Below are 53208 nucleotides of genomic sequence, written 5' to 3' on the forward strand. Positions count from 1 at the left end.
CTCGATCTCGCGCTCGGTCGGGGCGCCGAAAGAGAAGCCTTCGGTCACCGCGCGCTGCACCGCTTCCACCACCGCGGGGTGGCCGTGGCCCAGGATCATCGGCCCCCAGGAACCGATGTAATCGATGTAGCGCTGGTCGGCGGCGTCCCAGAAGTAGGCGCCCTGCGCGCGCTTCACGAAGCGCGGCGTGCCGCCGACGGCCCGGAAGGCACGCACGGGCGAGTTCACGCCGCCGGGAATCACGGCGCGGGCGCGCTCGAAGAGGATGTCGTTGGGATCGGTGTTCGGCATAGGGCGGGAGCCTGGAGGACGGCTCGTCTAGTGGCGGGTGTCGTGCGGGGGCAGGGCGAAGTCGGCGGGGGAGGCGGACGCCTCGTTTTCGGCATCCTCCTCGGGCTGGGCCCAGAAGAGGCGGTCCGGCAGCACATGGCCCATGCCGGGGCGGAAGCCCGCGTCGAGGCAGCGGTCCATGTAGCTCAGCGCCTCGGTGGCGGCCGCGGCGAGGTCGGTGCCGCTGGCCAGGAGCGCAGCCAGCGCGCCCGAGAGCGTATCGCCGGCGCCTGCGAAAACGGCATCGAGCCGCTCGTATTTTTCGCTGGCGAGCACCGACTGCGGCGAGGCCAGGACGTTGTCGAAGTACTGGTCGGGCAGCACCATGCCGGTCACCAGCGTGTAGGGCACGCCCACTTCGCCGGCGGCACGCGCGATATCGCGTGCGCTCGGCGGGCGTTCGCCGGCCCAGTCGGGCAGCAGCCAGCGCCACAACGTGCTGTGATTGCCGACCAGCACGGTGGTCTGCGGCAGCACGAGCTCGCGGAAGGCGTCGAGATAGGCTTCGATCTGTGCGTCCTCCCACCAGGAGAGATTGGGCATGTAGGCGACAACGGGAATCTCGGGGTAGTCGGTCGCGGTCTCGGCCACGGTGCTCAGGTTCTCGGGAGATCCCACGAAGCCCACCTTGATCAGCTGCACCTCCACGTCCTCCAGGATGGTGCGCGCCTGCTCTGCGACAGCCTCCTCGTCGAAGGGAAAGTGGTCGAAGATCTCGGCGGTATCGCGCACGTAGGCGCCGGTCACGACCGGCAGCATGTGGGCGCCGACCGAGGCGATGGCGACGGCATCGCAGGCGAGGCCGCCAGCACCGCTGGGGTCGCTCGCATTGAAGACCAGGACGCAGGGCGGGTTCGCCTCGTTCTCGCTGCTGACTTCGTCGCTGGCGGGGTCGGTAAGATCGCTCACTTTGTCGCCTTGCTCCGGTGGTAATAAGGAAGTTGTCATGCGCAGCGGGGCTCGGCAGATGGTGGCGTATCTGAGACGCTTGTCACGTGATTTTGAGATACGTTTGGATACGATCGTTGCATTCTATGAACAGGGACTTTAAGCTGCGATGAATACGAAAACCTGGATGTGCCTGATTTGCGGGTGGATCTATGACGAAGCGGTTGGGGTGCCAGAAGATGGTATTGCGGCTGGCACGCCATGGGCAGATGTTCCGATGAATTGGACCTGTCCCGAATGCGGCGCCCGCAAGGAAGACTTCGAGATGGTTGAAATCTGAAGCATGGCATAGGGCCGTGCTTCTTGCGCCCCGCGAGGGGCGTTTCGGTCTTAGAGTGTCATAAAGGAGCGGCGAGAATGAACTCGAACGGATCCGGTTACAAGGTTCTCGTCATCGACGACAGCAACACCATTCGGCGCAGCGCCGAAATCTTCCTCAAGCAGGGCGGCCACGAGGTGCTGCTGGCGGAGGACGGATTCGACGCGCTGTCGAAGGTCAACGACCACAAGCCGCACCTGATCTTCTGCGACATTCTCATGCCGCGTCTCGATGGATACCAGACCTGCGCGATCATCAAGCGCAATGCCACCTTCTCCAATGTCCCCGTCGTGATGCTCTCGTCCAAGGACGGCGTGTTCGACAAGGCGCGCGGCCGCATGGTCGGCTCGCAGGACTACCTCACCAAACCATTCACCAAGGACCAGCTGCTGCAGGCAGTGCAGCAGTTCGGCGTCGTTTCGCAGGAAGTGCAGTAATGGCTATTCGCAAAGTGCTCGTGGTCGACGACTCCAAGACGGAGTTGATCTTCCTGACCGACCTTCTTCAGAAGAACGGCTTCTCGGTAAAGACCGCCGAGAACGCCGAGGACGCCATGCGCCGCCTCGAGGAAGAGCAGCCCGACCTGATCCTCATGGATGTCGTGATGCCGGGCCAGAACGGCTTCCAGCTCACCCGCGCGATCGCGCGCAACCCGCAGTACGCGTCGGTGCCCATCATCATGTGCACCAGCAAGAACCAGGAAACCGATCGGCTCTGGGGTATGCGCCAGGGCGCTCGCGACTACATCGTCAAGCCGGTCAATGCGGCCGAGCTGATTGCCAAGATCAGCGCGCTGGCCTGAGCGCACGGCTCTTTTTCTTCTCGTTCATGGCCAACCGCGACGCTCTACGCGCTTTCCAGTCCCGGCTCGCCAGTCGCCTGCAGGCGGCGCGCACCTCGGGTGTATCCGCCTCCTGGCTCGCGGTGGAGGCGGGCGAGGCAAAGTACCTGTTCCCCCTCGGGCATGCCGGCGAGATCTTCCCCTGGACTCCGCCCCAGTCAGTGCCCTACGCACAGCCCTGGTTTCTCGGGGTCGCCAACCTGCGCGGCGGCCTTTACGGCATCGTTCAGCTGTCCACCTTTGCTTCCGGCGAGCCCCCATCCGCGGGCAGCGAGGCGGCGCGGGCCCAATCGCGCCTCGTGGCGCTCAACGAAATGCTGGAAGTCAACTGCGCCTTGTTGATCGACCGGCTGGTGGGGCTGCGCGGCGTGGAAGCCTTCACCGCATCGCAGGCGCCGGACGGCGACGCTCCTGCCTGGCTGGGGCATGCGTACACCGATGCGGCTGGTGAGCGCTGGCAGGAAATCAACCTGCAGGCGCTGTCGCAGCAACCGCAGTTTTTGAGTATCGGCGCCTGAGTGCTGCGCCTTGCACCGACCACTACCTAAGGACCGACCGTGAGCTCGATCGCCGACAAGTTCAAGAAATTCCTGCCCGCGGGTGGCGACACCATGCGTGTCGATAGCGGTTCGACGTTGTCCCTGGATGGCGGCGAAACCTTGCAACCACCCGAGGAGAAGACGGTGCGCATCCGACGTGATTCGCCGTCCGAAGCGACACCCGAGTCGGTGGTCCTCGCCATGGACGCCGCCAACGACCACTCCCCGGCCATGACGATCGACAACGACCCCGTGCTGGCCGAAACCCCGGGCGCCGCGCCCGCCCAGCCGGCGGCCGGCGGCGGCTCGCTGCGCTCCAACCCTGCGCGCCAGCAGCGCGTGCTGGCCATCGTGCTCGCCGCCGTGGTGCTCTTGCTGTTGCTGGTGGCCGGCTCCGCCATCCTGCGCGCCGAACGGCTGGCGCAGCAGGTGGCTGCCACCGGCCAGTCGCTGATGCAGTCGCAGCGCCTGGCCAAGTCGGTGTCGCAGGCGCTCGTGGGCAACGTCCCGGCTTTCACCGAGGTCAAGGAAAGCTCGGACGACCTCACGCGCCGCGTGCAGGGTCTGGCCAATGGCGATGACGCCCTCAAACTGGATCGGGTGGGCAATCAGTACGAGTCCGAACTCGCCAAGATCACGCCGCTGGTGGAGCGCGCCGACAAGAGCGCCAAGGCTGTGCTGGCGCAGCAGAAGATCCTGACGCAGGTCGGCACCGCGTTGCGCGACATCAACCGCCAGTCCTCGGACCTGCTCGAGATGACCGAGACCGTGGCCTCGCTGAAGATGCAGCAGAACGCGACGCTGCCCGAGATCTCGGCCGCCGGCCAACTGGTGATGCTGACGCAGCGCATCGGCAAGTCGGCCAACGAATTCCTGACGGTCGAGGGCGTGAGCCCCGACGCCGTGTTCCTGCTCGGCAAGGACCTGAACACCTTCCAGGAAGTCACACGCGGGCTGCTCGAGGGCAATGCCCAGCAGCGCCTGCCCGGCACGCGCGACGCGCAGACGCGCCAGCAGCTCGAGGCGATCCTCAAGACCTACGAACAGACCCGCACCCAGGCCGGCGCCATCCTGGGCAACCTCCAGGGCCTGGTGGCCGCCCGCGAAGCACAGGCCGCCATCCTCGCCGACAGCGAACCGCTGCGCACCTCGCTCAGCGACCTGCAGGAAAAGCTCTCGGCCCGCACCGGCCTCGGCGCCGGCACCGTGGTGATGCTCTTCGTGCTGTCGCTGGCCGCCTTGGCGCTGGCCGGGGCGATCGGCTTCGTGCAGGTGCGCGAGGGCCGCGAGCGTGCACTGGCCGCCGAACGCGAACGGATCGCTGCCGAGCGTGCCAGCGAAGACGCGGGCCGCGTCAACGCCGCCAACCAGGCGGCCATTCTGCGGCTCATGAACGAGTTGCAGACGGTGGCTGAAGGCGACCTGACACAGGAAGCCACCGTGACCGAGGACATCACCGGCGCCATCGCCGACTCGGTGAACTACACGGTGGAAGAGCTGCGCTTGCTGGTGGGCAACGTGCAGAACACGGCCACCCGCGTGGCGCAGACGACCTCGCAGGTGGAAAGCACCTCGACCGAGCTGCTGGCCGCCTCGACCGAACAGCTGCGGGAGATTCGCGAGACCGGCCAGTCGGTGCTGACCATGGCGGAACGCATCAACGGGGTGTCCTCGCAAGCGCAAGAATCGGCCACTGTGGCACGGCAATCGCTGCAGGCCGCGTCGTCGGGCCTGCAGGCCGTGCAGAACGCGATCGGCGGCATGAACTCGATCCGCGACCAGATCCAGGAAACCTCCAAGCGGATCAAGCGACTCGGCGAATCCTCCCAGGAGATCGGCGAAATCACCGAGCTGATCTCGGACATTACCGAGCAGACCAACGTACTGGCCCTGAACGCCGCCATCCAGGCCGCATCTGCCGGTGAAGCCGGCCGCGGCTTCTCGGTGGTGGCGGAGGAAGTGCAGCGCCTGGCCGAACGCTCCGCCGACGCCACGCGCCAGATCTCGGCGCTGGTGAAAGCCATTCAGACCGATACGCAGGATGCAGTGGGCGCCATGGAGCGCTCCACGCAGGGCGTGGTCGAGGGGGCCAAGCTCTCCGACAATGCCGGTACCGCGCTGTCCGAGATCGACCGCGTGTCGCGCCGGCTCGCCGAGCTGATCGAGCAGATCTCGCAGTCTGCGTCTCGCGAAGCCGATTCGGCCAACGTGGTGGCTGCCAACATCCAGCACATCTTCGCCGTCACCGAACAAACCGGCGAAGGCACGCGCACCACCGCCCAGCAGGTGCGCGAGCTCTCGCACATGGCCGAGGAACTGCGCCAGTCTGTGGCCCGCTTCAAGATCAGCTGAACCCCGAGCACCCAACGTGTCGACCCAAAGCCCCGCCACCGCCCCGAAAGCCGGTCACGCGCCGGCCCATGAAGATCTCGGGCCGTTGGCCTGGGTGCTCGGAGAAATCCAGAAGTCGCTCGACAACGCCAGCAAGACGCTGAAGCGCTTCGCGCGCGAGGGCAGCGGCAGCGTCGAAGCCGACACCGCGCCCTTGCGCCTGGCGCGGCAGCAGCTGCACCAGGCCGTCGGCGCACTGCAGATGGTGGGGCACTCGGCGCCCGCGCTGGTACTGGGGGCGATGGAGTTCGCCGTCCAGAGCTTCGTCACCGAGCCGGCGCGCTGCACCGACGCCGCGGCCCAGAAGATCGACCGCGCGGGCTTCGCCGTCGCCGATTTCCTCAATGCGCTGCTGGCCGGCAAGACCGTGTCGTCGGTCGCGCTGTTCCCGCAGTACCGCGACGTGCTCGAGCTCGTGGGCAACGAGCGGGTGCATCCGGCCGATCTCTGGGACATGAACTGGCGCTGGGCCGAGATCAAGCCCTCGCCGACCCAGACCGCGATGGTGTACGACCCCGCGGTGCGCTCCAAGCTCGACCGCGAGGTGCTCAAGATCGTCAAGAACGGCGACGATCAGGCCGCCCGCCGGCTGCAGGCGCTGTGCCTGAGCCTGGGCCGGGGCGCCTCGGTGCCGCGCGTGGCCAGCTTCTGGACGCTGGCGGCCGGCTTCTTCGAGGCTCTGGCGCTGGCACTGATTCCCGCCGACGCCCACGTCAAGCGCGCAGCCTCGCGCGTGCTGCTGCAGTACGCCACCCTGGCGCGCGGCGACAACACCGTCTCCGACCGGCTCGGCCAGGACCTGCTGTTCTTCTGTGCGCAGGCCGTGCCCGGTCCGCGCGACGAGGCTGCCACGCTGCGCGCCGTGCGCGTGGCGTGGGGTGTGGCCAACGAGCAGAAGGTCGACTACACGATCGAGCAGTTCGGCCGCTTCGACCCCCAGGTGTTGATGCAGGCGCGCAAGCGGATCGAGACCGCCAAGGAGATGTGGTCGGCCCTCGCGGGGGGCGACGTCTCGCGCACGCGCCAGGTGGCCGACACCTTCGTGCAACTCGGCGAGTCGCTGCAGAAGCTGCATCCGCCCAGCCAGCCGATGGTGCAGGCCCTGAACAACGCGGTCGATGCCTCCATGCGCTCCGGCCGTCCGCCGGCGACCGAGCTGGCAATGGAGGTCGCGACCTCCGTGCTCTATCTCGAGGCGGCCTTCGAGGATCTCGATCCGCACGACCGCCAGCTGACGGCGCGGACCGTCCAGCTGGCCGGCCGTATCGAGCGCGCACGCGAAGGCGGTCGCTCGGAGCCGCTCGAGCCCTGGATGGAGGAGCTCTACCGCCGCGTGAGCGATCGCCAGACCATGGGCACCGTGGTCGGCGAGCTGCGCAGCCACCTCAGCGAGCTCGAGAAATCACTCGACCAGTTCTTCCGCCGCCCGACCGAGAAGGGCCTGCTGCGCACCGTGCCGACGCAGCTGCTGCAGATGAAGGGCGTGTTCTCGGTGCTCGGCCTCGACCAGGCCGCCCAGACCGTGCAGCGCATGCGCGAGAACGTCGACCGCCTGCTGGCGGAGGCCCCGTCCGCCGCCGATGCCGTGGACTTCGACGCACTGGGCAACAACCTGGGCGCGCTCGGCTTCCTGATCGACATGCTGAGCTACCAGCCGGCGCTGGCCAAGCGTCTGTTCATGTTCGACGCCGCAGCCGGCGAGCTCAAGCCGCTGATGGGTCGCCAGGCCGCCGAGGCGGCCGCAGCCGAGGTGGCCGCGCCCGTCTCCTTCGCCTCCGCTTCCGGACCGGTCTCCGTCACCGAGTCCGTGCTCAGCGTGGAGGAGGTCGATGCTCAGATTGCGGCCAAGCTCGCCGCGCTGGCGACGCCGTCGCGCAAGGTGCCGCCGCCCCCCATCGAGGAAGTCCGCCGCCCGTCCGCGAGCTGGACCGCCAAGATCACCGGCCCTGCGCCGCTGGAGGCGCTCCCCGACACGGAAGTGCGGGAGCTGGAGGAGGACGATCTCCAGAACATCTTCCTCGACGAGGCCCGCGAGGTGCTGCACAACGGCCTGGCCGCCGTCTCGGCGCTGGGCTCGCGACCGGACGACAACGGCGAGCTCACCGTGCTGCGCCGCGCTTTCCATACGCTCAAGGGCAGCTCACGCATGGTCGGGCTGATGGATTTCGGCGAAGCCGCCTGGTCCTTCGAGCAGGTGCTCAACACCTGGCTGGCCGACCAGCGTCCCGCGACGCCCGAGCTGCTCGCCGGCACGCGCCGCGCCCTGACCGACTTCGCGAAATGGGTCGAGGCCATCGCGGCCAACGAGCCCCATGGCTGGCAGTCCGCCCCCTTCTGCAGCGTGGCGGAGTCCCTGCGCACCGGCGAGCCGCTGGCGCCGCCCGCACCCGTGGCTGACGCCGATACCCTGTTCGCGGCAGCGCGCCACATCGCCGCCGAGGAGATCCAGGTCGAAGCCAAGGCGTCCCCGGGCGCGATGCCCGAGCCGCTGCCCCTGCCGGAGCTGCCCGATCTGGACCTGGGGCCCCTGACTTTCGATGCGCCCGAGGTGGTCACGCCACCGGCGGCCGAGCCCGAGTTCGCGAGCGCCGGGGCGCCGGAACAGCCTGCGGCCTCGGACGACGATTTCGCCGCGACCGATTTCCTGGACTTCGACAGCAGGCCCACGCCGCCGTCCGAAGAGCCGCAACTGCCGCCCGAGCTGGAAGAAATCGACTTCCTCGAAACCGCGCATGTCAGCATCGAGCCCGCATTGGCGATGCCGGCCGCCGAGGCGCCCGTCGCGCTGGAGCCTGATTCGCTTCCGGTGCCTCTGCTGAAAGAGGCGTCGGTCGAAGAGACCCCGTCCGAAGCCTTGCCGGAGCTCTCGCCGGAGCTGCGCCTCGACCCGGCGACCGAATCGCTGGCCGAGCCGCACGTCGAAGCGCCGGTCGAGCCGGAGTCGCAGGCGCTGGCCGCCGCGCCAGCGGCTGCGCCGGAGCCCGCGGCCGAGCCGCAGCCCGAAGCCGAAGCGGAAGCCAAGTTCGAAGCCGAAGCGCTCGCCGAGGCCCCCGGCGTTGCGGCGGCCGCCCCCTTCGACATGCTGCCCGCGCCGGGCGCCGACGACCAGGTCAAGGTCATCGGCCCGCTGCGCATCGGCATCGCGCTCTACAACGTCTATCTCGTCGAAGCCGACGAGTGGTCGCGGCAGCTCGCTCATGAAGTGGGCGAGTGGGCGCTCGAATCGAATCACCGCGTGCCCGAATCGACGATCAACCTGGCCCATTCGCTGGCAGGCAGTTCTTCCACCGTCGGCTTCCAGGGCCTGTCGGACATGGCGCGTTCCTTCGAGGCCGCGTTGACGCACCTGCACATGCAGGGCCGCGGCACGCCGGCGCAGGGCGCAGTACTGGTGGCGGCGGCTGACGAGCTGCGGCGCCTGCTGCATCAATTCGCGGCCGGCTTCCTCAAGGAACCCGCCGCCGCGACCCTGCAGGCGCTGCGCGAGGTGGCGGCGTCGCCCATGCCGCTCGAGATCGCCGAGACCGCCGCAGGCACCACCGTGGCCGCGCCGCGCACCGGTGCCGGCGACGTGGCGCTCGACGAGGGCGAGGACGCGATCGACGTGGCCGATGCCGTCGACGTCGACCTGTTCCCGATCTTCGAGGAGGAGGCGGCCGAGTTGCTGCCGCAGCTGGGCACCGCGCTGCGCGAATGGTCGCAGCATCTGGACGACCCGGCTCCGCGCGCCTCCACGCTGCGCACGCTGCACACGCTCAAGGGAAGCGCCCGGCTGGCCGGTGCCATGCGCCTGGGCGAGCGCGCCCACCGGATGGAGTCCGAGATCGAGTCCATCGGTGCCTCGGGGGCGGACCGTGCCGCCCTCGAACAGCTGCTGACGCGCTTCGATGCGCTGCAGGCGACCTTCGATGCGCTGCGCGAGGCCGACCATGCCATGCAGAGCGAGCTGGCACAGCGGGCGGTTGCCGCGCCGGCCCCGGCGCCTGTCGTCGAGGCGCGCGAAGCGCCGGAGGCGGACGCTTCCGTCGAGCAAGTCTCGCCCGCCGCCGGTGATGCGGCCGAAGAAGCGTCGCGCCTTGCGCTGCCGATGCCCTCGCCGTCGGCGCTCACGCCGCTGCGGCCGCTGTCCAGCCAGGCCGTGCGCATCCGCACCCACCTGCTCGACCGCCTGGTGGCGCAGGCCGGCGAGGTCATCATCACCCGCTCGCGCCTGGAGGCTGAACTCGGCCAGCTGCGCAGCTCGCTCGGCGACCTGACCGGCAACCTCGATCGCCTGCGCCAGCAGCTGCGCGACATCGAGGTGCAGGCCGAGAGCCAGATGCAGTCGCGTCTGGCCCAGGCCAAGGATTCGCAGCAAGGCTTCGATCCGCTCGAGTTCGACCGCTTCACGCGCGTGCAGGAACTCACGCGCATGATGGCCGAATCGGTCAACGACGTGGCGACGGTGCAGCGCACGCTGCAGAAGACCGTGCAGTCGACGGAAGACGACCTCAGCGCCCAGGCGCGCCAGACGCGGGAGCTGCAGCGCGGGCTGCTGCGCACGCGCATGGTGGAGTTCGAAGGCATTTCCGAGCGCCTCTACCGCGTCGTGCGGCAGGCCTCCAAGGACACTGGCAAGCAGGTGCGCCTGGACATCGTCGGCGGCACCATCGAGATGGACCGTGGCGTGCTGGACCGCATGACGCCCGCCTTCGAGCACCTGCTGCGCAATTGCGTCGCGCATGGCATCGAGGACGCGGCGACGCGCGAGCAGGCCGGCAAGGAGCCGAGCGGCCTGATCGCCATCGAGCTGCATCACGAGGGCAACGACGTCTCGGTCAGTTTCCGTGACGACGGCGCCGGGCTCAACCACGGGCGCATCCTGGAGCGCGCGCGTGCGCTCGGCCTGATCGCCGCGGACCACCATCCCACCGAAGACGAAACGGCGGAGCTGATCTTCACTCCCGGCTTCTCGACCGCCGAACAGGTTTCCGAATTGGCTGGCCGCGGGATCGGCATGGACGTGGTGCGCGCGCAGGTCGCGGCGCTCGGCGGTCGCATCGAGATCCAGAGCAAGCCGGGCGAGGGAACGCAGTTCAAGCTGGTGCTGCCGCTGACCACGGCCGTGACGCACGTGGTCATGCTGCGTGCCGGCGCCACGTCGATCGGCGTGCCATCGAACCTGGTGGAACTGGTGCAGCGCGCCGGTGCCTCCGACCTCGAGACCGCCTACCTGAACCAGCGCTATCCCTTCGGCGGCGAGCAGGTGCCCTTCTTCTGGGCCGGCGCACTGCTGCAGTCCTCCGCCCGCAGCGAGCGCGGGATCGCCAAGACCAACACCGTCGTCATCGTGCGAAGCGCGGCCCAGCGGGTGGCCCTGCATGTGGACGAAGTCCTGGGCAACCAGGAAGTGGTGGTCAAGAACCTCGGTCCGCAGCTCTCGCGCTTGCCGGGCATGGCCGGCATCTCGGTGCTGGCTTCCGGTGCGGTCGCGCTGATCTACAACCCCGTGGCCCTGGCCGCGGTGCATGGCGAGCAGGCGCGGCAGTTCCAGACCAGCGGCGCATCGGCCGCCGCCTCGGCGCGCGGTGCGGATGTCGTGGCAACCCCCGCGGCGCCACCGCAGATCCCGCTGGTGCTGGTGGTCGACGACTCGATCACCGTGCGCCGGGTCACGCAGCGCCTGCTGCAGCGCGAAGGCTACCGCGTGTCGTTGGCGGCCGATGGCCTGCAGGCGCTGGAGCGGCTGCAGCAGGAGCGGCCGGCGGTGGTGCTGTCGGACATCGAGATGCCGCGCATGGATGGCTTCGACCTCGCGCGCAACATCCGCGCCGACGCTTCGCTGGCCGGTCTGCCGATCATCATGATCACCTCGCGCATCGCGGAAAAGCACCACGACCATGCGCGCGCGCTGGGCGTCAACCACTACCTCGGCAAGCCCTACGCCGAAGACGAGCTGCTGCGTCTGGTACGCCACTACACCAGTGTCGAGACGCCGCAGGCCATGGCGGCCTGAGCGGTCCGGCGCGGGCGGCGCTTCAGGCGCCGCACTTCCTTCCACGCTTCGCCTCGCGCACCACGGCATAGCGCTGCAGCGTGCGCTCGCGCGCCTCGGCGTGGTCGACGATCGGCAACGGATAGTTGTCGCCTAGCCGCACCCCGGCCGCTTCCAGTTCCAACGGCGCCGCTGTCCACGGCGCGTGGATGCTCGCGCCGGGCAGCTTCGCGAGTTGAGGCAGGTAGCGGCGGATGAACTTCCCGTCCGGATCGAAGCGCTCGCTCTGGGTGACGGGGTTGAAGATCCGGAAATAGGGCTGTGCATCGCAGCCGCTGGAACTGGCCCATTGCCAGTTGCCATTGTTGGAAGCCAGCTCGAAGTCGTTGAGCTGCAGCGCGAAGTAGCGCTCGCCGCGCCGCCAGTCCAGGCCCAGGTCCTTGCACAGGAAGCTGGCCGCCACCATGCGCAGGCGGTTGTGCATGTAGCCGCTCTGGTCGATCTGCGCCATCGCGGCATCGACCAGCGGGTAGCCGGTGCGGCCGCGGCACCAGGCGTCGAAGAGCGTGTCCGCGTGCTTGCCGTGGTGCCACTGGATCCGGTCGTACTCCGGCCGGAAGCTCTTGCCTTCGCAGACCTGGGGGTGGTGCGCGAGGACCTGGAAGAAGAAGTCGCGCCAGATCAGTTCCCCCAGCCAGGTCGAGGCGCCGGCGTCGCCCTGCAGCGAAAGCTGGTGTGCCACGCCCGCCAGCTGCCGGACCGACACGGTGCCGAAACGCAAATGCACGCCGAGATAGCTGGGGCCGCGCACGGCCGGGTAGTCGCGGGTCTGGTGATAGCGGTCGACGCGCTGGAAGAAATCCTCGAAAAGCGCCGCGCCGCCCCGACTGCCAGTCGGGATCTCCAGCTCGGAGAGGTTGCTCTTTTCGAAGCCGATCTCCCCCAGCGCAGGCACCCGCGGACAGTCGTGGCGCGGGGCGGGCGCCAGCGCCTCGGCGTGGCTGCGCACGGGGTAGGGCTTCAGGTAGAAGCCATCCACTTTGCCGAGCCAGGCGCGCTTGTAGGCGCTGAAGACGGTGTAGGGCTGGCCGGTCTTCGTCAGCAACTCATCGCGCTCGAAGACCGCGTGGTCCTTGTAGGTGTGGAAGCTGATGCCGCCGTTGGCCAGCGCACCCAGGACCTTGGCGTCGCGCGCCAGCGCCTGGGGCTCGTCGTCGCGGTTTGCGAAGACCGCCTGCACCTCCAGGGCGCGCGCGAGCGGCGCGATCTCGTCCTCGGCCACCGCGTGGCGCACGATCAGCCCGCCGCCCAGGGCGCGCAGCTCGGCCGCCAGCTCGACCAGCGATTCGCGAATGAATTCCACGCGGCGGTCCGCCCGCGGCAACGCATCGAGGATCGCCCGGTCGAAGACGAAAACGCACAGCAGTTGCCGGCAGGCGCGCAGCGCGTGGTAGAGCGCCGCGTTGTCGTCCACCCGCAGGTCGCGGCGGAACCACATGAGACCCTTGGCGTAGGTCTTGTCGGCGGCCAGTAAAATCGGCGGCATGGCCTCCGATTCTGCCCCGATGAACCTCACGCATCACTTCCTGATCGCGATGCCGGGTCTGACGGACAAGGCCTTCAGCCGCAGCGTCGTCTACCTCTGCGAGCACAGCGAGCGCGGCGCGCTCGGCCTGGTGATCAACAAGCCCAGCGACATCAACCTCGGCGTGCTGTTCGAAAAGATCGAATTGCGCCTGGCGCGCCCCGAACTCGGCAGCGCGCCGGTGTTCCAAGGCGGCCCGGTGCAGACCGAGCGCGGTTTCGTGCTCCACGAGCCGGTGTTCGGGGAAGGCGAGAAGCCCAACGAGTCGGTCTACGCCTCGACCATGACGATTCCCGGCGGGCTGGAGATGACCACCTCCAAGGATGTGCTGGAGGCCCTGGCCACTGGCGCCGGGCCGCGCAAGGTGCTGGTCTCGCTGGGCTATGCCGCCTGGGGCGAGGGGCAGCTGGAGTCCGAACTGGCCGAGAACAGCTGGCTCACCGTGGGCGCCGACCCGGCGGTCATCTTCGACACGCCCATCGAGCAGCGCTACGACAAGGCCCTGTCGCTGCTCGGCCTGCAGGCCTGGACCCTGTCGCCGGACGCGGGGCACGCGTGAGGGGCGAGCCGATGCCCGACACCCCCGCCCCTCCTGCTTCCGTTCCTTCCCATTTCCAAAGCTTCCTGGCCTTCGACTTCGGGCAGAAGCGCACCGGCGTCGCGAGCGGCAACCGCTTGCTGCGAAGCGCGACGCCGCAAGCCACCATCCGGGCCGAGGGCGATGCCCGCTTCGCCCAGGTCGGTGCCCGCATCCGCGAGTGGCAGCCCGATGCGCTGGTGGTGGGCGTGCCCTACCACCCCGACGGCGCCCCGCACGACAACACCCGTGCCGCCCAGCGCTTCGCGCGCCAGCTGAAGGGACGCTTCGGGCTGCCGGTCTACGAGGTCGACGAGCGCTACAGCACGACCGAGGCCCTGGCCCAAGGCGCGCGCGATGCCGATGCGGCCTCGGCCTGCATCATCCTTGAACAGTTTCTGAGGAACCTCCCGTGAATGTCATTCCGAGCAACGAAGGGCCGCCCCGGGGGGCAAGCGCCCCCCCGACGGACCGCGAGCCCGCGCCGAGCGCCGAGGCCCTCGATGCCGAGGCGCTCTACCTCGAGCTGCTGCGCGGCGTCAAATCGCTGATGCGACCGGACACGCGCCTGGTCGGCGTCACCTCGGGCGGCGCCTGGCTGGTCGAGCGGCTGCAGAAGGACCTGGGGCTGTCCGGCTCACCCGGCATCATCTCGTCGGCCATGCACCGTGACGACTTCGCGCGCCGGGGCCTGGCCGCGACGGCACAGACCTCGCTGCCTTTCGATGTGAACGGCGCCGACGTGCTGCTGCTCGACGACGTGCTCTACACCGGCCGCACCATCCGCGCGGTGCTCAACGAGCTGTTCGACTTCGGCCGGCCGGGCTGCGTGCGGCTCGCGGTGCTGGTCGACCGCGGCGGGCGCGAGCTGCCGGTGGCAGCGGACTTCGCCGCGGCCAGGCTGGCGCTGCCGGCATCGCAATCGCTCGCTCTTGCACGTGACGAGCAGGGCGCCTTCAGCTTCCAGGTGGAGCAAGCCTGATGCTCTACAAGCGCAACCCACAACTCAACAAGAACGGCGAGCTGATCCACCTGCTCTCGATCGAGGGCCTGCCCAAGGCCATCGTCACCCAGATTCTCGACACCGCCGCCAACTTCACCAGCGTGAGCGACCGCGAGGTCAAGAAGGTGCCGCTGCTGCGCGGCAAGAGCGTCTTCAACCTCTTCTTCGAGAACTCGACGCGCACGCGCACCACTTTCGAGATCGCGGCCAAGCGGCTGTCGGCCGACGTGATCAACCTCGACATCGCGCGCTCCTCCGCGAGCAAGGGCGAGTCGCTGCTGGACACCATCGCCAACCTGAGCGCGATGGCGGCCGATCTGTTCGTGGTGCGGCACAGCGAGTCGGGCGCGCCCTACCTGATCGCGCAGCACGTGGCGCCGCACGTGCACGTGGTGAACGCCGGCGACGGCCGCCATGCGCACCCGACGCAGGGGCTGCTCGACATGTACACCATCCGCCACTTCAAGAAGGACTTCGCCAACCTCACGGTGGCGATCGTGGGCGACGTGCTGCACTCGCGCGTGGCCCGCTCCGACATCCATGCGCTCACCACCCTGGGCTGCGCGGAGGTGCGCGTGGTCGGCCCCAAGACGCTGGTGCCGGGCGACATGGCGCAGATGGGCGTGCGCGTGTGCCACACGCTCGAGGAAGGCATCAAGGACTGCGACGTGATCATCATGCTGCGGCTGCAGAACGAGCGCATGAGCGGGGCGCTGCTGCCTTCGTCGCAGGAATTCTTCAAGACCTACGGCCTGACGCCCGAGAAGCTGCAGCTCGCCAAGCCCGATGCGATCGTGATGCATCCGGGCCCGATCAATCGCGGGGTCGAGATCGATTCCGCGGTGGTCGACGGGCAGCAGAGCGTCATCCTGCCGCAGGTCACTTTCGGCATTGCAGTGCGAATGGCCGTCATGAGCATCGTGGCGGGTAACGAAGCATGAGAACCCTGATCATCAACGGTCGCGTGGTCGATCCGGCCACAGGCCTGGACAAGCAGGCCGATGTGGCCATTGCCGACGGCAAGGTGCTGGCCATCGGCAGCACGCCGGGCGATTTCGGCGCGGAGCGCACGCTCGATGCGCAAGGCTGCCTGGTCGTGCCCGGCCTGGTCGACCTGGCGGCGCGCCTGCGCGAGCCGGGCTACGAACACGAGCGCATGCTGCAGAGCGAAATGGCCGCGGCTGCCGCCGGCGGCGTGACCAGCCTGGTTTGCCCGCCTGATACCGACCCGGTGCTCGACGAGCCCGGCCTGGTCGAGATGCTCAAGTTCCGCGCCGAGAAGATGCGCAGTGCGCGCCTGTTCCCGCTGGGTGCGCTGACGCGCGGGCTGAAGGGCGAGGTGCTGACCGAAATGGCCGAGCTGACGGAGGCCGGCTGCATCGGCTTCAGCCAGGCCGATGTCCCGCTCCACAACACGCAGGTGCTGCAGCGCGCGTTGCTGTATGCCAGCACTTTCGGCTACACGGTCTGGCTGCGGCCGCAGGATCGCGATCTGGGCCAGGGCGTGGCCGCGAGCGGGCCGCTCGCCACGCGCCTCGGCCTGTCCGGCATCCCGGTGGCGGCCGAGACGATCGCGCTCTTCACCATCATCGAGCTGATGCGCGCCACCGGCGCACGCGTGCACCTGTGCCGCCTGTCGAGCGCCGCCGGCGTCGCACTGGTCCGCACGGCCAAGGCGGAGGGGCTGCCGCTCAGTTGCGATGTCAGCATCAACTCGCTGCACCTGGCCGATACCGACATCGGTTATTTCGACAGCCGTGCGCGGCTCAATCCGCCGCTGCGCCAGCAGCGCGACCGCGAGGCCCTTTCGGCGGCGCTGGCCGACGGCACCATCGACGCGCTGGTGTCCGACCACACGCCGGTGGAGGCCGATGCCAAGACCCTGCCCTTCGCCGAGAGCGAGCCGGGCGCCACCGGGCTCGAACTGCTGCTGCCGCTGGCCCTGCAGTGGGGCGAGCAAAGCGGCGCCGGGCTGGCGCGCGCGATCGAGGTCGTGAGCGCCGCGCCGGCGCGGCTGATCGGCGCCGCCGAAGCAGGGCGCCTTGCGCCGGGCGCGGCGGCCGATCTCTGCGTCGTCGATCCCACGCTCGAATGGCAGGTGTTGCCCGAGGCGCTGCGCAGCCAGGGCAAGCACACGCCCTTCGGCGGCTATGCGTTGCTCGGAAAGGCGCGGCATACGATGGTCGGCGGCCGGCTGGTCCACGGCTGAGGCCGCACGCCGCGCGATGCAGTCCTTGTCTGCGGTGCTGAAGCTGGTACGCGCGCTGGCCCATGCGCATCGCGGCTGGTGGACCATCCGCAGCAGGTTCCCCAAGCTTTCCCAGGCCGAGCGCGAGCAGGAGGTGCAGGCATGGGCGAAGCGGATGCTCGCGATCATGGGCATCCGCCTGGTGGTGCAGGGCACGCCGCCCGATGGAGGGCCGGTTCTGGTGGTGAGCAATCACGTGTCCTGGCTGGACATCCTCACGGTCCACGCAGCGCGGCACGTGCGCTTCGTCTCCAAGTCGAACGTGCAGCACTGGCCACTGATCGGCACCCTCGCCAACGGCGCCGGCACCCTCTACATCGAGCGCGAGCGCCGGCGCGATGCGCTGCGCGTCGTTCACAGCATGACCGAGGCGCTCAGCCGAGGCGATGTGATCGCGGTCTTTCCCGAGGGCACCACGGGCGACGGCAGCACCTTGCTGCCCTTCCATGCGAATCTGCTTCAGGCCGCGATTTCCTCCGGTGCCCCGGTGCAGCCCATGGCCCTGCGCTTCGCCGATGCAGCCAGCGGCACGACCAGCCTGGCGCCGCGCTACATCGACGACGACAACCTCGCCACCTCGCTCTGGCGGGTGCTGAAGGCGCCGCCGCTGGTCGCGATCGTTCGCTTCGGTGAACTCCAGCCCTCCTGGGGCCGCGACCGGCGCGCCTGGGCGCTGTCGCTGCATGCAGACGTGCAGGCCTTGTGGCGGAAGACGCACTGAATTCGAAACGCCCAAAAAAACAGCGCCCCGCAGGGCGCTGTGCAACGGCGCCAGGGGCGCCGGGGAGGAGGAAACTGTTGCGCAGGAAGGCCCCAGACACCTTGGGAGCCTTTTGGTTGGCAGTTGATACAGCTTAGACGTCAGCCCCGTGTTTCCTGCCGGAGAAGGCAATGCGCTCGCGTGGGTCCTGACCTACAACGTCATCAACGTGCCCGCGCTGCTTCGGTGCCGTGCAGCGCGTGGACGATTGCGCGTTCACGCGGGCCAGGGGCTGGGTAAATCTCACGAATTGTTGCGTCGAACTTTTCGAACGGTCTGAGGCCGGCACCATTCGCGCCTGTTCAGCGATTGGGCGACTCATGGACACCATTCTTCTGTTGATTGCCGTCAATTTTCTCGTCGTGCCTTTTCTGCAGGAGGCGGAGGCCCAAGGCCGCGAGCTCCGGCGCTTCCCCGGCCTCCTCCGAATCCTGCGCCTCTCGCATGTGCGCAGATCGAAATGGCTCCGTTCCTTCTGCGTCTTCGCGCTGTTCCTTCTGGCCATTGCTCTCTTCCGCGCACAAGGCGGACACGTGGACAGCCTGATCCTGGCGATCTACTTCGCCCTCATGCAGATCGTGCTGTGGTCGGTGGTCTTCCTGAGCGTGCGCAAGCAGGCCCGCACACCCTTCCATGCCGGAACGCCGGCCGACGAAGCGCTCGGCCGTCCCGTCGCCGCACTGCTGCCGCGCCGGACATGAAACCTCCCCGCGGATCGCGCGTGCCGGCATGCCGGGCGGTGCTTCTGCTGACGTTCGTCATGCTGGCCGGATGCCAGATCCACAGGGAGCCACGACCGCTCTCGTCCGAAGCGCCGCCACCGCCCACCTTCGTCGATGCGCCGTCGCGCTGCACCGCGGCGCGCGCCCGCTTCGGTCTGGGCCGGCGCATCACCGCCCCCCTGCTGGAAGAGATGCGCATGCGAAGCGGTGCACGCCGCGCGCATGCGGTGCTGGTGACGGAGCCGGAGACGCCCTTCGATGTCAACCGGCTGATCGTCGACATCGAGTCGAACGGCCGCATCGTCGGCGTGCGCTGCGCCTAGTCGGCGCCCGCCGAGCCGGATCGGCAGCAGGGCGCGTCAGGTGCCGATAAGGGGGCGCGGCAGCAGGCCCAGGAAATGGTCGAGCATCTGGAAGTGATCGTCCAGGAGCTGGTCCTCCAGCCCGGGCAGTGCCGCGATCGGCACCCACGCCACGGCGGCCGCGTCGTCGTCCGCGCGTATGCCAGGCAGCGCCTGCAGGTCGCCCAGGTCGAAGAAGTGGCCGTGGGTGATGGTGCGGCCGCGTTGGCTGCGATCAGGTCGATCGAACACCTCCGTGCTGGCGAGGCACGCGAGCAATTGGGCAGGGGGCAAATCCAGGTGCGTCTCTTCCTCGAGCTCGCGCAGCGCGGATTGCAAGGTTGTTTCGCGCGACTCCAGGAACCCGCCCGGCACCGCGTGCAGCCCCTTGCCGGGCGCATGGCCGCGGCGGATCAGCAACACGTGCCCGCTGCATTTGACGACGCAATCCACCGTCACCAGCACCACCGGATAGGGCGCCACCGACCAGGCAGCGTCGTGTTGGCGCAGGAGCTCCCATTCCTGGGCCAGTGACGCATGCAGGGGCGTCGCCATCCAGGAACGCACGAAGGCGAGCGTACCGGGCGGCAGTGCGCGTGCCAGCACCTCGGGCATCGCTTTCGCGCCGCCGAAGATTGCATCGCGAACCGTGGCCGCGCTCGCGCTGTGCACGCGCGGCTCGGTCTGCAGCGTCCACCCGTCGAAGCCGTGAAGGTAGTCGCGCGTGGCGTCCTTCACATGACCGATCAGCACCGTTCCGTCGGCCGATGCGGGCGCCGCGCCCTGTTCAGCGAGTGCCGCATCGATGGCCAGCCGCACTTCGGCGATCCAGCGTTCCTCGTCGAAGTGGTCGCGCATCGGCACGAAGTGCACGCGCGGCCGGTCGGCCTCGGCGAGCGTCAGGCGGATCATCTCTGCCCGCTCCTGCCAGGTGAACGGATTCCTCGGCGAGCGCGCCTGGAAGGCCGAGCCGATCACCACCACCACGCGCGCTGCCGACTCCAGCGCCTTGCGCAGCAGTGCGTGATGAGCGTTGTGGAAGGGCTGGAAGCGGCCGATGAAAACGGCGAGCTCGTGTTCTGAATGAGGTCGTGCAGTCATGAGAAAGGCGTGCGGGGTCCGTCATTCTGGCCGCGATGCAGCGAGGCGGGAAGCACCAGACGGCCGAAGCCGGCGCCCCATCACGTCGAGCTTGGAGAAGGTGCGACCTGCCGCAGGACATTGGTCCCCAGCGCGGTGCCATGCACGGCCAGATGGGCGCCCAGCTGAATGGCTTGAAGCAGCTCGGCCGGTGTCAGCTGTTGGGCCAATGCCGTGGCCACGATCTGCCGGATCGCGCCCGGGTTGAAGGCCGTGAAGCAGGCATGCAATGCCAGTTGCACCAGGCTGCGCTCCGCCGGCGTCAGGCCTGCACCCGGGCAACCGTGCTCGACGAAGTCGAGAAGCACATGGGCATAGCCGGGATCCATCCGTGCGACGGAGGTCAGCGCGAGTGCATGCGCGGGACCGAGCGAATCGATTCGCGCTTGGAGATGCTCGTCAATGGCCGTCGCTTCGCTCGAGCCGGTGAACTCGGCCAGGATGTCGGTGGCCTGGCACACGCTGGCAATCCCTTGCACGGCAACGAGGTGCAGCACATCGAAGATGTCGGCCTGCGTGGCACCGACTTCGAGTGCCCGTTTCACGTGGGTGTGCAAGCCCGGTTCGAAAAGATGGGAGGAAGAGGTGTCGAGCGCCACGTAGATGAGCTCGACCATCCGCTGCGTCAGCGGCCCCGTGTGCGCCGGATAGCCGGCGTAGCGTGCGTAGTGCTGCACGAAGCCGGGACACGCCGCCAGCATGGTCTCGCACCACGGGCGCCAGTAGCCGCGCTCGGCAATAAAGAACGCCTTGGTCTGCGCCCGCTCGGCATCGCTCACCGTCTCTGCTTGCATGTTCATCGCGTGTCCTTTCGCGCGGCGCCGCGGCCAATGAGGGTTTGCCCCGTCAGGTATTGGGCGGCCGGGCCGCAGACGAAACGCAGCAGCGGGTGCAGCGACCGGGGTTCGAGATCCCTCGGTACTTCGAGTGCATTGATGCGCAGCGCACGATGGCCCCATTCGCAGGCCAGGGTGGAGACCAGCATGCGTGCCGCGGCGCCATCGCCCGCGTCTCGCCAATGGCCGACTTCCGGCGTGGGGAGCAGCAGCGTCAGGCTGGCCTGCTGCGGGTGGCAGGCCGCAAAGCGCGCGGCCGCGGCATGCACTGCCTGCAGAACGCCAGTGGGTCCGCAGGACAGCGGCGAAAGATCGAGGCGGGCCGCATAGTGCGTCTGTGCCGTGGGTGCCTGGGCCGCGGCTTGCCACGGTGCACCACCCTCGCCGCAAACTTCCAATTGCAGGGGCATGTCCAAGGACAGCGGCGCCAGCGTCGCAGGTGCGAAGCGCTGGCTGCCGCCATAGATGGAAGAGCCGCCATTCACTGCCAGCATCTGCCCGCTCAACGGCGCTGCTCCGGGACTGGCCAGGAAATACAACGCCCGCGCCATTTCTTCGGGCGCCGCCATGCGGCCGAGCGGAATCTTTCCGACCGCGCCTTCGGGGTTGAGTCGACCCGCCTGAATCAATCCGTCGACGAGTTCTGTTCGCACGAACCCTGGGGCGAGCACCGTCACGCACCACTCGGGATGTGCCTTGGCCAAGGCCAGCGTCTGGGCGATGAGCCCGGCCTTGCTCGCGCTGTAGGCGCCACGCCATGGAATGGCAAGCAGGCCCGCGCCCGACGCCACATTCACCACGCGCGCGCCGGGCTTGAGCAGGTGGGCACAGGCCTCGATCACCGCCGCGGGCGCTGCCAGATTGAGTGCGAGCAACCGGCCCATCTGTGCCGGCCCTTGTTCAGCCAGTGGTGTGTTGGAGGCATCGGACATGCCGGCGTTGTTGAGGATGGCGTCCAAGGCGGGGGTGCCGTCGCCCAGGCCTGCGATCTGCTGCGCGTCGGTCAGGTCGATGGTCCGCAACACATGCGCGGCGGAAGCCGGGGCCGGCAGGTCTTCTCCCAGCTGTTGCAAGGCCCGCTCGTTGTGGTCGACCAGCACGCATTGCCAGCCCGCGGCGGCAAACAGGCGTGCGGTGTCTCGCCCGATGCCGGAAGCGGCGCCGGTGATCAGGACCGTCTGCATCCGCGCGTCCTGCATGCCTCAGATGTTGGTCACCGTGATGCCGCCATCCACCGTCAGTGCCTGCGCCGTGATGAAGGCTGCGTCGTCGCTGGCGAGGAAGCAGATGCTGCGGGCGATGTCTTCGACCGTGCCCAGGCGGCCCAGCGGCGTGCGGGCAATGCGGTTGGCATCGCGCTCGACATTGCGGTTGCGCTGCGTGCCCTCGGTGGGAACGGCCGATGGGCACACGGCATTGACACGGATGTTGCGCGCGCCTAGTTCTGCGGCCGCAGCGCGGGTGATGCCCAGAATGCCCGACTTGATGCCGGAATAGACCACCGAGTTGGCGGCCGAGCGCAGGGCCGCCACCGATGCCACGTTGACGATCGAGCCGCCGCGCTGCGGGTCCATGAGGGTGACGGCCTCCTGCAGGCTCCAGATGACGGACTTGAAGCCCACATCCAGCATGCGATCCACGGTCTCCGGCATGATTTCGGGGATCGCCTGGTAGCGCACCCAGGCCGCGTTGTTGACCAGGATGTCGAAGCGCTTTGCGTGCTCGAACGAGCGCTGGATCGCCTCGCGAATGCCTTCGCGGCTGGCGATGTTCAGCGCGATGGGAAGGGCCTGTCCTCCCCGCACCTTGATCTCCTCCACCACGGGGGCGACCAGTTCTTCCTTTAGATCGTTCACGCAGACGATGGCGCCACGCGCGGCCATCTGAAAGGCGGTTTCTCGACCGATGCCGGCGCCCGCGCCGGTAATGAGGGCCACGCGGCCCAGCAGATCCTGATTCATTCGTCGTCCTCGATTCATATGGAATGGATGAAGTCCTGTCCGACCTGGCGGGCGAGCGATCCCGAGCCGAATGCCGCGTCGAACTTGCGTACCTCGCGCAGGGCGTAATGCAAGGGCAGCTCCCACGTGAAGCCCATGCCGCCGTGCAGGTGGATGGACTTCTCGAGCACGAACGCCGCACTCGCCAAGGCATTGACCAGGATGGGCCGGGTGCTGCGCACGTGGTCGTACTCATCGGTGCGGAGCACGCGCTGGATGCCCGCGTTGGAGGCTTCCTGCAACATCCGCATCCTCGCCAGCAGGTGGCGCACGGCCTGCTTCGCCGACAGGGGCCGTCCGAACTGCACGCGGGTCGACATGTACGCGGCGGTGGTGGCCAGGGCCCCTTCAGCGGCGCCGTTGACGAAGCCGGCGATCAGGATGTGGCTGTCGCGCTGCAGGGCTGCAAAGGTGGCGGCATCGAGTTCGGCCAGCACCTTGGCGCTGTCGAGCACCAGCCATGACTGGGGGTGCTCCGGGTCGAGCGCGCCGTCCTCCTGGATCTCGACCGAGCCCAGATCCAGCAGGGCGCCACCGCCCTGGCCATCGGCCACCAGCACCCAGTCGCTGTCCCTGGCGTGGCGGGCCTGCCCCGCCAACCGCTCCTGGAGACTGCCTTGCAGCGCCCAGGTGGCGACGCGCGCGCCGCTGGCAAGCTCTGCCGCCAGCGCGGACCCGCCGAGCGCCTTGGCGATCAGGATGGTTTCGAGCAGCGGCCATTGCAGGCGCAGCTTGCCGGCTTCGGCCACGATGGGCAGCGCGAACTCGATGCCGAGCGCAAGGCCGCCCGCCTCCTCGGGCGCGCACACACCGCACAGCCCTGCGTTGGCAAGGACCTGGGCGGCCTCGCGGAAGTCGCGCGTCTGCGCATCGGTGATCGCCTCGGCCGCAGCCTGGGCGAACTCCTCGGGCTTGAGATCGTTGTCTGACATTCAGAGGTCCTTCGGCAAATCCATGATGCGTTGCGCAATGATGTCCAGCTGCACTTCGGTCGTGCCGGCGTAGATGGTCTCGGCACGGGCGTACAGGTAGCTGGTGGTGAAGGCCTTGCGGGCCCGCTGCGCCAGCGCACTCGAGCGCGGGTTCACATGGGAGACGATCGACAGCGCCAGTCCTGCGAAGGCCTGGTGGCACTCGGACCAGAAGAGCTTGGTCAGCGAGCCCCGGGCACCGATCTTGTTGCCCGCCATCATGTGGTCGACCGTGCGCTCGACCAGGCCCTTGAGCGCGTCGATCTCGCCCACCACCTCGCCAATGCGGCGTTGGTAGTAGCCGTCGTCGAGCAGCGTCGCCAGTCGCGGATCGGACTTGCACGCGGCGATGAGCTGGCGCAGTTCGCATTCGAAGCGCCACGCACGGTACATGCGGTTGGTTGCGCGCTCGATGGACAGCACGCGGATGGCCGCATTCCAGCCTTCGTCCGGCGCGCCCAGTCGCGCGCTGTCGGGCACCTCCACGTTGTCGAAGAAGACTTCGGCAAAGGACTCCTTGCCGTCGATCGACTTGATGGGCACGACCCGGATGCCGGGCGTGTCCATGGGCACGGCGAACATCAACAGGCCGCGGTGCTTGTCGGCCACCGTGCCGGTGCGGGTGAGCAGCAGGCAGTAGTGCGCCTTGGCCGCACCGCTGGTCCAGATCTTCTGGCCGTTGATGCGCCACGTGTCGCCCTCCGGCACGGCCTTGGTACGCAGGCGCGCCAGGTCGGAGCCTGCGTCCGGCTCGGAGAAGCCCTGGCACCAGTAGTCGCGCATCGAGAGGATGCGCGGCAGGAACAGCTGCTTCTGTTCTTCCGTGCCGACGGTCTGGATGATGGGCCCCGCGAGCTCCTTGCCGATCGAGCTCACGCTCTCGGGCATGGCCAGCGCGCCCACCTCCTTGTTGACGACCAGATGCTCGCGCAGCGTGAGGCCCAGCCCGCCATAGGACTTGGGCCACGTCATGCCTGCCAGGCCGGCCGCGTACATGGACGCCTCCCAGTCGCGGCATTCGTCCAGCGTCGGCGTGCGGTAGCCGACGCTGTCCGCACGCATGTGCTCCGGCAGGTTGGCACGCAGCCACTGGCGGGCGTACTGGCGATAAACGGCCGGACCTGCTGCAGCGTCCGGAATGGCCGGGTTCTTTTCCATGTGCATGAGCGCCTTCAATGTGCAGAGCCGTTGCCGGCGGTCGGGACCATCAGTGCGTCCAGAACGAGAACGCCCTGGCCCTCGGGCTTGACCAGGATGGGGTTCACGTCGATTTCGGCCACGTCCTCGGCATGGCGGCAGGCAAACTCCGAAAGCCTGGCCACCGTGCGGGCGGCAGCGGCCACGTCCGCCTTCGCCTGGCCACGAGCGCCATCCAGCAGCGGAAACATCTTGAGGCTGCGGATCATGCGGAGGGCTTCGTCTTCGGAGACGGGCGCCACCTGGACAGCGACATCCTTGAGAATTTCTGCATAGATGCCGCCGAGCCCCACCATGACCACCGGGCCGAACACGGGATCGCGCGAGACACCGGCGATCAGCTCCACGCCGCCGCGGACCATCGGCGCCACCAGCACGCCGTCCACGCGCGCCTTGGGCGCATGCGCCTCGGCATTGGCGAGGAGGCGGGCATAGGCCTGCCGCACGGCCGCGTCGTCCTGCAGGTCCAGCGCAACGCCGCCGATTTCCGTCTTGTGGGCGATGTCTTCCGACGCGATCTTGAGGACGACGGGGTAGCCCGTGGCCCGCGCGCTGCGCACGGCCGCGTCGGCCGAAGTCACGACCTCCTCGCGCGGCACGCTGATGCCTGCAGCCGCCAACGCCTTCTTGGCATGGAACTCGTTGCGAAATACGGCCGCGTCCACCTTGTCGACCGGGCCGGCATAGGTGGCGGCGGCAGGCAAGGTGCCGAGCTGCCCGAGCTTCACCAGGCCCGCGAGGCCCTTGGCGGCCGCCGGAATGCCGGGAAACACCGGGATGCCCAGCGCGTTGATCTCGGCCACCGCATCCGCCGGGCCTTGGCTGATGATGATCAGCAGGCGATCGGGATGGCTGGCGCGGATCTTGGACAGGGCCTCCAGGAACACACCGCGCAGCCTGGGGTTGTACAGCGACAGGGCCAGCAGCAGCACCAGCGTGCTGCCGTTCGCATCGTTCTGCAGCGCGGTCAGCATCTTCAGCAGGATGTCGGGCCGTGCCGACATCTGGGCCGATGCATCCACCGGATTGTTGGTGCCGGCGGTCGGCACGGCCTCGCGGATCAGGGCCTTGGTCGAATCGGCGAGCTGTGGCAGCGTCATGCCGGCTTCCACCATGGCATCCGCCATCATGATGCCGAAGCCGCCGGACGCGGCGACCAGGGTCACGGCGTCGGTGGTGGGCAGGCGATCCGTGCGCAGCAGTGCGGCGGCGTGGCCCACATCGAGCAGCTCTTCGAACGAGCGCACACGCAGCACGCCATGGCGGCGGAAGACGGCATCGAACACCGCGTCCGAACCGGTCAACGCGCCGGTGTGCGAGGCAGCGGCTGCCTGGCCTTGCTCGGTGGCTCCGATCTTGAGAACGATCACCGGCTTCTTCTGCAGGCGTGCCATCTCCAGCGCCTCGATCAGACGGCCGGCATGGCGGCAGGTTTCCATGCAGCACAGCACGATGTGCGTGGCCGGATCTTGCGCCAGCGCGGCAATGCCGTCGGCCACGTCCACGTCGGCTTCGTTGCCGGTGGCGATGAAGCGGCTCACACCGAGACCACGGTCGGCCATGTTCCGCATCGTGAAGCTGCCGATGTTGCCCGATTGCGAGACGATGCCCACGTGCCCGGCGGGCGGCATGCTTTGCTCCAGGGCGATCGAGAACGAGCCCACCAGCTTGTCCACCACATTGACGGTGCCCAGGCAGTTCGGTCCGAGCAGCCGCATGCCATGGTTGCGGACCACGCGAACCAGCTCGGCCTGCAGGGCGGCACCCTCGGGGCCGGCCTCGGCAAAGCCCGTGGACAGCACGATCACGCCGCGCACGCCGCGGCTGGCGCAGTCGCGAACGGCCTGCAGCGTGGCGTCGGCGGGCACCGCCACGATCGCCAGTTCCGGCGCCGTCGGCGTCTCGAGGATGGACGCGTAGGCTGGCAGGCCCTGAATGGTTCCGCCCTTGGGATTGATGGGAAAGATGGCGCCGGCATAGCCGTACTTGCGCAGCAGCTGCACGGGGCGGCCGCCGATCTTGGTGACGTCGTCGGAGGCGCCGATCACGGCCACGCCCTGGGCCTTGAAGAATGCGTCCAGCCCGGCACCCGGGGCTGCTTGAACCTGCGTCAACATGCTCAGCGCCCCTTGAAGACCGGGTCGCGCTTTTCGAGGAAGGCCGCGCGTGCTTCGCGGGCGTCTTCGGTCTTCGACAGCGCGACGGTGAACTCCTGCTCGAAGCGATAGGCATCGCGCTGGGGCATCACGTCCACCATGTTGGCTGCGCGCTTGGCGTAGGCGATGGCCAGGGGTGCCTTGGAGGCAATCTCGCGGGCCAGTGCCATCGTCACGGGCAGCAGGTCCTTTTCAGACAGCACCTCCTCGATCACATTGCGCTTGAGCAGATCGTGCGCGCTCAGGCGCTGGCCCGTGAAGAACATGCGCCGCAAGGTGGAGCGGCCGAACACGGTCTTGAGCATGGAGGCGCCGCCTGCCAGTCCCACATTGATCTCGGGCATGCCCACGGTGGCGTTCTCCGAGGCATACAGGATGTCGCAGGCCGCAGCCAGGCCAAAGCCGGCGCCCAATGCCGCGCCGTTGATGGCCGCAATCACGGGCTTGGCGCACTCGCGGATGGCGTTGCCGGTTTCGCGGGTGATGCGGTTGTGCTCGAGGAAGTCGCCGGCGATTTCCGAACTGGGGCGATCCTTCAGGTCAGCGCCCGCGCAGAACACGCTGCCGGCGCCGGTCAGTACCGCGCAGCGGACGTCCTCCCGCTCGGAGATGGCATCGAAGGTGGCCACCAGCCGGCGGCGCATGTCCCGGTTCAGTGCATTGACCGGCCTGCGGTCCAAGGTGACCAGGGCGACGCCCTCGGAGACTTCCAAACGAACCCATTCTTCACTCATGAACCACCTCTGTATGGAGCTAACTTGCCGCCGGTAAGAATCAGAAAAAAATGCACTGGGGCTGCCGGGCGGACCGTTGTTCGGACACCTGGGGGTGGGGCGGAGCTGCCGGTTTGTCTCAGTGGCGATTTGTCCGATTGATTATAGAAATCGCGACGGAATTGACTTCCACTCAATCTGAGAGAGTGTTCTGCGAAAAATGCAGCATTCGCGCGTTGGTGGGTTGGCTCGACGGCGCTACCATGCGCCAGCCCTCAATTCGAGATGACAAGATGGATTTGATTATTTGAGTGTTATTTGAGTGCTCTTTGAGATTCGATCGAAAAATCTCGAATGCCGTTTTGAAATTGCCATAATTCGAAACAAGGTCAATTCTCGAAATGCAAATACAGCGTCTGGGTGATTTGACGATGGCATTGGGCGAATGCCCGGTGTGGCATGGGCAACAGCTGTGGGTGATGGACTGCCGCGCGGGCCTGATCCATGCGCTGAACCCGCAGACCGGCGAGGCCACAGCGCGCCACGAAGCGCCGGCACCCCTCGGCTCGTTCGCCTTCAATGGTGACGAGGGAGACTGCATCGTGCTCGCGCTGAAGGAGGAGATCGCGGCGCTGAACCTGCGCAGCGGCCAGCGCCGCACGCTGGCGCGGATCGAGGTCAGCCACCCCCACGTGCGGCTGAACGACGGCATCTCGCTGGCCGACGGCAGCTTCGTGGTCGGCACCATGCACGTGGAGCGCGCGCCCGGCGAAGCTCCCCTGGGCGGGCTGTACCGGCTGGACACCCGCCTCAGCCTGCGCAAGCTCGACGATGGCCTCGGCGTCACCAACGGACCTTGCGTGAATCCGCTCGACGGGCGCTTGCACGTGGCCGACAGCACCGCGAGGGTCATTTATTCGTATGCGATCTCGGCCGATGGCGCGCTGGCCGACAAGCAGGTATTCGTCCGCACCGATGCCCTCGGCTCGGGGCCCGACGGCTGCGCCTTCGATCGCCTGGGCGGACTCTGGACCGCACTGGTGCGCACCGGGGCGCTGGCCCGCTTCGACCGGCAGGGCCGGCTCACCCACAAGATCGACCTGCCGGTGGCCCACCCGAGCGCGCTGTGCTTCGGCGGCGCCGGCATGGCCGATCTGTTCGTCACCAGCATCCGTGACAGTGGGCGCCTGAGCGCGTCCGGCCCGCTCGATGGCGGTGTGCTCAAGCTGACGGGCCTCGGGTTTCAGGGCAGTGCGCGGCCCGCCTGCCGCATGCCGCTGTAGGGGATAAGGCCGAGCCGCTACGGCGTGGACTGCGAATCCAGCCCTGCGGCCTTGCCGTGCGCCGCAAAGCGCAACTCGGGGCCCGCCACGTGCTCGGCCACGAAATCCAGGAACAGGCGGATCTTGGCGGGGATGATGGCGGTATCCAGGATGGTGGCGTACATGCCCTCGTCGAAGCCCTTGTTGCTGATGCGATAGGTGTCGAGCACCCGGACCAGACGGCCCAGGCGGATGTCGTTGTGCACCGTGTAGTCGTCCAGCAGCACCAGGCCCTCTCCCAGCCGGGCGAGTTCCAGCAGGGCGATGCCGTTGTTGCTGACATGCCGCGGCTTGAAGGCGATCTCGCTCAGCTGCTCCTGCTGCTTGAACAGCCAGGTGTATTCGTCGCCGGGCAACTGGTAGGCCAGGCACTCATGCTCCAGGATGCTTTCGGGCACCTGCAAGGCGGGTTTGCCGGCCAGGTAGGCAGGGGCGGCCACGAGATGGCGCTCGCTCTGGAACAGCATGCGCCGCTTCACCCCGGCTTCCACAGGGGGCGAGATGCGAAAGTCGATGTCGAACTGGTTGCGACGCAGGTCCACCGGGGCCTCGGTCAGCGTCAGTTCGATGTGGATCTCGGGATAGCGCTTGCGGAAGGCCGCGATCAGGGGCGGCAGCACGCCCTGGCCGAACATCACCCGCGAGTGAACGCGCAACAACCCTTGGGGCGCGCTGCTGATGGCGGTGATGTTGGCCTGGAGCTCGTTGATGCGCCACAGGATGCCTTCCAGCTGGCGCGCATATTCCTGCCCCGATTCGGTTAGCGCGACCTGCCGCGTGGAGCGCAGCAGCAGCTTGACCTTCAGCTCGTCCTCGATCTCGGTGATCATGCGCGACACCCCGGTGGCCGAGATGCCGAAGCGGCGTGCCGTCTCGGAGAAATTCCGGGTCTGGGAGATCGATAGAAAGAGCTCCATGGCGCGCAATCTATCCATGAATCCTCCAGTTTTCGCAGTTCAGATCTGCAGTTTCTGCCATGGCCGAATCGGTTTGTCTATCTAGAATTTAGTGGTCCCTCGCGGGCGCTTTTTTTTGGGAGACGGCACCTATGGAATTCGGCGTATTTATTCTGGCCCAGCAACGGGGCTATCACCAGACTTCGCAGCAGGTCATCAATAACTCGATCGAGCAAACCGTCGCGGCGGAGCAGGCCGGATTTCACAATGCGTGGTATGCGGAGCACCACTTCAACAATTATTCGCTTTCTCCGTCTCCGCTGATGATGGTGGCCCACATGGCCGGCAAGACGCAGCGCATCCGCCTGGGGACGGCGGTGTGCATCCTGCCACTCTACCAACCCGCGCGTTTCCTGGCCGAGGTCGGCTTCGTCGATACGGTCTCCAACGGCCGGCTGGACCTGGGTGTCGGCTCGGGCTATCAGGAATTCGAATTCGCGCGCTTCGGCGTGAAGATTGCCGAATCGGGCGCCATCTACAACGAGTTCCTGGACATCCTGGACAAGGGTCTGACCCAGAAGATCTTCGAGTACGACGGCCGCTTCCTCAAGATGCCTCCCAGCTCCATCGCGGTGCGCTGCGTGCAGGACCCGATGCCCCCGCTGTGGATCACCTCGGGCAACCCGGTCACGCTGGGACGGGGCGTACGCGAAAGCCGCAACCTGTTCGTCACGGCGCTGCTGAACGGCAACGAGGGCGTTCAGGCGCTGCGCGAACGCCTGGTGAAAGTGGCCGCCGACAACGGCAAGGACCTGGACCGCGACGTGAAGTTCGGCTTCCTGCGCTGCGCCTACGCTTCCGACGACAAGGCCGAGATCGACGCCTACCTGGATTGCGCGCGTTTCCAGCGCCGCATTTCAGAGAGCCTGAAGTTCCGGCGCTCGCAATCCGACGATGGCTACATGATCAAGGAAGTGCCCTCCGAGACGGACCCGACGGTCGAGCAGCTGCGCAAGAACCTGCCCGTGGGCTCGGTCAACCAGGTGATCGACAAGATGCTGGAAGAGATCAGCATCCTGCGCCCGAAGCACATCGCGCTACAGACCCAATTGGGCGACTTCGATCAGAAGGCCATGCTCAGGCAGATCGAGCTCTGGGGAGAAAAGATCATTCCCGCCATCCGCAAGGAACTGGCACGCAACAAGCCGGCTGCCCAAGCGCAGGCCGCATAAACAGGAGACCCACATGACGAACACACGTATCAACCGCCGCACCCTCCTGCTCGGCAGCATGCTGCTGGGCACCGGCGTCAGCGCCCTTGCCAACACCGGCAATTGGCCCGCGCGCCCCATTCGCCTGGTGGTCGCCGGGTCGGCCGGCGCAGGGGGCGACACCTTCGCCCGCCTGATCGCCGACCCCCTGTCGAGGGTCCTGAAGCAGCCGGTGGTGGTGGACCCCAAGGCCGGCGCCAACGGCCTGATCGCGTGCGACGCGGTGGCCAAGGCCGCAGGCGACGGCTACACGCTGCTGTTCGCCCCGTCGTCGGCCATTCTCATCAATCCGGTGATTCATCCCAAGCTGCCTTACGACGCCGAAAAGGACCTGGTCCCCATCACGCAGGTGGGTGCGGCCGGCATCCTGCTGGTGGCAAATCCGAGCACGGGGTTCAAGAACCTCGCGGACATGGTGGCGTACGCCAAGGCCCATCCCGGCAAGCTCGCCTATGGCTCGTGGGGCACGGGCTCTTCCGGCCATCTGGCCATGGAAGGCATCAAGGCGCACTACGGCCTCGAGATGCCGCATGCGCCCTACAAGACGCTCGTCAACGAAGTGACGGACCTGATCGCCAACAACATCAGCGTGGGCTTCACCGACATCCAGTCGCCCATTCAGCACATGCGCGCCGGCCGGCTGGTGGGCCTGGGCCAGACGGGTTCGCAGCGCTGGCCCGCCACGCGGGACCTGCCCACGCTGTCGGAACAGGGCTACAAGTTCGAGGCCGATGGCTGGTACGGCGTGTTCGCCCCGGCAGGGACGCCGACGGAAATCATCGACCGGCTCAACGAGGAGATCAATCGCTTGCAGAAGAGCGATGCAGTGCGGCAGAAGATCGAAGGCCAGAACATGATCGTGCCACCGGGCCGCTCCGCCAAGGAGTTCGCCGCATCGATCCAGCGGGATGCCGCCATCTGGCAAGGGCTGGCGAAAACGACCGACCTCAAGGACAAGTGAGGGCCTGGGCGATTGCGCCGTCTCTTGCGGGCCGAAGACACCGGGGCGACATGCCCCGGTTTTTCTTTTGGTGGAGGCCCAGGGCGTGCATCCCGCACTTTTCTGCAGGACTGAATCACGCTCCTTCCATATTCCCCTCGGCCGGCTCCGACCGGAGAATTCCCTTCATCGCACATCACTCTTGAACGCGGAGAAAACATGGAATTCGGCGTATTCATCCTCGCGCAGCAGCGGGGCTATCACCAGACTTCGCAGCAGGTCATCCAGAACTCGATCGAGCAGACCGTGGTGGCCGAGCAGGCCGGCTTCAACACCGCCTGGTATGCGGAGCATCATTTCAACAACTACTCGCTCTCGCCCTCGCCGCTGATGATGATCGCGCACATGGCGGCCAAGACCCGGCGCATCCGGCTGGGCTCTGCGGTGTGCATCCTCCCGCTGTACCACCCGGCGCGGTTCCTGGCCGAGGTGGGTTTCGTGGACACGGTGTCCAACGGGCGCCTGGATCTCGGCATCGGCTCGGGCTACCAGCAGTTCGAGTTCGAGCGCTTCGGCGTGAAGATCGAGGAGTCGGGGGCGATCTACAACGAATTCCTGGACATCATCCCGAAGGGCCTGACCCAGAAGATCGTCGAGTACGAGGGCAAGTACCTCAAACTGCCGCCCAGCTCGATCGCCGTGCGGCCGGTGCAAGACCCGATGCCTCCGCTGTGGATCACCTCGGGCAATCCCGCCACCCTCGGCCGTGGCGTACGCGAAGGCCACAACCTGTTCGTGACGGCATTGCTCAATGGCACGGACGCCGTTGCCGCACTGCGCGAGCGCCTGCAGAAGGTCGCCCAGGACAACGGCGCGGATCTCGATGACGACGTGAAGTTCGGATTCCTGCGCTGCGCATTCGCCTCCGACAACGCATCCGAGATCGACGCCTACCTGGACAACGCGCGCTTCCAGCGCCGCATCTCGGAAAGCCTCAAATTCCGCCGCGCGCAGTCCGATGACGGCTACATGGTCAAGGAAGTGCCTTCGCCCACCGACCCGAGCTTCGAGCAGCTGCGCAACAACCTGCCGGTGGGCTCGGTCAATGAAGTGATCGACAAGATGCTGGAGGAAATCAGCATCCTGCGCCCCAAGCACATCGCGCTGCAGACGCAGCTGGGCGACTTCGACCAGAAGACCATGCTGCGCCAGATCGAGCTGTGGGGTGAAAAGATCATCCCGGCGATTCGCAAGGAAGTCGAATCGATGAACGCGGTGTCCGCCTGAAGTGCAGCGCCTCTTTTTCATGAATCCGCCCAAGGCCGCTGACCGATGACCGCTCCGACCCCCTTCGACAACAAGGCCCTGCAGGGCAAGGTGGCCGTCGTCACCGGTGCCGCCGGAGGCATCGGCCTCGCCATCTGTGCGCATCTTCGGTCCGTCGGTGCGCAGGTGGTGCAGGTCGATATCGGCTATCCCGCCATTCCGGCCGAGGCCGACCGATCGCTGAGCGTCCGCTGCGACGTCGCGGACCCTGCGTCCGTCGCCGCGATGGCAGGGCTGGTGCGTTCGCGCTTCGGCCGCTGCGATGTGCTGGTGAACAACGCGGCCATCACGTCGTCGCCCGTCGGCCTCGAGAACTTCCCCATCGCGCTCTGGGACCGCATCTTCCAGGTGAACCTGCGCGGCGCCCTGCTGTGCGCGCAGGCCCTGGTGCCCATGATGTTCGACCAGCAGGCGGGCAGCATCGTCAACGTGGCCTCGATTGCCGCCCAAGTGTCCACGCGCGTCGGCGCCTATGGCCCGACCAAGGGCGCCATGCGGTCGCTGACCCACCAGATGGCCGTGGAATGGGGGCCGCGCGGACTTCGCGCGAACTCGGTCAGCCCCGGCATGATCCGAACGCCCTTGTCGGAAGTGCATTACCGCGATGACTTCGTGTTGACAAGCCGGACCTCCAGGATTCCGGCGCGGCGCATCGGCCGTCCCGAAGACATCGCGGGCGCCGTGTGTTTCCTCGCGAGCGACGCGTCGACGTACATCAATGGACAAGACATCGTGATCGATGGCGGATTCCTGAAGGCTTCCCTCGTCAATCTCTACAACGACGCCGACCGGGGCCGCATCGACGCCGGCGCCTCGCACACCCCGCAGTGAGCCACACCATGGAATCGCCAAAGCGCCTGCAGAACGTGTTCGTCGTGGCCGAGCGGCCCGCCGAACTTCATGACTTTTACCAATCCGCGCTTGGCCTGCAGCTCAAGTTCCGCGACGGAGACCGCTGGATTCAGTACGGCATGGGCAATGCCGGCGTCGCATTGGCTTGCCCAGAAGAAGCCATGCCCGCGACCTCCGGCGTCGTCATGGTGTTCGAAGTGGACGACTTCGCGGCCACGGCGGAACGTGTCGCTGCCGCGGGCGGCGAGGTACTCGGCACGCGTGACATGGGCTCGCACGGCGCGGTGCTGTCGCTGCGCGACCCCGAAGGCAACGTCGTTCAACTCTTCAAACGCCAGGGGACGCCGACACCATGAACCAAGCGACACACATCGACGCCATCGAGCCCAAGCTGTTTCGCCAGTTGCTGGGCTGCTTCCCGACGGGGGTCGCCATCATCACCACCCACACGGCCGACGGGCGGCCCGTGGGGCTGACTTGCAACTCCTTCAGTTCGGTCTCCCTGGAGCCGCCGTTGGTACTGTTCAGCCTGCGCAAGGCGAGCAGTCTGCTGGGCACCTTCGTCGAGGCCGGTACCTTCGCCATCAACATTCTTTCGCAGAGCCAGGATGCGCTGTCCGGACGCTTTGCGTCGAGCAAGATCGCTGACAAGTTCGAGGGCGTGGCCTGGCGTCCGGGCGCGCTCGGCACACCGCTCATCGACGATTGCCTGGCCAGCTTCGAGTGCAGCGTCCATGCCCGCCACGAGGCCGGCGACCATGAAGTCTTCATCGGCGAGGTGAAGCACATGACCACGGGCTCGGCCGACCATGCGCTGGTGTTCTACAAGGGTGCCTACATGATGTTGGCCGAGTCGCTGCGCAAGCTGGTGCTCGAAGGCCAACTCGGCACGGCCGACATCGACGAAGCCTACCGTTCGCTCTATGGCACGCTGCTTCGGCTGGCCTGCGACCGCGCTTCCGAAGCCGAGGTCGATGCGATCGAGGCGGCCGCCGACGAGATCGAGCAGCACCAGGGGGCGGACGCGCTCCCTCAACGCATCGAGGCCATGGCGCGCTTCTTCTCGTCCATCGCATTGGCGGGCCACAACGAGGCGCTGCGGCTCATGGCGCAGACGATGACCGCGGTCTTGCGCGAGCGCATGACGCACGTGATCCCCGCGCATCCGAGGCCGGACGTGTTCCCCCTTCGGCGCAAGGTCGTGCGCTGCCTGCGGGTTCGGGATGCGGAAGGCGCCGTCGGCGCGCTGGACGAATTGATCAAGACCTTGCGCAGCAACGGGGTGCAGCAGGCAAGCCGATGAGTGCTGGTGCCCTCGACAGGAATCGAACCTATTTCAGCATCAAATCGCCCGAAATCGGCTGATTCCCTCGGTGGGGCTTCCCTCTGAAGGCTCCGCCGAACTAGGTTGAATTCGGCTTCTCTGTCCCGGTTTTTGTCCCGGTCTGAGGGCTGATGAAGGCGTCCAGTGCGTTGCGCTCGGCTCCGTGGTCGGCGCCCTTGATCCACCGGCTGTAGACCCGGAAGAACATCTCCGGCGAGTGTCCAAGCTGCCCTGCGGCCCAGGCCGGCCGGTTGCCGGCCATGAGGCACATCGTGGCGAACGTGTGGCGGGTCTGCCTGGCGTCGCGATAGCGCAGCTTCGAGACCTTCATTGCGGGCTTCCACCAGTCGTTCAGCGGGCCGTCGGTGCCGGCGAAGGGCTCGCCAGTCCGGTCCAGGAAGATGTGCCCGCCGGCCAATTGGGTGCGGGCGCGCTGGCGCTCAAGCACGCCCAGAGCGCGACCGCTGAGCTCGACGATACGCATGCTGCTGGTCTTCGTCCCTTTTTCCTTCCCGCGGGTCAGAGCAATGTCCACCTTTACCGTGCCGGAACGGAGGTCGGCGCGTGTCCAGCGCAGCGCGATCTGCTCGGATGGCCGGAGCCCGGAGAAGAAGGCGAACTCGTAATAGTCGCGTGCCTCCTCCTCGGTGAACTTACTCAGCAGTACGTCCACCTCGGCCAGGTCGAAGGGGTCGGGCTCCGGCTCCTGGCGCCGTCGCATGGCAATGTGCTCGTGCAGGGGCTCCCTGATCGTCTTCGCCAGGTATGCGTAGTGCAGCACCTGCTTGATGACGGTCGCAATGTTGTTGAAGGTCTTCGGGTTCTCTGGCAGCTTGGCCAAGAGGCCCATCAGCATGCGGTAGTCGAAGTCCGCCATGTGCTTGCCGCGCACCTCGTCGAAATGCAGGCTGCCCAGCGTCTGCTGGTAGTGGTGCATCGTGCTGTGCTGGACGGCGGGCTTCTTGATCTTCAGCCACTCGGTGGCCAGTTGGCCCCAGGTCGTACTCGGCGCGTCGGTCTTGCACCGAGGGCTGTCCGGAAAGTAGTCGGCCAGGGCGAATGTGCCGCGCTCAATCTTGCCCAGGATCTCGTTTCGCAGCTTCTCGGCGTACTTGATGTTCGAAGGGGTAGGCGGCATGTCTAGCCGCTCTTTGCCGAAGCCGTGACGCCGCAGGTCAATTTGCAGATGGGCGTCGCGGACGATTACGCCGGTTGAGGACTGAGCTGCTCGGGGCATTGGGGCTGACGTCTCCGACCGCGGTTGCTTTGGATGCTGGGGCGCTTGTCAATCAGATCGTACAGCGCCTCCAGGTCGATCAACTTGCGGCCCTCGAACCACTTCCAGACCTTGCCCTCGGGCCAGACTCCTGACAGGCCCGTGCGCTCGTGGAAAAACGAGCTCGGTAGACCGGTGGCTTCCTCAGCCTTCTCGATGGTGATCCAGCGGGTCACGCCGCGATCCCCCTGCTGGCCGCGTCGGCGAGCTGGTCGGCCCGTTCGTTGCCCCTAATGCCGGCATGCCCCTTCACCCAGACGATGGAGTGCTGGGGCTGACGCGCAATCATCATCACCTGCCACAAGTCCGCGTTGAGGACAGGCATCAGCGTCTTGGTCTTCCTGTCCTTGCGCTGCCAGCCCCGCCGCTGCCAGGCCCTGCACCATGAGTTCAGGCCGTAGACGACCAGTTGGCTGTCGGTATGGATTCGCGCCGGCCGGTCGCCAAGCCACATCAGCGCGCGCAGCATGGCGGTCATCTCCATCCGGTTGTTCGTGGTGTGACCCGCGGCGCGGCCGTTGAGGCTCTTGATCTCAATACCGTTTTCGTAAGCGACGAAGCCCCATCCGCCGTTGGCGCTGGGGTTGGGCCAGCAGGCCCCGTCCGTGTAGATCTCGATCATGCGTGGCTCCTGAGAGCCAGGACGAGCCTTGGCGCCGACTTGGCACCTGCTACCAACCGCAAATGGCTCGGGCGGCCAGCGTCGTCGGGTGCGGTGACCTGGTAGGCCGCGAAGAAGAACTCTTCGCCGCTGCGGTATCGGCAGGTGTAGCCCAAACGGTGTTCGATGCGAACGCCATCACTGCCGATGTACTCGCCATCCTCCGCCCTGACCGTGTGCATCTTGTAGCCTTCGCAGATCATGGCTTGATGACCGTTGACGATCACCGAATCGCCGACCTGGAAGATCGCGCTGGCGTTGCGCAGTTGCTTGGCCGCTTCGTCGCGGCCGATGTCCTTTTTCGGCGTGGTGCGAGGCAGGTCTTCCAGTTCCTGGGCGCGTTTCTGCTCTCGGCGCCTTCGCTCCTCGCGGTCGATCCCCTTCGTCACGCGAAGCTGGCGACCAATAATCGTCGCCTGCATCCAGCGCTCGTCGTGGACAGGCTTGATGCCGCGGAGCTGCGGCACGCCGTCCACGAACGTGATGGATGACTTCGGCATGCCAGGTGCGCCCGGCACCTTGGCCGCGTCGATCAGCCCAGCCGCGATCAGGGCCTCTGGGCGGCCCAAGTAGATGTCGCCGCCGGTGCCGGCGTCGTACTCCACGCCCGGAGCGAAGGTCGCGGCGCGGCTCACGACTTGTCTCCGATCACTTCACTGACAACCGCCTGAAGACGCTCTCGTGCTTCGGCAACCTCGTTCTGGATCGCGTTGAGCATGACGACTATGCGCTCTTGCGCGCGCTCGGATCCTTGGGCATCTGAGTACTGCCACTGGCACTCCATGTGCGTCATCTCCATCAGAATCTCTGCCGCACGGAGGGCGCCGTCCGCAAGGTCGACCTCCATCCAGTCCACGCGCTTAGGGCTGGCTTGCTCGTCCGTAGTTCTCGGTCCTTTGGGCAGCAGTTTCGTCAGGGCAGCGGAGCCGTCGAGTTCGTTCTGCGCCCAGTCGAGCAGCTCGAACGCTTCCTTCAGATTTCCTTCGACGCCGGAGCCTTGCGCGAGTGCGATGGCGCCTTGCAGTACCGCCAGGGGTTTGAAAAGCGCCTCGTAGTTGGCCGTTGCATCCGATTGCGTCGGCGAGTCGCCCAAGATCGCCAGCGCGTCGCCGGTCAGCAGATCGTGTGCGACGTGGTCCAGCAGCACTTCGTAGGCCTCGCCCCGCTCCGCGAGATCGTAGGCAGCTTCGAGCTTTTCGTCTGCCTCGCGAATCGCGGCCCGCAGGGTTGCCAGTCGCGCCGCAACATTGCTGCGGTCAGTTGACGGCACGTAAACAGCATTCTTCCGAATGGCCTTGGCCGAGCCCCTGGCAGGCTTGGTGAGGGTTGCGGCGGTCATTGCAGCCCCCCTTGCGGCAGTTCCTTCATCGCCTTCGAGGCTGCAAGAATGCCGCCGTCGAGTGCGGTCGCAGCAGCAGCATCGAGCAACTGGCGTGCTTGATCTAGCAAGATGCGGCGGGCCTTGCCGATCTGGTCCCCCGGCGACCAGGCCGCGGCATTGATAAGCGCGATGCTGTCGAAGAGTGTTCCGGCCATCTCAATGTCGGTCCACCTGTCGTCGTAGCTGAACATCTCCAATTGACCCAAGGCCATGCGCGTAAAGCGGATGGTGTCGCCGCTTCTCAGGTCATCGTCAGATTCGTCGAGTTCGGAGGCCAGTTGGAGGAACTCCGAAGCCCTCGCAGCACACGCGCGGCATACCCCGAGGGTGGTGCCGATCGCTCTGGCGATCGTCGTCGGGTTGCTGGCGGGGGCCTCGTTTTCGATCAGCTCGGCGGCCGGGACGGTTTTAGAGGTTGGAGCGACAGCAGTCGCGGGTGCGGTTACTGCTGTTGCGGCGCTACTTGAGTGCGTGCTACTCTCTGGCATGTGAAATCTCCTTGCCTTTAGACGGGATGGGCGTTTCATCGAGGGGCTGAGTCGTTGGCGCGACTCGGCCCTTCACCTTTTTGGCTGCTTTAGAACTGGCCTCCTCCAGCAGCGACACCATTTCCATGTTCAGCGATCGACGGGTCAGAGCGGCCTGTTGGCGCAGGCGATCTGCAAGTAAACCCGGCAGACGGATCTGCATGCGAACAATGGAGTGTCGAGTTTGGTCTGACATAGAAATGGTGTCGGTTGATTGTCGTTATGACACTGATACAGTGTCAAGCGATTTCCGCCAGAAGTGACACTGTTTTGGTGTAAATTTCCGGCATGGAAGACGAAGACAGGTACACGCGGATCACTCTTCGGATTCCGAAGCTGCTCCACTCCCAATTGCAGGGGGAAGCCGACAAAACATCCAAGAGCTTGAACGCGGAGATCGTTGCTCGTCTGTCGGCCTCGTTCGACTCAAAGAACCAAAGCGCCGGCGATCTGGCCAAGGCCGTGACGCGCCTTGATCTCTTGCAAAGGCGCGAATCGGTCGTTCGGCAGTTAGAGGCTGGCACATCTCGCCTTGAGATGCATCGACTGCGACGCGACATCAATCGCGCCAACATGAGCAAGGAAGACTTTTCCCGGTGGCTTAAGGAAGAGCGGGAAATGCAAGACTGGATCGCGCACATGGAATTCAGCCGACAACTTCTCGACAGGGAGATTGCTGTTGTCGATGGAGCGCCGCTACCCCCTGTTGACGCCACTCGCTGACGCGCAGAGTGGGGCATCAGGCTGCTTCGCTTTACGCGGCCAGAAGCGGAAGCACGTTCGGCGACCATTTGATATGTGTGGCGCGCACGCTGGTGTCCGCGATCAATCACGATCTTGTTCATGACTGCCCCTCGACTAGAGAGAGGCGATAAGCTTGTCGATGTCCGAGGCGCGCCAGCAGGTTGTGCGCGGTCCGAGCTTGATGCCGGTAGGGAACCGGCCTTCCTTGACGCCCTTCCACCAGGAGGCCCGGCCGACGGGCACCTTTGCGAGGACATCCGAGATTCGCAGCAACTTGTCTGCGGGCTGCGCTGTTAGGCCTTCACTGAGGGTCATGGGACATCTTTCTGACAATGGTCAAAATCCCGGACCCGTGTAGACTGGAATCCTCTGCCCAGAGGGGTGCCAGTTCCACAAGCGGGATCGGGTACTCAGATAACCCCCTTTCCACCTTGCCGGGTGTACTGGGGGTTATCTCTTTTCTAAACGATCACAGTTGGATGCATGAGCGTCTTCGAGCAGTAACTTGGCTCAAAGCATAGATCAAACGATGAGTCGAGCAAATTCGTTTTCAAATAAGAACGACACATCTGTCCAAAAGATCCATGGTCCGCGGCTGTGATAAAGGCTGCGTCCACAGGGAATGAAGCGCCTTGCGGATCTTGTGCTCCTTATAGGGGAACATCGGCATATCGTCGACGCATTGCATCATCTTGGTGGTGATCGTCTCGCTGCCCAGCATCTGCATCTGATCGCTGCGGATGCCGTCGTCGATGTCGTCGAGGTATGAAGGCATGGCATCAACAGGCCGCTGGTAATCTGCAACTGGTCGTTCATAGGGCGCACTCGGGGGCTACCGCGTCAAGCGCGCGGACAATCTTCTCGGCCAATGGGGTGCTGTACGACTGGGCCGGGTGTACGTCGTCGGCCATGTCGGCATCGGAGTAGGGGACCGCGCCCCAGTCAGCGAAGGTGGCGCCCTCTTCGGTAGCCACCTGGTGCGCCAGCGCGTCATAGGCGTCACGCCACGGCGGCGCACCGCGCACGCGCGACAGCCCGGTGACGATCGGCGTCTTCCCGAGCGCCTTCACGCGCTGGACCATGGAACGCAGCGGCTCGCGATAGTCGAAGCCGTTACCGCCGTCGTTCATGCCGAACTCAAGCACCACAAACCGAGCATCGATTATCTCGGCTAGGAAGCCGGGCATGCGCATAGTGACGTAGTTGCCAGGCATGCTGCGATCCGTGACGGTGTAGGCCGGGCGTAGTCGCTTGATCGCGGCCGCGGGCGGTTCCGTCAGACGTCCGGCGGGGCTTGAGCCGTTCAGGATCGAATCGCCCTCCAGCCAGACGGTGCACACCGGTGGGGGCTTGATCGGCTGTTCGCTCCGGGCTTCCTTCGTAGGGGCCGATGTGGGAATTCCCATGATGGGGGCACCGCCACCGCCGCCACCACCGCCGCAGCCGCCACTGCAGCCAGCAACGACTGCAAGGGTGAGTGCAGAAAGGACGCGGCCTGGTGCTACGTCTTCGCGCTCATCGCGACCATGCATCGTGCCGAAAAACCAGTTGAAGAGACGGGATGAAAGGATTAGGTCGAGCAGCATGGTCAGGCCCTCCGCTTCGGCATGAGGAGGCGGGTGACCAACTCCCCGGTCGGCGATTCCCACTCGGCGCGGTAGTCGCGGCAACCTCGCTTGCGCGCGCTTTCGCGGTAGTTCCTGAACTCCTCGGTGCGACCCAGTGCCAGGTGCGCGTCGCGGCGCAAGCCCTGCGCGCGAGCCGGTGTGAAGCCGTGCGCGTCGTCGGGGATCTCGTCGGCGGCTTCGGTGAACAGGAGGGCGGCGGTGCGCCAGTTGCGTTTGAGCAGCGCCTCGCGCGCGGCTGCCTCGAAGTTTGTGTGTGCTACAGCGTCCATTTCAGCTCCATACCCGGTGTTGGCGATGGAGGTGACTTTAGACAACTAAAGCAAATTCACAAACCCACTAAAGCAAAAACCCTTCAGTTCACTAAAGTATCCGAGACAAGCGCATCGGCCATCCACCCTACTTTTGCTTGCCGGACTTGGGTGCGGCTATCTTGACCGGCTCCGCGTTGGCCCGTTTTCCGTCCCAGAAATCCTTGTCCATTTCGTTGGGGCGTTCACCTGAAAGTCTCTTGGCAATCAGTGGCAGCACGTCGAGGTTTCCGCTCGGGTCGTTGATGTAGGTTGTGAGCATCGAGACCGCGCTGGCACGCGCGCCGGAGTCGACTACTTGTTCGATTGACTTGCCCAAAATCTCGAGCGAAGTGAGCACGTCCCATTTGAACTGCGGTTCGATGTCCTCGACTCGTTTCGGTCCCTTACCGGTGATCAGCCAGTAAGCACGGTAGCCAGTCGCGCGCTCAATGAGAGCAGCTGTCTCTCCCTTCAGGGACTTGGCAGTCCCATCAAGCCACTGTGTGACGGCACCTTGGCTGCGTCCGGTCGCGCGCGCCAACTCGGTGTTGGTCATCTTGGCTCCGTCGCGGGCCTCTTGGATGCGTTCTCTCAAGGTCATGGTTCGATTAAGCCATCTAAAGGATTTAGTAGACTAGCTAGAAAAGCTTTAGTTTGCTACAGTGCTAACCATGAGAACCAAAACCGGCATCGCCAACGCAGGAAGCGCCGCAGCGCTGGCGAAGATACTGAGCATCACACCCGGCGCGATCTCCCAATGGGGGGAGGACATGCCAGACGGCCGCGTCTGGCAGCTGCGCGTCTTGCGGCCTGAATGGTTCGTGGAGACAGCCCCGGTCGAAACTGTCGATCAGCAGGACCGGGGGAATTGAGATGGCCTATCTCCTGTCTCTAGGCCGGGTCATCCGCCGTGTCGGCACGACGTTCGTCTCCTGCGCGCTGAAACGTGCGACCACGTCGCCGTCTTCCCAGCGTAGGTCGAGCCGCGTGACCCGCAACTTCACCTGCGCGCCCTTGCCGTCGCTGGTGGCGTTCGTGCTTAACAGGGTTCGAGTCGAACAGTGGATCAGGTCGGCGTCGTTGGCCGCGAGGGTAGGGCGATAGGTCATGACCGCAGTCTCTCCAACCCCTGCTGAAAGAGCACGCAAGGCTCACGTCGCGATCTTGCGCGCCCTGCAAGAGCCCGGAAGGCAGGTTGCGATCGCCACTTCCATGGGGGTCAGCGAGAGCACTGTCTCGCGCTTCAAGAGCGAGCAGTTGGAGCAGTTCTGCGGGTTGCTTGCCCATCTAGGCCTCAAGGTGGTCAACCAGGAGATGCAGTGTTTCCCGCCGGATCAGATCCAGGCGCTGCTGACCCTGTCGAAGGTCCACCTGGCCAGCATCGAGCGGCCCGATCAACTCATTTGGGAGTGACTGATGCGTCGCGCCGTGCTTTGGGTCTATCACTTCTGCTGGTACTTGCGAATTCACCGCGGGCACGTCGGCCGCGCTTCCTGGGCGACGAATCACGAACTTGGACGAGCTTGGAAATGGAAACGATGAATCCTGGATTCCCCGAAAACCCAGCGGCGTACACGCCGGGCGAGTACAGCGCCCCGAGCTGGGACGAATTGCGCGAAGTCGGCTGCGTGCTGATCGACGACTCGCTTCAGCAGTTGGCGGTCTACCCTGGCGGTGGCGGGAACGTCGTCCTGATGGAACAGAACTGCGACAGCCCGGTGCAGTTTGTCGTCATCGACAAGGACGCGGTGCCGGCGCTGATCAGCGCACTCAACAAGGCGCAGGCTGAAGCGGCTGAGGCTTGGGCAGAGGTCGAAAAGGAGATCGAGGCGATCACGGCCGCTAAGGGCGACGTGGCGTCAGGAGAAGTGGGGCCGCATCGCTGATGGCCCGCGCCCGCAACATCAAGCCGGGTTTCTTCAAGAATGAAGACTTGGCCGAGTGCTCGGCATTCGCGCGCCTGTGCTTCGCCGGCCTCTGGACCCTGGCAGATCGCGAGGGGCGCCTTGAGGATCGCGCGAAGAAGATCAAGGGCGAGCTGTTTCCCTTCGACACGATCGAGGTAGAGCCGCTGCTGCAGGAGCTGGAGCGGTGGCACTTCATCCGTCGCTACGAATGGGCCGGCATCCGCTACATCCAGATCGTGGCTTTCGTGAAGCACCAGGTTCCGCACGGCACCGAGAAGGATGGCCAGATTCCCGACGAAGACGGTTTCCTCACAGTTCACGAACGCGGCAGGAACGGTTACGCCACCGGGACTAGCCAGCGAGTTTCCCGTGCGGCAACGGTTGCACCAGCCATCTCAGGGGGGGTTGACGACAGTGCCTTAACAGTTAAACCGTGCGGTACAACCGAGGTCGACAACGGTGTCTTAACAGTTAAGGAACAGGTGCATAACACCCTGATTCCTGATTCACTGATTCCTGATTCAAGTAATACCCCCCCTACCCCCCACGGGGGGCGACAGCGTCGATCGCCAACTGCAGCCATCGAGAGCATGCCGGGGTTTCCGGCCTTCTACGCGGCGTACCCGCGCAAGGTCGGGCGGAAGGCAGCGCTGAAGGCGTGGCTGAAGCTGGCGCCCGACGAAGCACTGCAGGCGACGATCCTGGGCGCATTGGCGGCGCAGCGGCCTCACCTCGATCGCCGGGAGAACGGCCGGTTCATCAAGCACCCGTCGAGCTGGCTCAACGACGGCTGCTGGGACGACGAGATTCCGGGTGCAAAGGTGGCGGCGCCCGTGAACGACAGCGGGCAGCAGTGGTGGGAGGTGGCCGGGTTTACTCATCCGGCCGAGGCCGCGAACGAGCGCTGTCACGTCCTCAACTATCGCGAGTTTCGCGAAGGCCGCCGAATCAGCGAGGTGACGGCGTGAACGCGGGCGAGCTCAAGGTCCGCATGGCAGGCCAGGCGGTGCAGATTGCGCAGTACCTGTTGCCTCACGGCAAGCGCAAAGGCGCCGAGTTCAAGGCCGGCAACACCAGCGGCGAGCCAGGCGACAGCCTGTCGGTGCGCCTGACGGGCGCCAAGGCGGGCATGTGGAAGGACTTCGCGAGCGGCGAGGGCGGCGATCTGCTCGACCTGTGGATGGCCTGCCGCGGCCTGGACATCGTCGATGCCATGCGCGAAGCGAAGAAGCACCTTGGCATCCGCGACGACTTCCCAAAGCCGCCCGAGCGCACCTACCGTCGGCCGGTGAGCCCGGGTGTGCCCGCAGCCAAGGGCCGGGCCCTGGAGTGGCTGCGCGGCCGCCGTCTGACCGAGGAGACGATCCGGGCCTTCAAGGTCGCCGAGCTGCAGCAGCACGGCAAGGTCTACGCCGTTTTCCCCTTCATCGACGACACGGGCGAGTTGATCAACATCAAGTATCGCAACGTCGATGAGAAGCGCGACATGCGGCAGGAGAAGGAGGCCGCGCCGTGCCTGTTCGGTTGGCACTTGATCGGCCCTAAGGTCCGGGTCGTGACGATCACCGAGGGCGAGATCGACGCCATGACGCTGCACCAGATGCGCGTTCCAGCGCTGTCGGTGAACCAGGGTGCCGGCAATCACCAGTGGCTCGAAACGGACTGGGACCGTTTGGAGCGCTTCGACGAGATCCTGATCTGCTTCGACAACGACGAGGCGGGCAACAAGGGCGCTGCGGAGGTAATGCGCCGTCTTGGCGTGGAGCGCTGCCGGCGGGTGCGCCTGGGCGCAAAGGACGCGAACCAGTGGCTGCTGGACGGCGCCGAGGCCGTGGACTTTCAGCAGGCGATGGACGACGCTAAGCCGCTCGACCCTGAGGAACTGCGCAACGCCGACGACTTCACGCCGAAGGTCGAAGCCCTGTTCCATCCCGATCCGGACGCGCCGCGCGATCCGCGCATCAAGTTCGACCGCGATTTTGACTTCTTCGAGTTCCGGCCTGCCGAGTACACCTGCTGGACCGGCATCAACGGCCATGGTAAGAGCCTGATGCTCGACCAGGTGCTGCTCGGCCTGATGGCGCAGGGCGAGCGAGTGGCGGTGTTCTCGGGCGAGATCCCGCCGGACAAGCACCTGCTGCGGTTGCATAAGCAAGCGACGGGGCTCTACAGGCCGACGCGCGAGTTCATCCGGGCCGTGGGAGCTTGGCTGCGCGACAAGTGCTGGATCTTCGACCTGGTTGGCACGGCCAAGCTCGATCGCCTCCTGGAGGTCTTCGCCTACGCCGCGCGGCGCTACGGGGTGCGGCACTTCGTGATCGATAGTCTGATGATGATCGACGTCCCCTCGGACGGCGTCGGCGCTATCACCAAGCAGAACGAGGCGGTGCAGAAGATCGTCGCCTTCAAGAAGGCGCACAGCGCCCATGTTCACCTTGTCGCTCATCCACGCAAGCAGAAGGACGAGGAGCAGGCGCCCGGCAAGATGGACGTGGCCGGTGCCGGCGGGATCGTCAACGGCGCCGACAACGTGTTCTCGGTCTGGCGCGCGCAGAAAGATGAAGCGCCAGCCGACCTGAGCGACCCGGACTCGGTCGCGGCCTGGGAGAAGCAAAGGCTTGAGCCCGACGCGAAGCTGATCCTGATGAAGGCCCGCTACGGCGATCACCAGGACTACACGCTGCGCCTTTGGTTCGACAAGCCGTCCATGCAGTACCGCTCGCAGCCGAGGCGCTACCCCCTTTCCTACGTCCCTTTCTCAACTCAGGAGAACCAATGAACGAGATCTACGCACTGCTCTGGAGCAAGAAGTCCAATGGATTCCATGTCGAGCCACTGTCGCGGACCGCGCAGTCTGGCATGCGCTTCTTCCAGGGAAACATGACCAACGACTACTTGCTGATCGCTTTCGGGACCGATGACGAGGTCAGCGCAAAGGCAGACGAGCTGCGGCCGTTGCTGATTGAGCGCGAGGAAGTGAGGCGCTTGTACGACAGCGGGAAGGGCGACAACGCGGCATGAAGATCATCGAGCGCTACGCCTCCGCCATGCGGTCTACGAACCTCAAAAGCGAGGAGCGGACCAACTTCTCAGACTCTGACGTGCTGGGCGCGATGGGGTTGGCTGACCGAGATCTGCAGCGTGGGCACGACAGCGAGGGCAATCGCGTCTGGCGGGCGCCGCTGGCTGTAGCGCTCCAGCGGCTCTTCCTCGGCGACAACTCGGCGTCGGTGCAGGTCGTGGAGATCTTGTCGGACCTGGCTTGGCGGCAGGCAAGGCGCCTGCGGGTGAAGCTGAACCAGGCGCAGGCGAGGACCATGGCGCAGGCCTGCCTCGCTTGGCACAGGGACGGGCGGTGCAAGCCCTGCGGTGGTCATGGACTGCTGGTGATCCCCGGGACCAAGACGCTCGGCACGAACAAGTGCCCCGCATGCGGTGGTGAGGGGACGATACCGTTCGAGATCCAGTTCCAGCGGGAGCAGCGCGAGCTCGCCGCGTGGGTAGTGGCCGAGATGGAGCGCAACCAGTCCGAGGCCGGTCCGCGCGCCATGGACAAGCTGCGCGACAGAATGGGATGAGGGGGTTGCAGATGATCTACCGCACGGTAGAATGCGGAAGCCGTCACCGGATCGACCGGGTCAAATAACAAAGCGGCACCCTGGCCCCACGTTGGGTAAACTCGCCCCCAAGAATCCGAACCCGCTCAGCAGTACGCTCGGCGGGTTTTCTGTTTGCGTCAGACAAGGGCAGCACGGCTATCTGCAAACTATTTCCAAAGTGGTGTTCTGTTCATCTGCATTCGAATTTGTCTGCAACGCCTGGACGTACTGGACCCCTGCCGGAACTACAAGGGAGCAAGTAGCACTGCCGTCCCAGTCATTGAAGCCATCTTGGGAGACCAGACTCTTGCCGCAGGGTTGGCTTTTGTCCCATGACCGCCAAATGCAAACCTGCGCGCCGCTCCCGTTGCCTCCTGAGCTCTTGGCTCCTGATACTGTGGAAATCGTGATCTCTTGACGGCGACCGAAATTGAGCTTTGCGACTGGTGACTTTGCCTTATTCAGCGAAATAATAGTTTGCCCTGCAGCGCAGGTTTGTTCGAATGTCGTTGTAACGGGGCCGAACTGCGGAGGGTCTGTGCTGCAATTGGCGGCATTGACCACGACTGGAGTGAAGACGATGGCGAGCAAGGCGGCAGTGCGCATAGCAAGTCTCCAAGAAGATTAGAGCCGGAGGGCACTAGTTCGACGGGGGGCTCGACCCGTCGGTGCTGACAAATGCAGCGATTTGTTGATTGGCAAACTTGGTGTCACTTAAGCAAAGCGCTTCGTTAGCGATTGCAGGCTCGTTGGTCGTCTGCATCAGCCGCGGCGAGTGCGTCTCTCACAACCTTCTGCCTCTGGTCGGCGGGAATCGATGCTAGTTCGCCTGGGGGCAGGCCGAGTGTTCCAACGTCGGTTCCGTCCTTGCCGTCAATCCGTTTGTAGACCAGAGTGATCGTGTTCTCGATGCTCTTCGATTCAGAGCCAGAAACTCCAAGAGAGGCGACGGGAACGGCAGCGGTCACCTTGAAGTCTCCGCTGACTTCTCTCACAAGGCCAAGTTTTAAGATAACAGTTGCCTCAGACAGAGGAAGCCCTACGGCTTGTTGGCCGGGCCTTACAGAGGAGTTTCGGATGTCTCGCCGTAGCTGCAAGATGATCTCGCACAGCGACGCATGGGTTTGGATGGACTCCTCCCGTCTCGGCCAGGAACACCCGGCAACGCAAGCGACCAGGGCAAGAAGACACATGCGGACCGCGAGGCTGGCCATGGAATCTCTCCTCATTCTTATTGAGGAGCAATAGTCGTCCGTCAGTGCAGCAAGTCAATCCTCCTTTTGGAGGATGCGCAATCTGGATTATTTGACTAAGGACTTGAGCGCTGTGCCGATCGTGATCGTGATCGGGATCACGTCACGTCGGCGCCCGCAAGGCAGTTTCCACGCGCCGCACTACCCGCGAACCTGACGCGGCCCACCCCGGGAAAAAAGGGCGGGGTTTCCACGCGACTGCGACACCGCGGAATCAGGGGGATCGCGAACCGCATAGGCCCAGCGCGCAAGCGTCAGTCGGATGGGCCCATCTCGGACAAGCCAAGGAAGCCCCGAACCATGAACCAAAACAATGAAGATGCGACGCCTCAGAGCGTGGCCGAAGACGAACGCCCTGATCTGCTCGATACGTCAGAAGAGCCGCTGACGCCGGCTGATCGCTTAGGGTTCGAGCCCTTTTCGTACTCAGAAAGGGGCTGACGTGGCGAACGCTGGTAGTTTTAAAAAAGGCGAGAAAAGGCCGAATCAGGGAAAAAGAGGGCCGGGAAAGGTGACCGCCGAGTTTCGCGACACGGTTCAGAAGTTGCTGGACGACAACCGCGCGAACGTGGCGAAGTGGCTCAAGGCCGTGGCCGAGGGAACTCCCGGTGATCCAGAGCAGGGCGTCAAGCCAACTGAAGGCGATCCGGGCAAGGCTCTCGATCTGCTTCACAAGCTGGCTGAGTACGCCGCGCCGAAGCTGGCCCGGACGGAGCACGCCGGCTCGATCACTGTCCGCAGTCTGGCGGAAGAGCTCGCCGAGCTGAACAAGGCGAATGGCGCTCAGTGAGACGCAGAAGAGCGTCCTACGCTGGCGAGCAGGTGGGCCCGCGCTGTTCGCGCAGGAGGTGCTGGGCGCCACGCCGACGGATCAGCAGTGGGATGCAAGTCGGGAGATCGTGAAGCGGCGCCGCGTGTCGATCCGATCGGGTCACGGCACGGGCAAGTCGACCTTCATGGCGTGGTGCGTGCTGTGGTTCCTGGCGTGCTACTTCCCCGCGAAGGTGCCGGCGACCGCGCCGACCGCGCACCAGCTCGAAGACGTGCTGTGGTCCGAAATCGCCAAGTGGCACCGGACCATGGCCGAACGGTATCCGTCGCTGGCCGGGCAGTTCGTCTGGTCTGCCGGAGCATTCCGCATGGCTTCGGCGCCGAACGAATCGTTCTCGGTGGCGCGAACGTCGCGGCCGGAGCGTCCGGAGGCGCTGCAGGGCTTTCATTCGGAACACATCCTGTTCCTGATCGACGAGGCCTCGGGCGTCTCCGACAACGTGTTCGAGGTCGCGGAGGGTGCGCTGTCCACCGATGGCGCCTTCGTGGTGATGGCTGCCAACCCGACCAGGCAGAGCGGCTACTTCTTCGACTCGCACCACAAGATGCGCGGCTCCTGGGCTGCGCTGCACTGGGACGGCGAGGCGAGTCCGATGGTCTCGCGGACTTACATCGAGAACATGGCCAAGAAGTATGGCCGGCAGTCCTCGGTCTTCAAGGTCCGAGTGAAGGGGGAGTTTGTGGGTGCACCTGACGGCGTGATCTCTCTCGAACTGTGCGAGGCGGCCAAGATCCGCGAGGTGGCTGTCATCGAGAGCGCCCCGGTGATCTGGGGCGTCGATGTGGCCCGCTTCGGCGACGACAGCTCGGCCTTGGCCAAGCGCAAGGGCAATCACCAGCTCGCGCCGGTGGAAGAGTGGTGGGGCAAGGACACGATGCAGACCGCCGGCCTCATCAAGGCGGAATGGGACAAGACGCCTGAGCCAATGCGGCCGCGGTCAATCAACGTCGATGTCATCGGCATCGGTGCCGGCGTAGTCGATCGCCTCAAAGAGCAGGGCCTGCCGGTGTTCGGCGTCAACGTGGCGGAGGCCGAGGCGGTGAACGATAAGAGCGAACGGCAGTTCAACCGGCTGCGCGATGAACCGAGCTCGCACCGATGTTCTTCAGCCCGCGACTTTCGCAGGCCGATGACATCGCCGCTTTCCAGCGCATCGCATCTCCCGGGACCACCGCGCTCCTGAAGAACTACGCGGTGTCGGATGCAGCGAACCAGACTGACCGCCTCGGCCGGCTGACAAACTCCAAGTTCAACGACTGGCTGCAAGCGCGATCGGGTGCTGTTGGCGGCCTGTTCAATGAAGGGGAGCAGGCGGGACTGGCGGCCGTGGGTCGCGATCTCTCTCGTGCGGACGCGGCTGAAAACCTGGGCCGCGCGACTGGCTCGAACACGGCGCAGAACGTGCAGAGCGCGCTGGATCTGGGGCTACTGGACAGCCCGCTTGTGAACGGCTTCGCCAACCGCATTCCGGTCGTTGGTCGATTCACAGGGCCGATGTTGGATAGCCTGCGGCAGACCGCCAAGAAGAGCAAGGTAGACCGGCTGGGCACGCTGATGTCAGATCCGGAGGCGCTGGACCGCGCCATTGCGGCCTATCAGCGGCTGACCACTGGGATTGGCCGGCACGGGGTCGCTTACCCCTCTTCTTTTTCGCTCCGCGCCTCTGCTATCGACCGGCCGGTGATCAGGCGATAGAAAAAACTGACGAAGAAGGCGAGAACGCAAAGTCCGATGGCCTTCCAGATCAGGAATTCGGTGAACAAGCCGTCCATCCGCGCATTCTAGGTCGCGCCTCCTGAAAGACCTTGCAAGCCCGCTTCCGCGGGCTTTTTTCATTTGAGGGCCGATATGGCAATCGTCACTACCCTTGCAGCCTGCAATACGAACCAGGCGCTGAACGGGCCCGCGGGCACCGACCTTCCTTCGACGCTCGACGACGCGATTCGCTATGCGCTGAGCTTCATTGCGCAGCTACGCGACGGCGCGGCCATCCCCACAGGCGTTGCGTTGCCGTGGCTCACCAGCGCTGCGGCGCCGCTCGGCTGGATCAAGCTGAACGGCGCGCTTGTCTCGCGCACGACCTACGCCAACCTGTTCGCCTTCGCGACGGCGGCCGGCCTTGTGTCCGAGGCGACGTGGAGCGGTGGCCAGTTCGGCAGTTTCAGCGTTGGAGACGGGTCGACGACCTTCCGAGTTCCCGACTGGCGAGCCATGTTCATTCGCGGGCTGGATGAGTCTCGCGGGCTCGACACCGGTCGCGTGCTCGGCGTCTGGCAGGACCAAGCGAACGTCTTGCATGGGCACGGCTACACCGACCCAACACACACCCATGCAGTGAGTGATCCAGGGCACGCGCACGGCGCATCTGCCGATGTCCAGGGAGCGCATACGCACTCCTACAACGCCTCGCAGAACACACTTTCTCTCGGCCCTGGCGCGGCCACTGCGGCGCTCGTCACCGGCCCATTTGGGACCAGCGCCGATGGCGCGCACAACCACAACATCACTGTAGGGGGCGCCTTCACGAGCGTATCGCTCTTCGCGGCATCCGTCGGGATCACGATTTCCAACCAGGGGAGCGCCGACGGACACCCGCGCAACCTGGCCTATCCCCACATCATCAAGTACTGAGGCGCCCGCATGTACGTCTTCAACTACGACCCCGAGAGCGGGGCCTACACGGGCGGGACGCCCTGCGAGTTCTGCCAGCGCACACCCGGCAATGTGCTGGTGCCGGCCTGGGCCACATCGATCCCGATCCCGAAATATGACCCGCTGAAGGAATGGCCGTTTTTCGATCAGCAAGAGGGCCAGTGGCATCTGCGGCCGCTGCCGCTGCCATCACCGAAGGAGCCCGCGCCGGCAGTAGCAGATCGAGCGGAAGCGCTCCAGGCCACGCTGCAAGCGCACGTCGATGCCGCCACCCGCATCGTCGACCAGTTGAAGTACCTCGCCCAAGGGGAGGGCGCATGAAGCAAGAAATGAAAGACATTGCATTCAACGTCGCCTATCAAGCCCCTGCGAGCTTCGTCGCCTGGTGGCAGCAACTGAGCCTAACGACTGCTCTCGCAGTGCTGCTCGGCGTACTGCAGGTGGCGTACCTGCTCCGGAAGTGGTGGCGCGAAGAATCTGAGTGGGGCCTGCGCCTGAAGCGCTGGACGGAAGGTCGATTCACGAAGCCGGGCGATCTTTCGTAGGGGGAATCATCATGCAACTCACTGACGTGATCGCCCAGATCTTTAATCCGGGCCTCGCGATGCTGCCGCTCGCCATGAACACACCGAAAGCGCGCGTACAGCTCCTCGCGATGACCCTGCAGGAAGATCCGGAGCAACGGCGCCGGCAGATGGGCAACGGGCCTGCGCGGGGCCTCTGGCAATTCGAACGCGGAGGCGGCGTCAAGGGCGTCATGAGCCATCACGCAACCACCGGTCACGCGCACCGCCTCTGCGCTGAGCGCGGCGTGCCTTGGGATGCTGCCGCGATCTGGGCGCGCCTGGAGTTGGACGATCTTCTGGCGTGCGGTTTCGCTCGACTCCTGCTCTATTCCGATCCCAAGCCCTTGCCGGCGACCGACGACGCCGATGC

At 65.8% G+C, this 53208-nt stretch carries 64 protein-coding genes (2 of these 64 cut by a window edge); 37 read left to right on the forward strand and 27 right to left on the reverse strand.

The window, feature by feature from the left end; translation table 11 throughout:
• Window positions 1-291, reverse strand: partial view of a glutamate-1-semialdehyde 2,1-aminomutase gene (gene hemL, locus J2739_RS22885; protein WP_309905933.1) — the start only. Its footprint begins 1008 nt before the window's first position; only the first 291 of its 1299 coding nucleotides appear in the window; it begins with the start codon at window positions 289-291; its stop codon lies off the left edge, out of view.
• A gap of 27 nt (window positions 292-318) precedes the next feature.
• Window positions 319-1278: a bifunctional hydroxymethylpyrimidine kinase/phosphomethylpyrimidine kinase gene (gene thiD / locus J2739_RS22890; protein ID WP_309905935.1), complete on the reverse strand. Its 960-nt coding sequence runs from the start codon at window positions 1276-1278 to the stop codon at window positions 319-321.
• 109 nt (window positions 1279-1387) lie between these two features.
• Here thiD and J2739_RS22895 point away from each other — a divergent pair, with 109 nt between their 5' ends.
• From J2739_RS22895 to J2739_RS22920, 6 genes are all read left to right on the forward strand, one after another.
• Window positions 1388-1558 carry a rubredoxin gene (locus tag J2739_RS22895; protein ID WP_309905937.1) on the forward strand — a complete coding sequence of 57 codons (171 nt, stop codon included), beginning with the start codon at window positions 1388-1390 and terminating at the stop codon, window positions 1556-1558.
• A 77-nt stretch (window positions 1559-1635) separates the two neighbouring features.
• Window positions 1636-2034 carry a response regulator gene (locus J2739_RS22900; protein WP_309905939.1) on the forward strand — a complete coding sequence of 133 codons (399 nt, stop codon included), beginning with the start codon at window positions 1636-1638 and terminating at the stop codon, window positions 2032-2034.
• A complete protein-coding gene (locus J2739_RS22905) occupies window positions 2034-2399 on the forward strand; it encodes a response regulator (protein ID WP_106559655.1) in 366 nt (121 codons plus the stop codon). The genes J2739_RS22900 and J2739_RS22905 overlap by 1 nt, the downstream gene beginning before the upstream one ends.
• Window positions 2400-2425: 26 nt before the next feature.
• The gene (locus J2739_RS22910) at window positions 2426-2956 is read left to right on the forward strand and encodes a chemotaxis protein CheW (RefSeq protein WP_309905941.1); all 531 of its coding nucleotides are present in this window, start codon (window positions 2426-2428) and stop codon (window positions 2954-2956) included.
• A 39-nt stretch (window positions 2957-2995) separates the two neighbouring features.
• Complete coding sequence (locus J2739_RS22915) at window positions 2996-5329, forward strand: methyl-accepting chemotaxis protein (protein WP_309905942.1); 2334 nt, start codon at window positions 2996-2998, stop codon at window positions 5327-5329.
• A 16-nt stretch (window positions 5330-5345) separates the two neighbouring features.
• On the forward strand, window positions 5346-11363 hold the full coding sequence (locus J2739_RS22920) for a hybrid sensor histidine kinase/response regulator (protein WP_309905944.1): 6018 nt from the start codon (window positions 5346-5348) through the stop codon (window positions 11361-11363).
• 22 nt (window positions 11364-11385) lie between these two features.
• On the opposite strand, the gene J2739_RS22925 is transcribed toward J2739_RS22920, so the two are convergent.
• A complete protein-coding gene (locus tag J2739_RS22925) occupies window positions 11386-12888 on the reverse strand; it encodes a cryptochrome/photolyase family protein (RefSeq protein ID WP_309905946.1) in 1503 nt (500 codons plus the stop codon).
• Between J2739_RS22925 and J2739_RS22930 the strand changes: the two genes are divergently transcribed.
• From J2739_RS22930 to J2739_RS22965, 8 genes are all read left to right on the forward strand, one after another.
• The gene (locus J2739_RS22930; protein WP_309905948.1) at window positions 12887-13486 is read left to right on the forward strand and encodes a YqgE/AlgH family protein; all 600 of its coding nucleotides are present in this window, start codon (window positions 12887-12889) and stop codon (window positions 13484-13486) included. The two genes, J2739_RS22925 and J2739_RS22930, sit on opposite strands and share 2 nt — an antisense overlap.
• Window positions 13487-13497: 11 nt before the next feature.
• Window positions 13498-13920, forward strand: a complete 423-nt coding sequence (gene ruvX, locus J2739_RS22935) for a Holliday junction resolvase RuvX (RefSeq protein ID WP_309905950.1) — start codon at window positions 13498-13500, stop codon at window positions 13918-13920.
• 110 nt (window positions 13921-14030) lie between these two features.
• Window positions 14031-14486: a bifunctional pyr operon transcriptional regulator/uracil phosphoribosyltransferase PyrR gene (gene pyrR / locus J2739_RS22940; RefSeq protein ID WP_309906134.1), complete on the forward strand. Its 456-nt coding sequence runs from the start codon at window positions 14031-14033 to the stop codon at window positions 14484-14486.
• Window positions 14486-15448 (forward strand): aspartate carbamoyltransferase catalytic subunit, encoded by a 963-nt coding sequence (locus J2739_RS22945; RefSeq protein ID WP_309905952.1) that lies wholly within the window; start codon window positions 14486-14488, stop codon window positions 15446-15448. Before pyrR ends, J2739_RS22945 begins: the two co-directional genes overlap by 1 nt.
• The gene (locus tag J2739_RS22950; protein ID WP_309905954.1) at window positions 15445-16716 is read left to right on the forward strand and encodes a dihydroorotase; all 1272 of its coding nucleotides are present in this window, start codon (window positions 15445-15447) and stop codon (window positions 16714-16716) included. Before J2739_RS22945 ends, J2739_RS22950 begins: the two co-directional genes overlap by 4 nt.
• Before the next feature lie 16 nt (window positions 16717-16732).
• A complete protein-coding gene (locus tag J2739_RS22955) occupies window positions 16733-17476 on the forward strand; it encodes a lysophospholipid acyltransferase family protein (RefSeq protein WP_309905955.1) in 744 nt (247 codons plus the stop codon).
• Between the two features lie 230 nt (window positions 17477-17706).
• Complete coding sequence (locus J2739_RS22960; RefSeq protein ID WP_309905957.1) at window positions 17707-18216, forward strand: hypothetical protein; 510 nt, start codon at window positions 17707-17709, stop codon at window positions 18214-18216.
• A complete protein-coding gene (locus J2739_RS22965) occupies window positions 18213-18560 on the forward strand; it encodes a hypothetical protein (RefSeq protein WP_309905958.1) in 348 nt (115 codons plus the stop codon). The genes J2739_RS22960 and J2739_RS22965 overlap by 4 nt, the downstream gene beginning before the upstream one ends.
• Before the next feature lie 36 nt (window positions 18561-18596).
• Here the strand turns inward: J2739_RS22965 and J2739_RS22970 are convergent, their stop codons facing one another.
• From J2739_RS22970 to J2739_RS23005, 8 genes are all read right to left on the reverse strand, one after another.
• Window positions 18597-19679 (reverse strand): NUDIX domain-containing protein, encoded by a 1083-nt coding sequence (locus tag J2739_RS22970; RefSeq protein ID WP_309905960.1) that lies wholly within the window; start codon window positions 19677-19679, stop codon window positions 18597-18599.
• Between the two features lie 80 nt (window positions 19680-19759).
• On the reverse strand, window positions 19760-20518 hold the full coding sequence (locus J2739_RS22975) for a carboxymuconolactone decarboxylase family protein (protein WP_309905962.1): 759 nt from the start codon (window positions 20516-20518) through the stop codon (window positions 19760-19762).
• Window positions 20515-21738: an SDR family NAD(P)-dependent oxidoreductase gene (locus tag J2739_RS22980; RefSeq protein WP_309905964.1), complete on the reverse strand. Its 1224-nt coding sequence runs from the start codon at window positions 21736-21738 to the stop codon at window positions 20515-20517. The genes J2739_RS22975 and J2739_RS22980 overlap by 4 nt, the downstream gene beginning before the upstream one ends.
• A gap of 18 nt (window positions 21739-21756) precedes the next feature.
• Complete coding sequence (locus J2739_RS22985) at window positions 21757-22515, reverse strand: SDR family NAD(P)-dependent oxidoreductase (protein ID WP_309905965.1); 759 nt, start codon at window positions 22513-22515, stop codon at window positions 21757-21759.
• Window positions 22516-22529: 14 nt separating this feature from the next.
• Window positions 22530-23486, reverse strand: a complete 957-nt coding sequence (locus tag J2739_RS22990) for an acyl-CoA dehydrogenase family protein (protein WP_309905967.1) — start codon at window positions 23484-23486, stop codon at window positions 22530-22532.
• Window positions 23487-24683 carry an acyl-CoA dehydrogenase family protein gene (locus J2739_RS22995; protein ID WP_309905969.1) on the reverse strand — a complete coding sequence of 399 codons (1197 nt, stop codon included), beginning with the start codon at window positions 24681-24683 and terminating at the stop codon, window positions 23487-23489.
• A 14-nt stretch (window positions 24684-24697) separates the two neighbouring features.
• Window positions 24698-26839, reverse strand: coding sequence for an acetate--CoA ligase family protein (locus J2739_RS23000; RefSeq protein ID WP_309905971.1), 2142 nt, complete (start codon window positions 26837-26839; stop codon window positions 24698-24700).
• A gap of 2 nt (window positions 26840-26841) precedes the next feature.
• Window positions 26842-27612: an enoyl-CoA hydratase/isomerase family protein gene (locus J2739_RS23005; RefSeq protein ID WP_309905973.1), complete on the reverse strand. Its 771-nt coding sequence runs from the start codon at window positions 27610-27612 to the stop codon at window positions 26842-26844.
• Between the two features lie 380 nt (window positions 27613-27992).
• Between J2739_RS23005 and J2739_RS23010 the strand changes: the two genes are divergently transcribed.
• Entirely contained in the window at window positions 27993-28874 is an 882-nt protein-coding gene (locus tag J2739_RS23010; protein ID WP_309905976.1) for an SMP-30/gluconolactonase/LRE family protein, read from the forward strand.
• Window positions 28875-28891: 17 nt separating this feature from the next.
• Here the strand turns inward: J2739_RS23010 and J2739_RS23015 are convergent, their stop codons facing one another.
• Window positions 28892-29848: a LysR family transcriptional regulator gene (locus J2739_RS23015; RefSeq protein ID WP_309905978.1), complete on the reverse strand. Its 957-nt coding sequence runs from the start codon at window positions 29846-29848 to the stop codon at window positions 28892-28894.
• A 113-nt stretch (window positions 29849-29961) separates the two neighbouring features.
• Here J2739_RS23015 and J2739_RS23020 point away from each other — a divergent pair, with 113 nt between their 5' ends.
• The 6 genes from J2739_RS23020 (at window position 29962) to J2739_RS23045 (ending at window position 35501) form a co-directional block, all read left to right on the forward strand.
• The gene (locus tag J2739_RS23020) at window positions 29962-31041 is read left to right on the forward strand and encodes an LLM class flavin-dependent oxidoreductase (protein ID WP_309905980.1); all 1080 of its coding nucleotides are present in this window, start codon (window positions 29962-29964) and stop codon (window positions 31039-31041) included.
• Window positions 31042-31054: 13 nt separating this feature from the next.
• Window positions 31055-32041, forward strand: coding sequence for a Bug family tripartite tricarboxylate transporter substrate binding protein (locus J2739_RS23025; RefSeq protein WP_309905982.1), 987 nt, complete (start codon window positions 31055-31057; stop codon window positions 32039-32041).
• A gap of 198 nt (window positions 32042-32239) precedes the next feature.
• Window positions 32240-33307 (forward strand): LLM class flavin-dependent oxidoreductase, encoded by a 1068-nt coding sequence (locus J2739_RS23030; protein ID WP_309905984.1) that lies wholly within the window; start codon window positions 32240-32242, stop codon window positions 33305-33307.
• 45 nt (window positions 33308-33352) lie between these two features.
• A complete protein-coding gene (locus J2739_RS23035) occupies window positions 33353-34177 on the forward strand; it encodes an SDR family NAD(P)-dependent oxidoreductase (protein WP_309905986.1) in 825 nt (274 codons plus the stop codon).
• 8 nt (window positions 34178-34185) lie between these two features.
• On the forward strand, window positions 34186-34554 hold the full coding sequence (locus tag J2739_RS23040; RefSeq protein WP_309905988.1) for a VOC family protein: 369 nt from the start codon (window positions 34186-34188) through the stop codon (window positions 34552-34554).
• Complete coding sequence (locus tag J2739_RS23045) at window positions 34551-35501, forward strand: flavin reductase (protein ID WP_309905990.1); 951 nt, start codon at window positions 34551-34553, stop codon at window positions 35499-35501. Before J2739_RS23040 ends, J2739_RS23045 begins: the two co-directional genes overlap by 4 nt.
• Window positions 35502-35601: 100 nt before the next feature.
• Here J2739_RS23045 and J2739_RS23050 read toward each other — a convergent pair whose 3' ends face one another.
• From J2739_RS23050 to J2739_RS23080, 7 genes are read right to left on the reverse strand one after another with little or no spacing between them, the layout of a single operon-like run.
• On the reverse strand, window positions 35602-36759 hold the full coding sequence (locus J2739_RS23050; RefSeq protein WP_309905992.1) for an Arm DNA-binding domain-containing protein: 1158 nt from the start codon (window positions 36757-36759) through the stop codon (window positions 35602-35604).
• Window positions 36726-36974 carry a hypothetical protein gene (locus J2739_RS23055; RefSeq protein ID WP_309905994.1) on the reverse strand — a complete coding sequence of 83 codons (249 nt, stop codon included), beginning with the start codon at window positions 36972-36974 and terminating at the stop codon, window positions 36726-36728. The genes J2739_RS23050 and J2739_RS23055 overlap by 34 nt, the downstream gene beginning before the upstream one ends.
• The gene (locus tag J2739_RS23060) at window positions 36971-37420 is read right to left on the reverse strand and encodes a ribonuclease H family protein (protein WP_309905996.1); all 450 of its coding nucleotides are present in this window, start codon (window positions 37418-37420) and stop codon (window positions 36971-36973) included. The genes J2739_RS23055 and J2739_RS23060 overlap by 4 nt, the downstream gene beginning before the upstream one ends.
• On the reverse strand, window positions 37417-38094 hold the full coding sequence (locus tag J2739_RS23065; RefSeq protein WP_309905998.1) for a hypothetical protein: 678 nt from the start codon (window positions 38092-38094) through the stop codon (window positions 37417-37419). The genes J2739_RS23060 and J2739_RS23065 overlap by 4 nt, the downstream gene beginning before the upstream one ends.
• Complete coding sequence (locus tag J2739_RS23070) at window positions 38091-38798, reverse strand: hypothetical protein (RefSeq protein ID WP_309906000.1); 708 nt, start codon at window positions 38796-38798, stop codon at window positions 38091-38093. Before J2739_RS23070 ends, J2739_RS23065 begins: the two co-directional genes overlap by 4 nt.
• A complete protein-coding gene (locus J2739_RS23075; RefSeq protein ID WP_309906002.1) occupies window positions 38795-39328 on the reverse strand; it encodes a hypothetical protein in 534 nt (177 codons plus the stop codon). Before J2739_RS23075 ends, J2739_RS23070 begins: the two co-directional genes overlap by 4 nt.
• Window positions 39315-39530, reverse strand: a complete 216-nt coding sequence (locus J2739_RS23080) for a hypothetical protein (protein ID WP_309906005.1) — start codon at window positions 39528-39530, stop codon at window positions 39315-39317. The genes J2739_RS23075 and J2739_RS23080 overlap by 14 nt, the downstream gene beginning before the upstream one ends.
• A 125-nt stretch (window positions 39531-39655) precedes the next feature.
• Between J2739_RS23080 and J2739_RS23085 the strand changes: the two genes are divergently transcribed.
• The gene (locus tag J2739_RS23085) at window positions 39656-40090 is read left to right on the forward strand and encodes a toxin-antitoxin system HicB family antitoxin (RefSeq protein WP_309906007.1); all 435 of its coding nucleotides are present in this window, start codon (window positions 39656-39658) and stop codon (window positions 40088-40090) included.
• A 135-nt stretch (window positions 40091-40225) separates the two neighbouring features.
• Here the strand turns inward: J2739_RS23085 and J2739_RS23090 are convergent, their stop codons facing one another.
• From J2739_RS23090 to J2739_RS23110, 5 genes are all read right to left on the reverse strand, one after another.
• Entirely contained in the window at window positions 40226-40426 is a 201-nt protein-coding gene (locus J2739_RS23090) for a helix-turn-helix transcriptional regulator (RefSeq protein ID WP_309906009.1), read from the reverse strand.
• 235 nt (window positions 40427-40661) lie between these two features.
• Window positions 40662-40886, reverse strand: coding sequence for a hypothetical protein (locus tag J2739_RS23095; protein ID WP_309906011.1), 225 nt, complete (start codon window positions 40884-40886; stop codon window positions 40662-40664).
• A gap of 37 nt (window positions 40887-40923) precedes the next feature.
• On the reverse strand, window positions 40924-41697 hold the full coding sequence (locus J2739_RS23100; protein WP_309906013.1) for an SGNH/GDSL hydrolase family protein: 774 nt from the start codon (window positions 41695-41697) through the stop codon (window positions 40924-40926).
• Between the two features lie 2 nt (window positions 41698-41699).
• Entirely contained in the window at window positions 41700-42008 is a 309-nt protein-coding gene (locus J2739_RS23105) for a hypothetical protein (protein ID WP_309906015.1), read from the reverse strand.
• 127 nt (window positions 42009-42135) lie between these two features.
• Complete coding sequence (locus J2739_RS23110) at window positions 42136-42630, reverse strand: helix-turn-helix domain-containing protein (RefSeq protein WP_309906017.1); 495 nt, start codon at window positions 42628-42630, stop codon at window positions 42136-42138.
• Window positions 42631-42700: 70 nt separating this feature from the next.
• Here J2739_RS23110 and J2739_RS23115 point away from each other — a divergent pair, with 70 nt between their 5' ends.
• Window positions 42701-42901: a Cro/CI family transcriptional regulator gene (locus J2739_RS23115; protein ID WP_309906019.1), complete on the forward strand. Its 201-nt coding sequence runs from the start codon at window positions 42701-42703 to the stop codon at window positions 42899-42901.
• Between the two features lie 6 nt (window positions 42902-42907).
• Here J2739_RS23115 and J2739_RS23120 read toward each other — a convergent pair whose 3' ends face one another.
• Window positions 42908-43138: a hypothetical protein gene (locus J2739_RS23120; protein ID WP_309906021.1), complete on the reverse strand. Its 231-nt coding sequence runs from the start codon at window positions 43136-43138 to the stop codon at window positions 42908-42910.
• Between J2739_RS23120 and J2739_RS23125 the strand changes: the two genes are divergently transcribed.
• The 6 genes from J2739_RS23125 to J2739_RS23150 all read left to right on the forward strand — a co-directional run bounded on the left by J2739_RS23125 (window position 43137) and on the right by J2739_RS23150 (window position 47514).
• Window positions 43137-43442, forward strand: a complete 306-nt coding sequence (locus tag J2739_RS23125) for a CII family transcriptional regulator (RefSeq protein ID WP_309906023.1) — start codon at window positions 43137-43139, stop codon at window positions 43440-43442. The genes J2739_RS23120 and J2739_RS23125 overlap by 2 nt on opposite strands.
• Window positions 43443-43558: 116 nt before the next feature.
• Window positions 43559-43915 carry a hypothetical protein gene (locus tag J2739_RS23130; protein WP_309906025.1) on the forward strand — a complete coding sequence of 119 codons (357 nt, stop codon included), beginning with the start codon at window positions 43559-43561 and terminating at the stop codon, window positions 43913-43915.
• A complete protein-coding gene (locus J2739_RS23135; protein ID WP_309906027.1) occupies window positions 43915-44904 on the forward strand; it encodes a hypothetical protein in 990 nt (329 codons plus the stop codon). The genes J2739_RS23130 and J2739_RS23135 overlap by 1 nt, the downstream gene beginning before the upstream one ends.
• Entirely contained in the window at window positions 44901-46715 is a 1815-nt protein-coding gene (locus J2739_RS23140) for a toprim domain-containing protein (protein WP_309906029.1), read from the forward strand. The genes J2739_RS23135 and J2739_RS23140 overlap by 4 nt, the downstream gene beginning before the upstream one ends.
• Window positions 46712-46957, forward strand: coding sequence for a hypothetical protein (locus J2739_RS23145; RefSeq protein ID WP_309906031.1), 246 nt, complete (start codon window positions 46712-46714; stop codon window positions 46955-46957). The genes J2739_RS23140 and J2739_RS23145 overlap by 4 nt, the downstream gene beginning before the upstream one ends.
• Window positions 46954-47514 carry a hypothetical protein gene (locus tag J2739_RS23150; protein WP_309906034.1) on the forward strand — a complete coding sequence of 187 codons (561 nt, stop codon included), beginning with the start codon at window positions 46954-46956 and terminating at the stop codon, window positions 47512-47514. The genes J2739_RS23145 and J2739_RS23150 overlap by 4 nt, the downstream gene beginning before the upstream one ends.
• A 177-nt stretch (window positions 47515-47691) precedes the next feature.
• On the opposite strand, the gene J2739_RS23155 is transcribed toward J2739_RS23150, so the two are convergent.
• Window positions 47692-48141 (reverse strand): hypothetical protein, encoded by a 450-nt coding sequence (locus J2739_RS23155; RefSeq protein WP_309906036.1) that lies wholly within the window; start codon window positions 48139-48141, stop codon window positions 47692-47694.
• 125 nt (window positions 48142-48266) lie between these two features.
• The gene (locus tag J2739_RS23160) at window positions 48267-48749 is read right to left on the reverse strand and encodes a trypco2 family protein (RefSeq protein WP_309906039.1); all 483 of its coding nucleotides are present in this window, start codon (window positions 48747-48749) and stop codon (window positions 48267-48269) included.
• 339 nt (window positions 48750-49088) lie between these two features.
• On the opposite strand from J2739_RS23160, the gene J2739_RS23165 reads away from it, so the two are divergent.
• From J2739_RS23165 to J2739_RS23200, 8 genes are all read left to right on the forward strand, one after another.
• Window positions 49089-49229 (forward strand): hypothetical protein, encoded by a 141-nt coding sequence (locus J2739_RS23165; RefSeq protein ID WP_309906041.1) that lies wholly within the window; start codon window positions 49089-49091, stop codon window positions 49227-49229.
• 1 nt (window position 49230) lies between these two features.
• Window positions 49231-49578, forward strand: coding sequence for a hypothetical protein (locus J2739_RS23170; RefSeq protein WP_309906043.1), 348 nt, complete (start codon window positions 49231-49233; stop codon window positions 49576-49578).
• A gap of 58 nt (window positions 49579-49636) precedes the next feature.
• The gene (locus J2739_RS23175) at window positions 49637-50803 is read left to right on the forward strand and encodes a hypothetical protein (RefSeq protein WP_309906045.1); all 1167 of its coding nucleotides are present in this window, start codon (window positions 49637-49639) and stop codon (window positions 50801-50803) included.
• Complete coding sequence (locus tag J2739_RS23180) at window positions 50719-51315, forward strand: hypothetical protein (protein ID WP_309906047.1); 597 nt, start codon at window positions 50719-50721, stop codon at window positions 51313-51315. Before J2739_RS23175 ends, J2739_RS23180 begins: the two co-directional genes overlap by 85 nt.
• Window positions 51316-51468: 153 nt before the next feature.
• Window positions 51469-52251, forward strand: a complete 783-nt coding sequence (locus J2739_RS23185) for a phage tail protein (RefSeq protein ID WP_309906049.1) — start codon at window positions 51469-51471, stop codon at window positions 52249-52251.
• A 9-nt stretch (window positions 52252-52260) separates the two neighbouring features.
• The gene (locus tag J2739_RS23190; RefSeq protein ID WP_309906051.1) at window positions 52261-52593 is read left to right on the forward strand and encodes a hypothetical protein; all 333 of its coding nucleotides are present in this window, start codon (window positions 52261-52263) and stop codon (window positions 52591-52593) included.
• Window positions 52590-52817 (forward strand): hypothetical protein, encoded by a 228-nt coding sequence (locus J2739_RS23195; protein WP_309906053.1) that lies wholly within the window; start codon window positions 52590-52592, stop codon window positions 52815-52817. Before J2739_RS23190 ends, J2739_RS23195 begins: the two co-directional genes overlap by 4 nt.
• An 11-nt stretch (window positions 52818-52828) precedes the next feature.
• Window positions 52829-53208, forward strand: partial view of a hypothetical protein gene (locus tag J2739_RS23200; RefSeq protein WP_309906055.1) — the 5' portion only. Its footprint extends 100 nt past the window's final position; only the first 380 of its 480 coding nucleotides appear in the window; the start codon lies at window positions 52829-52831; its stop codon lies beyond the right edge, outside the window.

This window comes from Variovorax soli (genome assembly GCF_031454625.1).
GTDB classification, from domain to species: Bacteria; Pseudomonadota; Gammaproteobacteria; order Burkholderiales; family Burkholderiaceae_C; genus Variovorax; species Variovorax soli_A.

Bases quoted from the DNA above. Each gene is read 5' to 3' on its own strand.
- thiD (WP_309905935.1), bottom strand. From the start codon at position 1,278: ATGACAACTTCCTTATTACCACCGGAGCAAGGCGACAAAGTGAGCGAT.
- J2739_RS22895 (WP_309905937.1), top strand. From the start codon at position 1,388: ATGAATACGAAAACCTGGATGTGCCTGATTTGCGGGTGGATCTATGAC.
- J2739_RS22900 (WP_309905939.1), top strand. From the start codon at position 1,636: ATGAACTCGAACGGATCCGGTTACAAGGTTCTCGTCATCGACGACAGC.
- J2739_RS22905 (WP_106559655.1), top strand. From the start codon at position 2,034: ATGGCTATTCGCAAAGTGCTCGTGGTCGACGACTCCAAGACGGAGTTG.
- J2739_RS22910 (WP_309905941.1), top strand. From the start codon at position 2,426: ATGGCCAACCGCGACGCTCTACGCGCTTTCCAGTCCCGGCTCGCCAGT.
- J2739_RS22930 (WP_309905948.1), top strand. From the start codon at position 12,887: ATGGCCTCCGATTCTGCCCCGATGAACCTCACGCATCACTTCCTGATC.
- J2739_RS22925 (WP_309905946.1), bottom strand. From the start codon at position 12,888: ATGCCGCCGATTTTACTGGCCGCCGACAAGACCTACGCCAAGGGTCTC.
- ruvX (WP_309905950.1), top strand. From the start codon at position 13,498: ATGCCCGACACCCCCGCCCCTCCTGCTTCCGTTCCTTCCCATTTCCAA.
- J2739_RS22945 (WP_309905952.1), top strand. From the start codon at position 14,486: ATGCTCTACAAGCGCAACCCACAACTCAACAAGAACGGCGAGCTGATC.
- J2739_RS22950 (WP_309905954.1), top strand. From the start codon at position 15,445: ATGAGAACCCTGATCATCAACGGTCGCGTGGTCGATCCGGCCACAGGC.
- J2739_RS22955 (WP_309905955.1), top strand. From the start codon at position 16,733: ATGCAGTCCTTGTCTGCGGTGCTGAAGCTGGTACGCGCGCTGGCCCAT.
- J2739_RS22965 (WP_309905958.1), top strand. From the start codon at position 18,213: ATGAAACCTCCCCGCGGATCGCGCGTGCCGGCATGCCGGGCGGTGCTT.
- J2739_RS22970 (WP_309905960.1), bottom strand. From the start codon at position 19,679: ATGACTGCACGACCTCATTCAGAACACGAGCTCGCCGTTTTCATCGGC.
- J2739_RS22975 (WP_309905962.1), bottom strand. From the start codon at position 20,518: ATGAACATGCAAGCAGAGACGGTGAGCGATGCCGAGCGGGCGCAGACC.
- J2739_RS22980 (WP_309905964.1), bottom strand. From the start codon at position 21,738: ATGCAGACGGTCCTGATCACCGGCGCCGCTTCCGGCATCGGGCGAGAC.
- J2739_RS22985 (WP_309905965.1), bottom strand. From the start codon at position 22,515: ATGAATCAGGATCTGCTGGGCCGCGTGGCCCTCATTACCGGCGCGGGC.
- J2739_RS22990 (WP_309905967.1), bottom strand. From the start codon at position 23,486: ATGTCAGACAACGATCTCAAGCCCGAGGAGTTCGCCCAGGCTGCGGCC.
- J2739_RS22995 (WP_309905969.1), bottom strand. From the start codon at position 24,683: ATGGAAAAGAACCCGGCCATTCCGGACGCTGCAGCAGGTCCGGCCGTT.
- J2739_RS23000 (WP_309905971.1), bottom strand. From the start codon at position 26,839: ATGTTGACGCAGGTTCAAGCAGCCCCGGGTGCCGGGCTGGACGCATTC.
- J2739_RS23005 (WP_309905973.1), bottom strand. From the start codon at position 27,612: ATGAGTGAAGAATGGGTTCGTTTGGAAGTCTCCGAGGGCGTCGCCCTG.
- J2739_RS23010 (WP_309905976.1), top strand. From the start codon at position 27,993: ATGCAAATACAGCGTCTGGGTGATTTGACGATGGCATTGGGCGAATGC.
- J2739_RS23015 (WP_309905978.1), bottom strand. From the start codon at position 29,848: ATGGATAGATTGCGCGCCATGGAGCTCTTTCTATCGATCTCCCAGACC.
- J2739_RS23020 (WP_309905980.1), top strand. From the start codon at position 29,962: ATGGAATTCGGCGTATTTATTCTGGCCCAGCAACGGGGCTATCACCAG.
- J2739_RS23025 (WP_309905982.1), top strand. From the start codon at position 31,055: ATGACGAACACACGTATCAACCGCCGCACCCTCCTGCTCGGCAGCATG.
- J2739_RS23030 (WP_309905984.1), top strand. From the start codon at position 32,240: ATGGAATTCGGCGTATTCATCCTCGCGCAGCAGCGGGGCTATCACCAG.
- J2739_RS23035 (WP_309905986.1), top strand. From the start codon at position 33,353: ATGACCGCTCCGACCCCCTTCGACAACAAGGCCCTGCAGGGCAAGGTG.
- J2739_RS23040 (WP_309905988.1), top strand. From the start codon at position 34,186: ATGGAATCGCCAAAGCGCCTGCAGAACGTGTTCGTCGTGGCCGAGCGG.
- J2739_RS23045 (WP_309905990.1), top strand. From the start codon at position 34,551: ATGAACCAAGCGACACACATCGACGCCATCGAGCCCAAGCTGTTTCGC.
- J2739_RS23050 (WP_309905992.1), bottom strand. From the start codon at position 36,759: ATGCCCCGAGCAGCTCAGTCCTCAACCGGCGTAATCGTCCGCGACGCC.
- J2739_RS23060 (WP_309905996.1), bottom strand. From the start codon at position 37,420: ATGATCGAGATCTACACGGACGGGGCCTGCTGGCCCAACCCCAGCGCC.
- J2739_RS23070 (WP_309906000.1), bottom strand. From the start codon at position 38,798: ATGACCGCCGCAACCCTCACCAAGCCTGCCAGGGGCTCGGCCAAGGCC.
- J2739_RS23075 (WP_309906002.1), bottom strand. From the start codon at position 39,328: ATGCCAGAGAGTAGCACGCACTCAAGTAGCGCCGCAACAGCAGTAACC.
- J2739_RS23080 (WP_309906005.1), bottom strand. From the start codon at position 39,530: ATGCAGATCCGTCTGCCGGGTTTACTTGCAGATCGCCTGCGCCAACAG.
- J2739_RS23085 (WP_309906007.1), top strand. From the start codon at position 39,656: ATGGAAGACGAAGACAGGTACACGCGGATCACTCTTCGGATTCCGAAG.
- J2739_RS23090 (WP_309906009.1), bottom strand. From the start codon at position 40,426: ATGACCCTCAGTGAAGGCCTAACAGCGCAGCCCGCAGACAAGTTGCTG.
- J2739_RS23095 (WP_309906011.1), bottom strand. From the start codon at position 40,886: ATGCCTTCATACCTCGACGACATCGACGACGGCATCCGCAGCGATCAG.
- J2739_RS23100 (WP_309906013.1), bottom strand. From the start codon at position 41,697: ATGCTGCTCGACCTAATCCTTTCATCCCGTCTCTTCAACTGGTTTTTC.
- J2739_RS23105 (WP_309906015.1), bottom strand. From the start codon at position 42,008: ATGGACGCTGTAGCACACACAAACTTCGAGGCAGCCGCGCGCGAGGCG.
- J2739_RS23110 (WP_309906017.1), bottom strand. From the start codon at position 42,630: ATGACCTTGAGAGAACGCATCCAAGAGGCCCGCGACGGAGCCAAGATG.
- J2739_RS23115 (WP_309906019.1), top strand. From the start codon at position 42,701: ATGAGAACCAAAACCGGCATCGCCAACGCAGGAAGCGCCGCAGCGCTG.
- J2739_RS23125 (WP_309906023.1), top strand. From the start codon at position 43,137: ATGACCGCAGTCTCTCCAACCCCTGCTGAAAGAGCACGCAAGGCTCAC.
- J2739_RS23120 (WP_309906021.1), bottom strand. From the start codon at position 43,138: ATGACCTATCGCCCTACCCTCGCGGCCAACGACGCCGACCTGATCCAC.
- J2739_RS23130 (WP_309906025.1), top strand. From the start codon at position 43,559: ATGGAAACGATGAATCCTGGATTCCCCGAAAACCCAGCGGCGTACACG.
- J2739_RS23135 (WP_309906027.1), top strand. From the start codon at position 43,915: ATGGCCCGCGCCCGCAACATCAAGCCGGGTTTCTTCAAGAATGAAGAC.
- J2739_RS23145 (WP_309906031.1), top strand. From the start codon at position 46,712: ATGAACGAGATCTACGCACTGCTCTGGAGCAAGAAGTCCAATGGATTC.
- J2739_RS23150 (WP_309906034.1), top strand. From the start codon at position 46,954: ATGAAGATCATCGAGCGCTACGCCTCCGCCATGCGGTCTACGAACCTC.
- J2739_RS23155 (WP_309906036.1), bottom strand. From the start codon at position 48,141: ATGCGCACTGCCGCCTTGCTCGCCATCGTCTTCACTCCAGTCGTGGTC.
- J2739_RS23160 (WP_309906039.1), bottom strand. From the start codon at position 48,749: ATGGCCAGCCTCGCGGTCCGCATGTGTCTTCTTGCCCTGGTCGCTTGC.
- J2739_RS23165 (WP_309906041.1), top strand. From the start codon at position 49,089: ATGAACCAAAACAATGAAGATGCGACGCCTCAGAGCGTGGCCGAAGAC.
- J2739_RS23180 (WP_309906047.1), top strand. From the start codon at position 50,719: ATGTTCTTCAGCCCGCGACTTTCGCAGGCCGATGACATCGCCGCTTTC.
- J2739_RS23185 (WP_309906049.1), top strand. From the start codon at position 51,469: ATGGCAATCGTCACTACCCTTGCAGCCTGCAATACGAACCAGGCGCTG.
- J2739_RS23190 (WP_309906051.1), top strand. From the start codon at position 52,261: ATGTACGTCTTCAACTACGACCCCGAGAGCGGGGCCTACACGGGCGGG.
- J2739_RS23195 (WP_309906053.1), top strand. From the start codon at position 52,590: ATGAAGCAAGAAATGAAAGACATTGCATTCAACGTCGCCTATCAAGCC.